The organism is Rhodothermales bacterium (genome assembly GCA_034439735.1).
Classification (GTDB): domain Bacteria; phylum Bacteroidota; class Rhodothermia; order Rhodothermales; family JAHQVL01; genus JAWKNW01.
The window spans coordinates 1-40,689 of sequence record JAWXAX010000261.1; the positions used below are offsets into that span (position 1 = coordinate 1).

Consider the following 40,689-nt stretch of genomic DNA (forward strand, 5'->3'; position numbering starts at 1 on the left):
AACTGTTGAGATTTGCGTATTGCATAAGGAGCAAGTCATCCCCGCGCAGGCGGGGACCCAGAAAAATGCCAGTCTGATGGCTGGATTACTTCGTAAGTCACTTCGCTCGTTTCCCGCCTTCGCGAGAGCCTGCCCCCGGCTTTGACCGGGGGATGACGAACCGCATTGAGGCTACGGAGTGTCAGCCGTTTGAACCTGTAACCTGCAACCTGTAACCTGCAACCTGTAACCTGCAACCTGTAACCTACAACCCCAGCCATTTCGCCAGGATATTGCGCTGGATCTCGTTGGTGCCGGAGTAGATCTTGCCGCCGATCGAGTCCCGCAGGGCGCGTTCGACTTCGTACTCGGTCGTGTACCCGTTTCCGCCGAAGATCTGGACGGTGTCGAGGGCGGTCTGGACCAGCGCTTCGGCCACGAAGATCTTCGTCATCGAGGCGTCGATGGCCACGTCGCGGGCTTTGTCGAGCCGGCTCGCGCCCTTGTAGGTGATCAGCCGGGCAGCGTCCAGGCGGATCTTCATGTCGGCGATTTTGTGCGACACGGCCTCGTATTTCCCGATCGCCTGGCCAAACGCCGTGCGCTCCTTCGCGTAATCGATCGACTTCTCCAGCAGCCGCTGCATCGTGCCGCAGTGTTTGGCGCCGATACACACCCGTTCCCACTCCATCGACTGGGTGAAGATGTTCGTGCCGGCGCCTTCGCCGGCGACCAGCGCCGCATCGGGCACCCAGACGTTGTCCAGCACCACCTCCCCGATCGGCGAGGTGCGTAATCCCATCTTCTCGAACTTCTGGCCCGGCATGAACCCGCCCTGGCCTTTTTCGACGAGGAAAACAGACGTCCCGCCGTAATACCCTTTCTCGATGTCAGTCATCGCATAGACAATCGCGAGGTCCGCCACCGGTCCGTTGGTGCTCCAGATCTTCGTCCCGTTGATCCGGTACCCGTTCCCGTCGCGAATGGCGCGGGTCTTCATGGCGTACGCATCGGAGCCCGTGCCGGGCTCGGACATCGCGTTGACCGCGATCATAGTGCCGTTGCTCAGTTTGGGGAGGTACTTCCGCTTCTGCTCCTCGCTCCCGTGCATTGTGATCGGGATGACACAGGCGAGCAGATGGGCGCAGATCGAAAACGAAAGGCCGCTATCCGCCGAGCCGTAGCCAAGGGCTTCGAGCGCCACGGCCGTTGAGACGGGGTCGAGCCCGAGGCCGCCGTATTCTTCCGGCACCGGAAGGCCCTGGAGCCCCATTTCACCGCATTTGAGCCATAAATCGTGCGGGAATTCCTGGTTGCGATCGCGTTCGATGACGCCTTCCGTGAGTTCGCGTCGGGCAAAAGCGACGATCTCGTCGCGGAGAATCTGCTGGTCCTGGGTAAGTGCAAAATCCATATATCAATCAATCGTGCGGGTCGTGAGTCTGAACACCATACCACTGTCCTTTCAGGGTTCAGGGACTACGGAGAAGCGAGCCGGCGTACGTCAAATCATCACACGCGAGTATCGGCTGAAGTGCGTTGGACGTTAGCGCGTTAAGAAACTGTTGAGAATTACGTTTTGCATAATGAGCAAGTCATCCCCGCGTAGGCGGGGACCCAGAAAAATGCCAGTCTGAGTGCTGGATCCCCGCCTTCGCGGGGATGACTATGCCTTGGGTTGTGGAAATCTCAACAGGTTCTAAACTCGACTTTGTCCATACGAAATAGAGATGTTCCATCTAAAATAGGCCTTTCTGAGTAAATCTGAGATTTTTCAATGTCATCTGTTGGATGCGACATTAAAAAATACATCCTCCGCATCGGGGAAAACTCAGGGCCGGCCATGAGAGGGCGTCGCGGAGCGACGCCGTATAATAGCCCCCGTCCTTCAGGTCGGGGGCATCTGTCGGCGCGGGATCGCCCCCGACTTAAAAGACGGGGGCAGGCTCCAGCGAAGGCGGGAAACGAGCGAAGCGACTTGCGAAGTAATCCATGCAAGTCTGGTTGGTTGTATGGATCCCCAATCGAGTTGGGGAAGACGAGCACCCGCAACAGTGCACTATCTCACCCTTACCATCGTCCGCGTCTCGGTAAACGACCCGGCGCTGAGCCTCAGGACGTAGAGGCCACTGGCGGCCGGCATCCCCGCCCTCGTGCGGCCGTCCCAATGCACGACGTGCCGGCCGGCGGCCCGCTCCTCCCCATCGAGCAACACCGCCACACGGGCTCCGAGGGCATTGTATACCTCCAGGCGAACGGATTCCGCCTCGGGGAGATCGAATGGGATGGTGGTGGTTTCCTGGAACGGGTTGGGGAAGTTCGGGCTCAGGGCGTAGTCGATCGGGACGGCGACGGAGGCCGCGACCTCGGCCGGCGCTTCAGCGCGCGGCGCCGGGTCGATTGCTGGTTCAAACAGCAACACATCGGCCTGGTCGACATAGACCGCGTAGCCCTGGTAGGGGCGCAGCGAGTCCGCCACGGGGCTCGTATAATCCCGCACGTCGCCAATGGCGCGGCCGGACTCCAGCGCCAGGTTACCCACCGGCAGGGCGAACGCAAACGGATTCCCAATGAGACTCCAGCCGGCCGGCACCGGGAGGGCGTACGGCTCGTGGATGGCCTGGGTAAGCCCGGCGCCCATGTCGAAGTCGGGCGCGCCCGCGAAGGTAATGAGCCAGTACCCGCGGCCGGGGACGAGCGCCTCGATGGCGTCGAACTCCGTCAGCGTCGAGTCGCCACTCGGGCTCCCGACGGCCTCGAAGAACCGCCATTTCCGGGGATCGTAGGCCTGGAAGTCGTCGAACAGGGTGCCGGCCGGGCTGTTGTCGTCGAGTTCGAGGGGGAAGGTAACCAGGCGGTAGCTCAACCCCGGCAACGGCGCGCGCGAGCGCAGGCCTTCCATACGGACGCGGACAGAGCGTGTCGGGAAGTCGACCGGCGCGTCGAAATCGGCGCGGGTGGTGCGGCCGGCGGCGCGTACAAAGTACTCGACGCCGCGTTCGGTGATCTCCGTCGCCGGCAGTTGGAACGCAAACCCCGCCGCCTCGGCCGTCGGGGTCATCGGGACGGATCGGAAGGCCGTCTCGCCGCCGCGGCGGTAGTGGAGTTCGACGTTATCGATGCTGAACCGGGCATCAACCGCCACGCCGGCTTCATCGACCACCGTCGCCTGGATCGTGTAGGGCTGATTCGCGGTCGCAATCGCCGGCGTAGTCGCCACATAGAGCGGCGCCACGATGGAGGCGACGGTGACCACCAGCGTATCCACCGCCGAACCGCTGAACGCATCGGCGGCTTCGATGGCGATGCGCGCCTCGCCCGGGATGCGCTGGGTGACGACGAGGGTGTCGTTGGCGATCGACACGGCCGCCACTTCGTACTCCAGGCTGTCGGCGACGAACGTGAGCGGATCTCCATCCAGATCCAGAAAGATGTCATGCAGCGCGATACGCAGCGCCGGTTCGCCCAGCGTCACCGTCGCCGGCGTAAACCCGTCGCCCCGCACCAGCGGACGCGCGTTGACGGCGAAGACGCGCTCCTCGCTTTCGGCGAGCGGGTCGCCACCCTCGTCGGCGGCCGTCAGGAAAAATGCGATCACATCCAGCTCCGCCTGCGGCGGCAGGGTGGCGACGTAGGTGGATCGGTCGGCCGCCTGCACGCCCATCTCCATCCCCAGAACCGCCAGCTGGGACGCGGTGGCCGGCGCCATCGCCAGCGGTTCCTGCACGATGTCGTTCAGCCGCCAGTGCAGCTCCACGGAGGCGATCAGGGCCAGGTCTTCCGCTTCTCCGTTGAACGTGCCCGAGACGAGGATGCTGCTCCGCGCGTTGGGCACGCCCGGCGAAAACGACGGCGTCACGGGGATACCGGGCTGTTTGGACGCGATATTAGAAGATCCGACCTCCACTCCGGCGCGCTCCGCCGCGATCCGGTAATAATACACCTTCCCGTTTTCCAGCGGGGCATCCACGTAGGATGTATCCACATACCCTTCGGCGAGCACCGTCCACGCGCCGGCCTCGACGGCCGCGGGGTCGTCGGCGCGGAGGACGCGGAAGGAATCGAACACCCCGGCCGGCCGCTCCCAGCTCAGGTTGAGCTGCCGACTGCGGGGGGAGATGGACAGGCGGAAGTCTTCCAGGTTCAGCACCCGGTAGAGGCGGTCGCCGCTGCGGACGGTGTTGCCGCGGCGGTCGCTGGCGGCGACGGCGAAGCGGACCGTGTCGCCCGGCGCGGCCGGCGGGATGGAGCCCGCGAACGTCGAATCCGTCAGCGCCCGCATGACCACAAGGCTATCCACTACCCCGCCGGCGAGGCGCCAGCGTAGTGTCACGGAGGCGGGATCGAGATTATCATCCGCATCAACAATCGTGGCGACGACCTCCACGGACTCGCTGAACTTCGGCGGATCCGGGGAGAAGGTGATATCGACGATGACCGGCGCCACGGCGCGCGGCGTGGCTTCGACGGCCTCCGAACGCCCGCTGATGCCCAGCGCATTCACCGCTTCCAGCCAGTAGGTGTAGGTGGTGTCGTTCCCGACGGTCGTATCCCGGTAGGCGATTTCGACGATCTCGCCAACAATCAGCGTATCCGGGCTCGCCCCGCCGACACGACTGAGGAGGTAGGATGCCGCCCCGAGCGCCGGCTGCCAGGACAGCGCCACCTCGCGGTCGCCGGCGCTGGCGACAAGCCCGATCGGGGGATCGGGGATGGCTGGAATCGTGGCGGAGGCTTCGTTCGAGAAGATCCCGTTTCGATCGGCAATCCGGTAGAAGTACACCTCGCCACGCGCGACGGATTCGTCCCGAAGGGTGGTAGTGTCGAGTTCGTCCTGGAGGATGTCCGCCGGCGTCAGCAAGCTGTCCGGGCGCGAGGCGTCCGTCCGATAGACGGCGAACGGCGCGCCGCCATTGTCGGTCCATGCCAGATCGACCGCCGGCGCCAGCGAGTCGACCCGAGCGACCAGCGCGATCCCGCCTGGCGGCGTCGCGACGCGGTACCCGAGTGTATCCCCCGTCGCCGCGTTGCCGCGGGCATCGACGGCGCGGAGCGTGAAGGCAATGGAGTCGCCGGCGGCATGCGGCGGAATGACGCCGCTGAAGCGCACGCCGTTGGACGTCGGCAGCGGCGCCTGCCGCACGCCATTGCGCCACCAGACGACCTGGACGGAGTCGGCCAGCAGGTTGTCATCCCCATCCGATACAATCGCCGAAACCGTTACGGCGTCTGAAGGCGCGGGCTCGGCCGGCGCGAACGCTACCTCGCTCACCACGGGCGGCACGGCCCGGGGGGTCGCCTGGAGGGTATCGGACAGCGCGCTCTCGCGGGCGCCGGCGCGGGCGCCGGCGCGGGCGGAGACCCGGTAGCTGTAGGATGTCCCGTTTATGACGCCCACATCCACAAACACCGTATCCGCCGTTTCGGCCAGAAATACGTCATCCCGGTAGACGCCATAGGCCTCGGCCTCGACAGTACCCTGCCAGATGAGGCGGACGGCCCCGTCGAGGCCGGCGGCATCGACCAGGACCGGCGCAGGGAGCGGCTCCTCTCCTCCAGGCGTGGCAGTCGCTTCTTCGGAAAGCGGCCCCCGGATGACGAACGTCGACCCGTCGGACCGTATCCCCTGCCCGGAAGCGACGACCCGGTAGAAGTAGGCGACGCCGGCCGTCACATCCGTATCGGTAAAGGCGAGCCCGGACAGGCCTTCGGCCAGGATATCCGCGTCGGTAAGCGCCCCGGCCGCGGTTGGCGCGGTGGTCCGGTAGAGGGTGTACATCAGCGCCCCGGGCGCGGCGTCCCACCGGAGGTCGATGGCGCCGGCTAGTGGGGTGGCGATAAGGGCGTCGGGCGCCGGCGGGAGGATGTTGAACTCCCCCGTCGAGGTGACGGTATCGACGCGGCGAAGCTCGCCGGCGGCGTTAAAAACTTCATCGACTACCTTGACTTCAAACGTCACGTGCCCGACCACCCCGGGCGCGCCAAACGAGTACACCGGCTCATAAAAATGATTCACGGGATCGACTACGCTTTCGACGAGCGTCTGCCGGAGGGTCTCCTGCAGGACGCCGTCCAGCCACCAGGTGACGAACAGCGAGTCCTTCCGCTGAAACGTACTGTTGTTGCCGATCCGTGCCACGAAGGCGATGGCGTCCGGCGTCAACGGCGAGGTCGGCGTGAGGCGGACGTCATCCACATGCGGGCAATCCACCAGTGGGTTACCCGACGGTGGTACTTGGACGCATACCGAGGGCGTCCAGCCGAAATCGGTCTGCGCGAATGCCGGCCGGGCCCCGATCCCAAGCAAAACCCCAAGCACCAGCAATACCCCCGTACGGACACGACATGTCTTGGGCGCTGAAGAGGAAGGGTCTATCTTCCCGCCATAGAGTTCTGCTCGGTGTAACACGGAGGTCTATTTTTATCGTCATCCCCGCGAAAGCGTGGAACCATGCGAGCTAAAATTCTGGCACAAGATGATGCCAAGATCAGCTAGTAAGGTATTCTCATGCCTTCTATGGGTCCCCGCTTTCGCGGGGATGACGGCGTTTAAAAAACGGAAGTAGGCTTTGTTTGTCAATTCGCCAGCACGAGCATTCATGATCGGGTCCATCAGTTAGCCGGCGAAGGGAAAGGAGGAGGAATGGGGAGATTCTGGTCTTTGCCCGGTTTTACGATCCAGGCGATGACACCCCCCAGGATGCCGGCGCCGACGGCGGCGGTGGCGATGCGCCGGCGGCGGATCGTCAGCTTCTGTTCGGCCAGCTGCGCGGCGGCCTCGGCCTGTTGGGCACGGAGCATCGCCGCGGCCAGGGTTTCCGCCGCAATCGCTTCCGACGCGCGGGCGACTTCGAGCTGTGTGGCGGCATCTTCAAGTTCCTGGCGAGCACGGGCAGCGAGGGCCTCGGCGGAGTCCGCCTCCGCCTCGGCGCGGGAGGCGCGGAGTGTGGCGTCGATGCGGAGCGAGTCGGCGGCGCGGGCTTCGACTCGGGCGAGAGCGGCGCGAGCGGTGAGCGCGTCCACCTGAAGGCGCGCCTGCTCGGCCTGGAAGCGTGCGATACGAGCGAGCGAATCGGCTTCGGCGGCTTCCAGGCCGGCGCTCGCGGCCAGCGCCTCGAACTCCATTGCCCGGGTACTCTCCTCCTCGACGCGCAACAACGCGAGATCCCGCTGCTCGACGGCGAGGGCAATCTCCTGTTTGGCGTCGGACGGCTTAAACAACTCCAGATAATACCGTGAAAAAACCGCCCCTTCCGGCTCGTAGAGCGGGTCCAGTTCGCGAATCTTCTCCGCATACTGGCGGGCCATGTAGGATTTCTCCTCGCCGATCCAGGCCAGTGCCAGCAGTTTGTAGGCTTCGATGCGCTCCTTCGGGTCAGCGATGTTCTCGGGCAGGCAGGTCTCGAACTGCGCGATCACGTCGCGAAAGCGGCTGCTGTCGTACTGGCGCTGGGCGCGCCAGAGAACGAGGTCGCACGTGGCGTTCGACTGGCCGGCGGCCGGGGCGGGGGTCATTCCGAAGAGCAGGAGTGCCAGAAAGCCATAGCGTATTCGCCGCATACATTTCCTCGTCATTCCCGCGAACGCGGGGATCCATACTCGGCTTAATGGTTGCCTGGATCCCCCATCACGTTGGGGATGACGGGCTACAGCTTGTGTGTATGGTCCGGCTTTCGTCTTCATAACATTGGGCAGTCGAAGGCTTTTTGATATACGATCTGCTGGCTCACGTACGTGGGCCACAGGCCGGACAAGTCGATGCCGGTACTCGACGCTTTCAGGGCCCGGCAGAGGTCGGTCGCCATCTCGCCCGGATCGGTCCGCCACACCTGAACGGTGCGGTCTTTCCCACCTGAAACCAGGCGCAGGTCTCCCGAGGGGCCCACGCCGAAGGCGAGCGCGTACACCCATTCCTGGTGCCGGCGGAAGACGTAGGGTCGGTCGATTTCCGCCGTCGGGTCGCGGTCGGCGAGTCGTTCCCATAGGGGCGGCCGGTCGCTACCGTGCAGATCCCACATCATGATTGTATGTTCGACGCCTCCGTCGCCCGAGGCGAGCCAGCGGCCGTCCGGGCTGAAAGCGAGGGCGTTGATCACGGCCGCCGTACCTGGCAGCACGGCCAGCTCGGCGGCGCCCTCTTCGCCGTCGATGTGCCAGAGGCGCACCGAGAAGTCGTCGCCGCCAGCGGCGACGAGGGGAGCCGAAGGGCTGAAGGCGAGGGCATTGATGGGCTCGAGCCGGCCATCGGTATCCGGCTGAAGGACGACCGGATCGACGTCGCCCTCTTGCCAGTCCCACCACAGGCGCACCATGCCGTCTTCGCTGCCGGCGCCCAGCACGGGTTCGCCATCGATTTCGCCGAACGCCAGGATATTCACCCAGTTCGTATCGGCAATGCCGGTACGCGCGATGCCCGGCAACGGCAGGAGGGACGGCGCGGCGCCGGCACGATCCAGATCCCATAGAAGCACCTCCGGACGCCGGCCGGCGGAGGCCAGCCATCGTCCGTCCGGGCTGTAGGCAACGGCCCAGACTTCGCCCGGGCTCTCCAGCACGCGGACTGCCGCGCTTGTGGTGAGGTCCCAGATTCGAATCGTCTTGTCGCGGCTGCCGCTGGCCAGCTGGTCCGGATTCACCGGATTAAAGGCCACGCTTCGCACGGGGCCGGTGTGCTCGCCGAGGAGGACCGGCGTTGTCGCGGAGGCAAACCGGTCGGCCGGCCACACGCCTACAAAATTGGTGTCGCTCCCGGCGGCGATCCATCGATCGTTGAAGGCCACGGCGCGCACCTGACCGGACATGGGTAACGGAACGGGATCCGGCTCGAGGCCTCTGAAATCCAGCGTGGCGTCGTTGTAGATTTCCCGAAGGGCATCGTGGACGTTGTCCTGCAAAGCGCCGCCGCTGCCGGTGCTGAGAAAGTAAGCCGCCTGGGCCAGCGCCAGGGCGCGATCCGTCTCGCTCAGTTTGTACAACCGGAGTGCATTGTAGGAGGAAACGAGCGCCGAGGAGCGCATACGCTCGACCTGCGTTTCCAGCCGTGAAAAATCGCGTTCAGCCGCCGTCCGCTGTGCGATAAAGATAATCACAATCAGCGCAAGCGCCAGGGCGGCCAGGGTGGAGTAAACAACCACCCGGTTGCGCCGCTTTCGGGCGGCTTCCTCACTGCTTGTAGCGAGAAAGCGGCGTGCTTCGTCGGCTTCCGGTCGGTACCGGCTCGTCCACTGGGGCACAAAACCGGTACGCTGCTCCAACTCTCGCGCACGGGCGAGTTCGTTGCCGCTCCAGAGATACTCGCGCGGGTCATCATCGGGCTTCTCGACAAGCGCTCGGTCATACCGAATCGCCGCATTCACGAGATCGATATAGGTCTGCGCATCGGCCCCCTCATCCGCCATCCACCGCTGGAGTTGGCGCCAGCCCAGCATGAGGCTTTCGTGGGAGATTTCAACCATCGTATCCTCCGTCAGAGGCGTTTCGGGCGATGGCATCAGCAGCGAGTGTTCTTCCGTACGAAAGGCCTCCACGACGGCCTGCACGTCGCTCAGCGCCACCAGATCGCGGGTCATCTGCGCCCGATTCGAAGACAGGACGCTGGCGATCCGCCAGAGGTCGCCCAGGCTCGTTCTGTAGCGGATGCCGCGCCCGTCATACGTGAAGCCGGTAAGCCCACGAAAGACCTTCGCGCACAACGCGCGCTGGCGTTCCGTCTCCAGTGTGCCGAACACCTCCTCGGCGTGCCAGTCGATCGCATGTTGGATCTCCCCGATCGCTTCGTAGTGCCGCTTGAGGATGGGCCCGTGCCCGCCCTCTCCCATCCACCGATCCCAGGTGCGGCTCAGGGCGTGCTGGAGGACGACCAGGTGGGCGGGGTCCTCGACATCGCGGACGAATTCGTCGAGCGCGTCCCGCTCGAAGGCCGCGCCGGCGATGGCCGCCGGCCCCTTGATGGCCTCCTCGATCTCGTTGGGCAGCATGCGCGACACCAGGTAGAGCCCGCTGTTGATGGCGTCCGGCAGGTCCTCGTACCGGGCCGCCTCGCCAACGAAGTCGGACCGGAGCGTGAGGCACACATAGACCGGGTACCGCCACTGCTGGAGCACGCCCAGCAGGAGGCGGACAAAGTGCCGCTTCGTTTCCTGCTGGCGTTCGTCTTCCCTCGCGCTCTCCCAGGCGTTCCTCGGGAACAGCTCTTCGAACTGGTCGACGATGACGAGCAGATTGACGCGCGGCCCATCCATCGCGCCGTGGAATGGATGCAATTCCTCGTAGAGATCGATCAGGTGGAGCAGCGGCCCTTCCCCAGCGGCCCCCACCCGTAGCCGCGCCTCGATGGCGCCGGCGTCGGTGGCCTCCTCCCCAAACGCTCGCCCGAGGGCGCGCGCGAGGTTGCCGATGGGATCCTCCTGAGGCCGCAGATACGCCACCTTCCAGATGGAGCCGGCATCCGCCATGTAGCCGCCGTAGAGCGCCGGCAGCATCCCCGAGGTGACCAACGACGACTTCCCGCTGCCCGACACGCCGAGGACGGCCAGGAAGCGCATCTCGGCCAACTTCGCCGTCATGGCGTCGACGTGCCGATCCCGGCCGAAGAAAAAGTGCTCCTCGCCGCGGCGATGGTCGCAGGGCGCCTCGGCGACGCGCCGGCGATAGGGTCGCAGCCCCGGATAGGGCTTGTCCGTCACAGCCAGCGAGCGGTCGGCCGCCGTGTCGACCTGGCGCACGAACGCGTCCAGCAGGTGATCTTCATGGCCGGCGAGCCCGTCGATGGCGGTCGGTTCCAGGCGGAGCAGGCACATTTTGTCCTCGTCCGGCGCGCCGTTGACGTAGGTGGCGTACGCCCGCAGCGGCCGCGCCCGCAGATACCCTGAGGCCTTCTTGATCGCGAGATCCTTGCTGTATCGCCAGTTGTCGTCGCCATCGCCATAAAACAGGAGCACGGCGTCGCAGGCCATGAGGAGCGTCCGCTCGGCTTCGCGCAGCTGGCTGGGGGTTCCGTTGAACAGCGGCGTCTCCACGTCCAGGTCGTGCTTACGCAGGTATTTGTAGATCGGAATGATCTGCTTCCGATCCGACTCGAGGCAGATCAGATAGACCATCTTCCGCTCGGCGGAAGGCTGTTCGACAACCGGATCCGTGGGCATCGCTGGTGGGAGGTTAGGAATTTAGCTTGTCGACGAAATCAGCCATCAAGGCGTCCGAGAATCCCTGGAGTCCGTTGATGAAGGCCTGCTCTTCGAGGTCGATCAAAAACTGCTTGTCCTCGTCGGGCGTGCCGCAGATGTACAGGTAGTTCGCGCGCAGCGGGGGGCGTGTTTTCAGGGCTTCTTTAATGTTCGCGTTGCGCTCCCGGCGCCAGGCGTCGCCGCCGTTGCCCCAGAGGATCAACACGGCGTCGGCCGTCGCCAGGGCTTCGCGGTCGGCGGCCAGAATGGCGGCTTCATCCCCCTCGAAGGGCGATTTATCCACCGAAAAACCGGAAACGCGCAGGTATTTAAAGACCGGCATCAAGAACTCCTTGTCGCCCGGTTTGCAGAGGATGTAGACAGACCGGGTCGCGCCGTTGGTGGCCGGCGCGGGGGCCGGCTCGGGTTCAGGCGCTTTTGCCCGTTTCGGCTTAAACAGCACCCCATCCGGCGCCTGCATGAACAGGACCGGCGTCGCCCATTCGAGGGTGCCGGGCTCTTTGTTAAACATATCCAGCCGCCCCTCATTGACGGCGTAGTCAACCGGAGCGCCATCGGCGAGCGCTGCATAAAACGTCTCGGCGAAGGCGATCGCGCCGGGGTCCGAGATCGGCTTTTGCATCGCAATCACGGCCGGCACGCCGGCGCTGACGATGGCCGGGGCCACGCCGGCAAACGGATGCCGCTCGTTCGCGACGCGGTTATTCGCCGTCTCGCACGCATTGAGGAAAACGAGGCGGATCGAGTGAGCCTTCGAGAGGATGAAATAATACAGGTTGTTCGCGCTCAGGTCGTCGCGTTTGCCGGCGTCGTCCTCCATCACCAGGACCCCCTCGCCGTCGTCCTTGAACACGCCGTGCCCCATGAAATGGAGCACGTGGAAGTCGGGCCCTTCCTCGAGCTTCGCCATCAACTTCTCGGTCGTCGCATGCTCCAGAATCTCAACCTGAAGCGGCGACGCATCGCCGCCGAACCGTTCGAGGATCTTCTTCTTTTCGACCTCCAGATTCAGTTTCGGCAGCACCGGATCGTCCGGGTTGGCCATCACGAGCAGCATGCGGAGCGGCCCGTCGTAGGGGAGCGCCTCGATCGTCGCCGCCGTCTTTGGACGGGCGATGTTCAGGTACCGCACGACCGAGAAGTCGCGGGGCAGCAGGTTGAGGAAGCTGTTCTGGGAGTCGTCGAAGAGGAGCTCCCACGGGAGGCCGACGATCTTGTCCATACCGGACATCTTGAGGTCCAGCACGAGCTTCACCCGCAGGGCGATGTCCGGCTGCAACTGCGTCGCACCCAGGCTTTTCATGAACGCGTCGCGCGCGCCCTCCTTGATGAGTTCGCGGAAGAGTTTCAGCCCGAGTTCATCGCCCGAAATCGCCGTTTTCGGCTTGCGCTCGCGTTCGCCGCGGGTGGGGGCGCCCGTGGCGGTATCCGGGGGGGCCGGCGCATCCACTGGCGCATCCGTCGGCGCAAAGGAGGCCATGTTGAACCACAGGTCACCCACCGACGTGCCGGAGGCCGAGTCCTGCAGGGTCACTGCGTACTCTTGCCCCTTCATCGGACCGATCTTCAGCGTGAAGTCCTGATATGTGATGGCTCCTTTATGCATTCGAATGACTCCCCGATTCACGTCGTGCGCTTATCGGACTACACACCGGGGGGGTGAGAAAGGGCTCATCGTGCTTCCAGACGCAATAGCGCTTTAGTATAGCATTATATGCTCGAATAAAACAATAATGGATACCCTGTCGCATGGTACAGGAATGTACGCCTTTTCCGGGCGTCTAACGGCGTGCGGCGCACCTCTCCGGTGCGCGCCGGCGTGTTACGCGTTCCACCACGCCAGCGCGTATCATTCTCATACGCCTATGGATTCACCGACTCGCCCGGGGCCAACCGCCCGTACGCCTCCTCAGGACCAACGCCGGGTTCAATTCCGGCAGTGGGCTCGCGGACTGCGCGACGCCGATCGCGCGGCCTATGCGGCGCTGTACCGGGAGATGAGCGATCCGCTCGTACGATACGCGTACTCGATCTTACATGATGAGGCCGGCGCGTACGATATCCTGCAGGACGTATTCCTCAAATTATGGGAACGGCGTGCGTCCATCGACCCGGAATCCTCCCTGCAGGCCCTCCTGTACACCATGACGCGGAACGCCTGCCTCAACGTGCGGCGGCGCAACGGGTACGTGGTGCAGGAGGCGGACGACGAGTCCGGCCCGCTGGCCCGGCTGGAAAGTGTCGAACTCGCCGCCGGCCAGGCCATCGACGCCAACGCGCTCCAGCAACGGATGGATGCCTGGATCCAGGAGCTGCCCGACCGCCGGCGCGAGGCGTTTCTGCTCAGCCGGCAGCACGACCTCAGCCACAGGGACATCAGCGATCTCATGGGCCTGAGCGAGCGCACTGTAAATACGCATATTTTCCTCGCGCTGAAGGACCTGCGCGCCCGTCTTACCGCGTGGCAAAACGAGAAGAGAACACCGTGAACGCATCCGATCGACATACGCCGCTTCCCGACGACCTCGGCGAACCCCTGCGGGACCTCTCGGCCGACGACCGGGCCGGGCTCGCGGAGGTCTGGCGCCTCGCCAGCCCGTCGACGAAGGGATTCCCCGACCCGGCACGCCTCGACGCCATCTGGCGCCAGCTCGATGCCGCCACGCTTCCGGCCGGCGCCGATGCCCGCCGCGATCGCGCGCCGGCCCCCCGGGGCCGCGCGTCGCGCTGGTTTGCCGGCGCCACGGCCGCCCTGGTCGTCGCCGCCATCGCGGTGACGATGTGGTTCCGCCCCCTTTCGGCCACTGCCCCCCTGGGCGAACGCCTCGTCGTCTCCCTGGCCGACGGCTCGCGCATCGAACTGAACAGCGGCGCCACACTCCGCTACCCGCGCCGGTTCGGCGGCATTCGGGCGGTTGAACTCGAGGGCGAGGCCTTCTTCGACGTCGCCACCGACGGCCGGCCATTTATCGTCGAAACCTTCGACGCCGACGTCACGGTCCTCGGCACCACCTTCAACGTACGCGCCTGGCCCAACGACCCGACGCCCGGCACCACCGTCACGCTGGCCACGGGACGGGTGCGTCTCGCTTCGCGCGGCGTGGAAGCCCTCGCACCCGTCGTCCTCGAACCGGGGCAGACGGCTACCGTCGGCGACGGACGGATCGATGTGAGCGCTCCGGATTCCACGATCGCCGGCCTGATGCTCGCCTGGAGAAGGGGCGATTTTATCTACCGCGACCGTCAGCTCGGCTCCATCCTCACGGATATCGAACGTCGCTTCGCCACCCGCCTGACACTCACCCCGACCCATCTGCTCACCACGCGCTACAGCGTCTCGATCCGAAAACCAGACACCGCAGAAGTCATCATCCGCGATCTCTGCGGAGCGCTCGGGTTGCAGTACCGGGAAACTCGCGAGGGTTTCGAACTGTTCGAACCGGGAACGTAGCTCGTATGGCGCATCCCCTTTCCCTGCCACTCTCTGCCGGTCCCGCGCGTCGTCGCGTATGGGCTGTTGTGCTGTTCAGCCTCGTGCTGATCGCGCCGGCGGCGTACGGGCAGGAAGGAGCTACCTCCGCCGCGAATACAGCGTCCCGCCACTCGATCGCCGCCCTGAACGTGCCGCTCGATCTCGCGCTGGAGGCCCTCGTCGAAAAAACGGCCCTCAACCTCGTCTACGCCTCCGCCCTGGTAGCCGGCAAAACGACCTCCTGCCAGGTCGACGAGGCGCTGCTGGACGAAGTGCTCGCCTGCCTCCTCCGCGGCACCGGGTTGGACTTCCTCCGCCTCTCATCGGGCACCTACGTACTCGTGACCGACGCCCGGGCCGTGCCGGCCTTTGGGGCCCTCTCCGGCCAGGTGATCGACGCCACATCCGGCGAGCCTCTCGCGGATGCGCATGTGCTCCTGGCCGATGCCTCCGGCGGCGCCGTCACCAACCGCGCCGGCCGCTTCGCCTTCAATCGGCTCCTTCCGGGCGTCTATCCCCTCCTCGTCTCCTACATCGGCTACGAACGCGCCGTGGACACCCTGTGGGTCGACGCCGGCGCCGCGACGTCCGTGCAGATCGCGCTGGACGCCGAGCCGATCATCACCTCCCCCATCGTGATCTCCGAGCTCACCTGGCGGCTTCCCTCCGAGGACCTCGGCGGCGGCTCGCGTAGCGCCGTTTCGCTTGAAGAGGCCTCCGCCGCCGGCGACGTCTTCCGCAGCCTGCACACCATCGTGGGTGTGCGTGTGGGGGACGCACTGTCCGACGTCCACGTCCAGGGTGGGCAGTCCGGCGATCACCAGCATGTCCTGGACGGCGCGCCTATCTTCATTCCGATCCCCAACGGCGGCGTAGTGGGGCCATTTAGTCCGTTCGCGCTGAGCCGGCTCAGCGTGCGAAAGGCCGGCTATAGCGTCCGCTACGGCAGCCACCTGGCCGGCGTCGTCGAGGCGGACCACGCGCTGGCCGACGGCCCGACCGCGCTCACGATTCAGGTGGATCCGCTCAGCCTCAATGCCCGCCTGACCGGCCAGTTTGCCGGGCGCGACGGCGTACGTACCCGCTGGATGTTCGCCGGCCGGCGGAGCCTGTGGTCCGTGCTCCATCCTCAATCCCTGGCCACCCACTTCACGCGGTGGAGCGCGCCCGATCTATTCCTCCTCCAAACCCTGGCGCCCCCCCCGCTCGTCGAAACTGACTCCCCGCCGTCCCACACGCATTCCATCCGGTTCGTGCCCGACTCCCTCGGCGCCGGAGCGTTGTCCGGCAACCGCCTGCAGGACGAGTTCCGGTTCTCGGATCTCCACGGCGCGGTACGCGTCGCTTTCTCTCCCGAAAAAAGCCTCTACGCCTCGTTCTACCGCGGCAGCAATGGCTTCGGCGGCGTGGATGCGCTGGCGCCGACGTTTGCGCAGGGGCCGGCGCAAACCACGCAGACGGCATCGTTCACGAGCCGTTATTCCTGGTCCAACGCGATGGGGCAGATGCGCTACGAAAGCATCATCGGCAAGGCGTCGTTCGCCTCCGTCGGCGGCTGGGTGAGCCAGTTCGATCTGTCGCAGGCGTTCGGTCGGGACTACCGCCCTGCGGATGCCGGGGACAGCGCGGAGAGCGATGACGACGATGCCGCAACCGCCGGCTGGCTGCGCCATGCCTCCAGCGACGTCAATGCCATCCACGAGGGAGGCTTGCGTGCTGAAATCAACCACAGCGTGTCCTCCTCCCACTTCCTCACCGCAGGCCTCGAAAGCCGGTATAGTGCCAGCGAATTCGCGCTGGAATTACCCGGCTGGCGCGACGGCAGCCTCGCCTCGCAAAGCAGCGCCCGCCTCCAGGCCGGGCATCGCCGCTCGAGCCTGTATGCCGAGGACCAGCTACGTATCGGATCGCGCGCCCATCTCGAACTCGGCCTCCGCCTCACGAATCTCGGCAACGACCGGGCCGTCTATGCTGAGCCGCGTATCGCCATTCGCTATGACGCCGCCAGCGGCCCCCTGGGCCCCTGGGCCTTCCGCGGCGCCATCGGCCTGTTCCGGCAGTTCGTGAACCAGTTCGACGTCGCCGCGATGGATGTCAACGCCGTCCTGCCCTATATGCGGTTCTGGCTGCCCATCAGCGGCGACGTAGCCCCACCACGCGCCCACCACGCCACGGCATCGCTGCTCGCCATGCCCGCCCCCGGATGGCAGATCCAGCTCGAAACCTACTACAAGGACCAGCCTCACGTGCTGGTGATCGACTACGCCGGCCTGGCCACCCCCGGGGCGTCCACGGCGGCGTGGAGCCGGCAAGATGAGGTGCTAACCCACGCCGAAGGAGTCGCCTACGGCGCCGGTCTGTCGATCGAGAAAAAAACCGACCGGCTTGCCGCCCAGGCCGCCTACGAATACAGCGTGGCGGAGCAGCGCATCCCGAACCGGTTCGACGGCGCCTGGCTGAGCGCCCCCTGGAACGTCCCCCACCGCGTCACCCTCGCGCTGGACGCCCGCGTGGCCTCGTACTGGACCGCCTCGTTGCGCTGGCAGGCCAGCATGGGCCGGTCCTGGGCTTTTCGCGACGCGTATTACAACTACCTCGAGCCGGAGGACCGAACCAGGCATTTCGATCCGTACGACCTATCCGACCCGACGGCCCACCGACTGCCCATGTACAATCGCCTGGACGCCGGCGTGGCCTACGCCCGCCAGGTACGCGACGCCCGCGTGCAGGTACGCCTATCCCTTGCCAACCTGCTGGCCGCGTACAACGTGGATGAGTGGAGCCTCGCCTACGACGAGGCTTCCGCCACCTATACAAAAATCGAACGCCCCCTCGCCCCGTTCTTGCCGACCCTCACCGTCCGGCTGGGGTTCTGACCGACACCGAGGTCGTTTCATCCGGGCTCGTCGTTCGCGGGACCTGGCACGCGAAACGCGCCCCCCTCCTCTACCACCAGCCTCCGATACGGCATCGGGATCTCGATACCGTGGGCGTCGAACGCGCACTTGATCTCGATGAACAACATGTTCTTCACGTCGAGGTAGTTTTCCTGCAGCGTCCAGACCGAGTACTGGAACGAGATGAAGGATTCCTCAAACAGGTTGAAGATAAACAGCGGCTTTGGCTCCTGGAGGCATAGCGGATTGTCGGAGGCAACGCCCTTCAGCACTTCCACGACTCGTTTCAGATCTTCCCGGTACCCTACCCGGATCTGCGTGTCGATGCGTCGGATCGGGAAGCGGCTCAGGTTCGTGATGTCGGATTTGATCAGGTTCTCGTTTGCGATACGCACAAACAGGTTATCGAAGGTCCGGATCTTCACGGACAGCAGATCGATCGACAACACCTCGCCCGTGATGGTCCCGACACGGATGATGTCGCCCAGCGCGAATGGTTTTTCACCGATCAAGAACAGCCCGCTGATAATGTTCGTGGCCGACGTCTGCGAGGCGAAGCCGAGGGCGACGGTCAGCACGCCGGCCGCACCCAGCAGGATGCCCAGTTCGAAGCCCGTGGACACCAGCGCCCAGGCCGAAAATACCCCGATGACCGTATAAAAGCTCACACGGCGAAGCAGCATCGCATGGTGGGGCGACGTCCGCTTCCGCACCGATCGAAGGAGGAACGCGCTGAGCGCCTTCGCGAGCAGATACCCGGCGAGGAGGATAACCAACGCCTTGTAGATGTGAAACGCGTTATCGCCGGCGAAGTAGCCCTTGAAGCTGATCCAGATCTCGTTCAGGAGGTCCATATCGATTTGTCCTTAAACAAGCCGCCAAATGCACGAAAGATGAGGTTGGACTCGATCGCCCTACGCGGACTTTCCAGCCGCGTGGTCTCCCCCGCTTCCGCCGGCGCTCCCACGCCGATCTTCATGGCGGCAAAATCGCCGCTGCGCTCCCGCTCTACCGTCACCATCTGGGTCCACAAGTGGCCGTTGGTCGCCTCGAATATGGACAGGTACTGCACAAGCACCTGAATTCGGTTCAGCAATAACCCATCCTGGGCCCTGTTCTTGACGCGAACCGGGGTGATCACGCGGTAGGGGCGAACGGTGAGGTCCTGGAGCCGCAATCGGGCCGCCGTACGGCCGGCATAACACAGTTCCCCATGAATGGTTGACTCGCCAAACCACGTATCCGAGGGGCGATACAGCGGGAATTCCTGGAGGACGCGCCGGGGTGAACCGGCCTCGAATTGAACCCAGAGCGGCGTGCTGATATACAGCGTGACCTCTTCACGAGGCAAGATGTGCAGGGGCATCTCTGGCTGGACGACGACGGCTCGGTCGGCGAGGCGCGGCCGGACGTAGATTTCGTCGCCCGGCACACGAAAACCGAACCGGTGCAGGGACACCGCCTCCCCTTTGGCCTCGATAAACGCCATCATTTCCGACATCTCGAGCGACGTCCGCACCTCGGCGGCATCCACGTACGCATCGTTCAGCTGAAAACGGGCGATGCGCCACTCGTTCGGGCGACTCGCCACCCAGATCGTGCAGGGACCCACCTCCCAACAGCCGGCAAGGCCCTCAGGGATGTGATAGGTTCCCCACCAGGGAGACCAGCTCTTGTTCTCGTATGCCGTATGCATAACCCTGTTTTACGCCGGCCCCGGTACGTCAGCCCATAGGGGCGCGTTTTCCAATGCCTGCAACCAGGCTATCCGGCGCCAGCATCTATCCACGCCCATGAAAGCCGCCACCGCACCGGACGTTCCTCACAGGCCGCAACGGCCGGCGACCCCGTGTCAGATGTCGATGAATTCCCCGTAGTTTTGCCGGAGGAGCAGACCCGTGCCGGCACACAATACCAATCCGTACATCAGCGCCCAGAATGAAAGCAGTGTACCGAACAAGATCCACGCGAAGATGCCGGCGAGCACTACCAGACAACTCCCCATGGCGATCCATGCCGACCGCTCCCCATCCTGCCGATCCCGCGTCGTCGCCCCCACCACGCCGACAATCAGATTGTGCGTGGACATCAAGAACATGAACGAAATCCACACAAATAACGCCGCCCCCACCACCAGCAGACCCACTTTCCACATCCATGGGAAGGCATGCAACACCCCCACGGACAGCGGCATACCGAAGAGGATGGTACGCACCTGCCCTCCGTCGCCCATGTGAAGAAGGCCCGGCATGAATGCAAAAACGACCATATAGGCGCAGATACCCAGGCACCCGGCCAGCCAGTGGAGAACGTGTGTCAGGTAATACAACGGTTACAGAGCGATAAGACGAGCAAGAGCGCGACGGGCGTTACGCGGGGGCGGTCGCGAAGAAGGACCAACGTATACAATTTTTTTCCCGAATGCCTCCCGATCTCCAAAAAATCTGCCTTACCTCTGCTTACATCAACCAGCCGGCCTCCATCGAATCACACCGAATCAACCTCCACTCGTCGGGATGGCCGCGCTCAAACGCCGCGACACAATGCGGATGGACGTGATACGTCCGTTCTTCAGGAAGTGCGGAGGCGGCCCGCAGTAGAACGACCTCGCGCTCATCGATCAACTGTTCGCAGACATCGCATTCGAACTCGGGTGACTTGCTGACACAAAATCGGTAGTGGATCATCGCAGCGACCTCTTCTCCGGCTCGTTCGACCTGCCGGCCCTGTGGGGGGCTTTCCCGGTGAGTACAACGCCGGCTCGTTCAACATATGCGCTTCCGATCTCCGATGATGTAGGAATAGACGCCTACTTTTTGTCAGGTATTGTAGGCGCGGCTGTAGGGCTACAAAAGACCGCTCAGTGCCACAGCGCCGGCCGGGTCCTCCACCCGCACGCGGTCCCCGCTCGTGAGGCTCGGCACCGTGTCGCCATCACGCGAATCCATGTTGAGATTGCCCGACCCAGCGTCGATGCGGAGGGATCCCTGATACACCACGGCCCCTGCTCGCACCACCACGATAGTCGCCGTACCGTCGTCCTCCATATCCTCGACCTCCACCGTGAACGTCACGCGGTCCGAGCGGCGTTCAAACTTCGCCTCGCCCGAAGCGTCCGACCCATCGCTGGCACGTAGCGGAGCCTCGAGGGACACAGGGGCCTGGCCGGCGTCATCTCCCCCATCGTCGTCGCCACCCGTATTCTCGCCGTTGTCGCCGCCACCCGTATTCTCGCCGTTGTCGCCGCCACCCGTAGTGCCGCCGTTGTCGTCGCCGCCCGTAGTGTCGCCGTTGTCGTCGCCACCCGTAGTGCCGCCGTTGTCGTCGCCGCCCGTATCGCCGCCGTTGTCGTCGCCGCCCGTATCGCCGCCACCGCTCCCGTCGCCGAGCTGGTCCTGGGTGATGCCGGTATCCTCGGTGGGATCAGGCGCCAGGATCGACGTATGGCAGCCCGTCAGGTAAAACAGGCCCACGATGCAGAACAGGGAGTAGAGGAGCGTAATCGGCTGGCGCGGCATGGGAATGTGGGTGTAGAGGGTGTATGCTCTGCTCCCAGCCAGCGCCATGCCAGGCGGATGAGCCGCGCGGATTGAAGGGGGATTTCCTTATCCGGCCGCACCCGCCAAATGGTTTAATTTCAAACCCTTACAGGCAGCTGCAATCTCACTATGCCGCCGGAGCCCTGGGCCTGCCTGGCCGGAGGGCTGTGCAAAGGCAGTACACCTGACCGCGGGTGGACACGCCGGAAAGGCCCTACAGCAGCGCCGGCACTTGAACCGTCAACTCGGTGAAGCGTCCATATATACGTTGGCTCCGTGTCGGTGCATGCCGGTGGAGCCGGCGGTATCGCCCTACAAACAACCCTGTGAGGTGCATCATGCCTGCCAATAAACTCAAAGCCTTTCTGGACGAGCACCGCGTCAAGTATCTTGCGATCCGGCACTCTCCAGCGTATTCGGCTCAGGATATCGCGGCCACCGTCCATATTCCGGGCAAAGAAGTGGCGAAAACCGTCATTTTTAAACGGAATGGCGAGCTGGCGATGGCCGTGTTGCCGGCGTCGTACAAGATCGACTTCATGCTGCTCGGCGGGGCAGTCGGCACGGAAGACGTGCAACTGGCCAGCGAGGACGAATTCGAGGATCTATTCCCGGGTTGCGAGCCCGGCGCCATGCCGCCGTTCGGGAATCTGTATGGGATGGATGTGTTCGTGGCCGCCTCGCTCACCGAGGACGAACGGATCGCGTTCAACGCCGGCACCTTCACCGAGCTGATCCAGATGTCTTATTCGGACTATGCGCGGCTCGTCAACCCGATCGTGCTGCATTTTTCGTACGAATCCGCATAACCGGGGTACTGAACCCGTACACGGAAAGACCTCCGGGATGGCCCATATCCCGGAGGTCTTTATATGGCCTTTCGGCCGGCTTTGTCTCTTGAAGCCGTCTATTTGAGCAGCATCAGGCTATGCGTCTGCACGGCCGTCGGGGTCTCCATGTGGTAGAGGTACATCCCGCTCGGGAGGTCGCCGGCGTCGAACGACACCTCGTGCGGGCCGGACGCAGGTATAGCGTCAGGACCCTGCCGGGCGATGGATGCGTTAGTGCCATCCGCCGTCCGAGCGCCACAATAAGCGGCATGACCCCGACGACTGCAAGATAGGATCAGGCGAGGCCGGCGATTGTAGGGCAGGGCCTATGCCTGGTGGAGGAGATGTATTGTAACCGAGCTATATAATCGCGTTCATCTGCCCGCGAATCTTCGTGTGGGCTTCGCCGGTGACGTCGTGGATGATATTGACCAACTTGTTCAGATCCCGCCGACCCTTGTCCAACTCGGCGTCCGTCAGTACATCCCCCCATATGGCCCGGATTTGTGTCTTGATGCGGTTCCAGCTTTCATCCATGCGCGGCGTGGCCATATCCATTCCCTCGAGTTGTTACGATGCGACCTGCGAATCGACCTCCCGGACTCTGTCGAACGCCAATCGGTGAGCCTCTATATATAGAAATCGGCCTCTCCGGGTTCCTCCATCGGCATGCCTCGCTATTTATTTGCCAAAGCTCCACACCCATGGCCCTCACCCCACCCGCAGCAGATCCGCCCACTGGGTGGTATAGCAGGGCGACTTTTCGGTGGAGCGGGACAGCCACTCTTTTTCGGTGCCGGTGGAGCCAAGGAAAACGACATCCCGGCCATATTTCTCGTTGATGCGATCCAGCGCCTGCATCAGGGCGGACTCCGCCTGCCGGCGATCACCCTCGAAGGCATCAAGTTGCAAAAATCGGTTATTCGAGAGCCCGGTGAGCACCACGCCGGCGCGCCGATAGGCGAAGCCGGGCCGCCAGATCCGGTCCAGCGCCTTGCCGGCGTACCGGATCAACAGCGGGGTGTACGCGGTCGACTCCGGCAACATCACGGCGTGGGAGTTGCTGTAGTGCGGCCCCTGGCCGAAGCTTTTGGTGGTGATATAGACGTGGAGCGTCGTGGCCTGCTGGCGCGCGCCGCGGAGGCGCTTGGCGGCGATGGCCGTATAGGTGGACACCGCCTCGCGGACTTTCTCGAGCGTCTCGAGCGGGACGCCGAATGAGCGCGAGCAGATCGTCTGCTGGCGGTCCGGCATCTCCTGTACCAGCTCCATACACGCCAGGCCCCGCAGCTCGTGCACGACCCGTAAGCCCACGACATTGAGCTTCTGCCGGATCAGCGCGTCGCGGGCGTACTTGAGGTCTTTCGCGGTGTGGATCCCCAGCGCGTTCAGCTTCGCCGCCCACTGCCCCCCGATCCCCCACACCTTCCGTACCTCCATGCCCTCCAGGAACGGATCGGCGCCGGCGCCCTCGGGCAGCCTCAGGCAGCCCTCGAAGCGAGGATCCAGCTTGACCATGCTGTTCGCCGCCTTGGCCAGCGTCTTTGTACCCGCAATCCCCACCGACACCGGAATCCGGGTATAGCGGTACACCTCCTGCTTGATGTGGGCGGGATCGACCCGGTCCGGCAGCATCAGAAAACTCTCGTCGATCGAGTATTTCTCGACATCCGGCGAGAACTGCCCCAGCGTCGTGTAAATCCGGTCCGATATGTCGCTGAACAGGGAGAAGTTGGAGGATTTGACGACCACGCCATGCCGGCGGATCGTTTCCTGGTGCTTAAACGCCGGCGCCCCCATCGGCAGCCCCAACGCCTTGGCCTCGTTCGACCGCGCGATCATGCAGCCGTCGTTGTTCGACAACACCACCACCGGTCGCCCCCGCAGCCGCGGCTCGTACACGCGCACGCAGCTGACGAAGAAGTTGTTGCAATCGACGAGAGCGAAAGGGATGGCGGGGCGCAAAGGGAAAGGAAAAAGGGAAAAGGAAAAAAACTATCACACCCGGAACGCTGAACCCGGAGCACGAATCACCAAGCTCGCGCCACCCCGGGAAATATATGTGTGAAGCATGTGTAATTTTTATGGCGAAACTATGACGCGGCGTTTCGGCGGCGTACGTTTCGGGTCACCCTGAGGTCATGTTCTGACGTACGGATCCCCCCGGCCGATAGATATGACACCCTACCTATGCGTTTTCAAACCCAGGCGCAGGACTACACCGATGAGCCGCTCAACCTGCACACCTTTCTTGTCAAGCGGCCAGCCGCCACGCAGTTTATCCGCGCCTCCAGCGATGCGATGGAGGGGGCCGGCATCCTCGCTGGCGCGCTGCTGGTGGTGGACCACTCCCTCAAACCTCGCACCGGCGACATCGTGGTCGCCACCGTACGAGGTGAGTTCATGCTCCGTACGCTCCGGAGCGAAAACGGCCTGGCCTCCCTGGTCGCCTCCCATTCCGACTACCCGGATGTAGCCCTGGGCGAGGACGACGAGATCTGGGGCGTGGTGGTCGCGGCCATCAATCGCTACCGGACGCGATGAGCCACATGATACCACCCGCATGGCAGCGGGCGTTGGGGCACGATGTATCGTGTCCTTACCAACGGCCGATACCCGGAGAAACCGCTTTCACGGGAGGATATCGTCATGAACATCAAACAGTTCGCCGTACTGGTCGCCGGCCTCACGCTCGCGCTCCTGATCATCCGCTACGAACCGATCCGCGGCGGCAACCCCTTCTACAACCCGGCGCAAAACAACATCGCGCAGTACCTGGGTAAAGCGGACTACAGGCCGCCGGCGGTTTCCCACGAGCTCAACTGGACGGCTGCGAGCATCGTGCTCATCGGGATGGTGGTGGCCATGCTGATCCTACGCACGCCCGCCACGCCGGCGCGCCACCACTCGACGGCGCCCGTCGGGCCGGGATAAGTCAGGCGGCGAGTTCGACGGTCGACAGGTAGCGGTAGCTGTTTTCCAGCGTCTCCTTCGGCGTTGCGGTGATGTCGTATTCAAGGTAAAAATGCTGAACGCCGGCCTTTTTAGCGGCGGACAGGATGCGGGGGAAGTCGAGCACGCCGGAGCCGGCGTCGGCGATGTACGGAAACAGCTCGATCCACTGCGGGGCGCTGCCGCCGTCGCCGGCGAAGCGGACCTGCTCTTTCATGTCCTTGAGGTGCATCAGCCGGTAATGTGCGGGATAGGCCTCCAGGTAGGCCACGGGGTCCACGCCGGCGGCCACTGTCCAGAAGATATCCATCTCGAGGGCGACGAGGTCCGGGTCGACCCGATCCAGCAGCACGTTCATCGGGATCTGACCCTCCATCTCGGCGAAGCCGTAGCCGTGGTTGTGATACAGCAGCTTGACGCCGGCTTCCTGCATGCGCGCGCCGATCGTATTAAACTCGTCGGCCATCCGCTTGTACGCGTCCAGGTTGGGGCGGTCGGGATCCGGGATGTTCGAGATGCCGGCGTACCGCTGGCCGATGACATTCGCGGCTTCGAGCATCGGGCCGAGGCTCTGACGGAGTGAAGGAAGATCGATGTGCATCGACGGCGAGGTCAGCCCGTGTTGATCGAGCAACGTCCGCACTTCCTGCGGCGTATGCCCAAAATACCCGGTTTTCGGGATGCCCAGCTGTTCGCCGATCGGATTCCAGTAGGCGTGCGCCTCGGGGACGCTGTAGGTGTAGGGCCCAAAAAATTCCAGCTCCTTGTACCCGATCCCGGCCAGCATGGCGAGCGTGCCGGCGAAGTCCTCGTTCAGCAACCGCGGGATGGTGAACAGCCCGAGCCCCACCCGATCCAGATGGGTCGTCGCGGGTGCGGCGGGGGGTACAGGGGGGGTTTCGGACTGGCACGCGGCGGCGACAGCCGCGGCGGCGCTCACGCTTAGAAACTGGCGACGGGTGTACATGGCGGTGCGTTCGATCGGGAAGATGATGAAGCCGAAATATAGAGGCGGCTTACCGAACGATCAACCGGACGCCCAGCCCCATGCACCGGCCGTGGATGGGGCCGTAGACATACGCCGTATCGAACCGGTCGCCAAACGGGTTTTGGGGGTCGATCAGCGGCGCGACTTGTGTATAATCCAATAGATTCTCAATGGCCGCATACACCTGCACCAGTCCGCCGGCCGGCAAGTCCAGATCCCGGGTCACTTGCAGGTTATGGACGCTGAATGTCGGCGAAAAAGCTGGCCGCTCGAACGGCGGGGCGTATTCGGGCAGCTTCATGGGTCCGGTCAGGTTCACCGTGTAATCGACGGCAAAGCCCAGCGGCAGCCGGTACGTGGCGTTGAGCACACCCTGAAAGTCAGGCGCGAATTCCAGCGGCGTTTTTTCGCCGGCCTCGGCCACAAACACATCCATCACCGTCCCGCCGACAGTGTAGGTCAGCGGAATGGCCGTCAGGCTCTGGGAGAGGGTGAGCGAAACGCCCCGCGTGGTCGCCGAGCCGTCGAGGTTCTCGTACACGATCAGCCCGGGGGTTGTGTAATCGGGCTCGATCTTGTTCGTGAAATACGTATAGAAACCTTCGAGGTCGATGGTGAGGGGGTTAGCGCCAAAAGGCGCGATGTGCTGCAGGCTGGCCACGCCGCTGACGGAGCGCTCCGGCCGCAGGTCTTCCAGGAGGACGGTGGCCCGCGCGCCCGAATACGCCGCGTGGTCCTCCGTGAAGAGGTTGACGACCCGGAAGCCAGTGCCGGCGTTGAGCCGGAGCGTGGTCCGCTCCAATGGCTCGAGCTTGAGGCTCAGGCGCGGAGAGGCGACGAAGCCGGCGTCCTTCTGGTAGTCCACCCGGAGCCCGCTCAACATGCGAACGGCGTCGCTCCACGCCGCCTCCTGCTGCACGAACAGACCGGGCACCACCCGGTCGTCCGGGCGATTTTCGACCAGCGCCCCGGCGTCGTCAAAGCGCCCCGTGGAGCCGGTGTTGTCGTCGTACCGCTGCACGCGCATGGCGGCACCGAGCAGCCAGGCATGTCGCTGGCCGCGCCGAATCGGGTAGAGGAGTTGCGTAAAACCGGTGGTCTGCCGCGCCTGGTAGCTGTCGCGGCCGTAATAACTGTCCTGATCGTGGTCGTTAAAGGCGAAATCCACCCGAATCCCCTGCGCCGGCTGGAGGTGATACGATCCGATCAGCTCGGCGCGTTGCGTCCGAATCGTCTCGCCATACAGCGTCGAGGAGCCGCGGAGCGCATCGGAAAACGCGTCGATGAAGCCGGCGGTACCGCCCATTCGGTCCTCGAAATAATACCGGGCCGACAGATCCAGACGCTTGAGGCCGTCCGCGCCGGCGAGGGCGCCCTTGCCAAACAGCGACACCCGTTTGGTGAGCGTCAGATCGGCGAAGTCGTCCCCGTTTTCGTCCAGGTAGCGGTTGTTGTAGAAGAGGGTACCCGAAAGCAAGGTCGACAGCCGGCCGCGTGAGGGCACGATCCCGATATCGGCCGCGTATTCGCCGTCGCTCGTGCCGAAGGTGTTGACCGACAGCCGGGGCGAGGACAGGGGGCTTTTGGTGATGATGTTGATCACGCCGCCCATCGCTTCGGACCCGTACAGCGTCGAAATCGGTCCTTTGATGATCTCCACCTGTTTGATGAGCGACGGACTGATGCCGTTTAGCCCGTAGACGGTCGCGAGGCTGCTCATGATCGGCATCCCGTCGATCAACACGGCCGTATAGGGACCGTCCATCCCATTGATGCGGATAGAGTTAGTCCCGCACACGGCGCAATCGACCTGCTGGTACAGCCCGTTCACATTCTCCAGCACCTCCATGATGTTGGCTGTAGGGATCTTCTCCAGATACCTCGGCGAGATCACCTCGACCTTGACGGGCGAGTCCTTCACGTAGGTCTCTACCAGCGTGCCGGTCACGACGATGGCGCCGGCCTCGATCGTCGCCTCCTCCATCTCGATCTCCACCGCTGTCGTACGCCCCGTGGCCACCGAGATGTCGCGCTCGATGGTCTCGAAGCCGACAGCCGAGGCGACCAGGCGGTAAACGCCTTCCTGCAGCGGCGCCAGACGAAACCGGCCCTCCAGATCGGCGGCGGTCCCCATTGTGGTGCCCCGCACGCCGATGTTCGCAAACGGGACGGGCTTCCCGCCGGCCAGCACGCGTCCTTCGATGGCCGGCTGCGCCACGACAACCGATGCCTCGATCATCAGGGCCAGCCCCAGAAGCAGTCCTCTCCCTACCCCGTGCCTAAGTGTATACATCGTCGTGTCCCCCAGTAATCCAGAAACCAGTAATCCAGCAGAAATGGCCCCTCAGGGCCGTCCGCCGGCCTGCTCGACGTAGGCCTCGAACCTCGCGTGTCGATAGGCCCCGGTCGCTACATACGCCAGCAAAAGCGCAAAACCCCGCGTGTCCGTATAGCCCGAGGTACGCGTGATGACGCCTCCGCCCGGCTCCAGGAAGATGAATGTCGGCGTGGCGTTGGCGCCCAGCCGGTGCGCCCACTCGGCCGGCGACAGCGCGACGTCGTCAATGACCAGACGGCTTTCGCTGTCGTCCAGGTCCAACCGGGCCCGTGCGAAGCGATCCAGTAACGGGGCCACGTGCGGGAATACCTCGCGCTCCATCTTGAGGCACGGCCCACATCCCGGAGCGTGCACGTATACCAGCACCGGCATCGTCGCGCCGGCCGCCGCGCGCGACGCCTCGTCCAGACGTGCCCAGGATGGCTGCGCCCACGCGTCGCTACTACGTGCAACGAGGAGTATGAGCAGAGCCACCAGGACGAAGCGATTCATATCGGACTAAGTATTTTTTTAGTCAAGACTAAATCTGCAATGCGCCGGAATCCTGGTAGTTCCCGGAGGAGGCGGATTGGGCGGAATTGAGAAAAGTCAGGTAAAGTTGAATCGGTCAAAAAAGCATTGCCATCTCGCCCGGAGACGCCGGCATGCCGGCGCTGTCGCCTTCGGTCGGAATGACAGGGGGTTTATTCAAAAACACCACTCGGCGCCATCCCGACACCCCTCCTACCCTTGTTACTCGCTACGCAATCATCGCCGTGGCCTCTGGCGCCACGACGTGATCGATGGCGGTCACCGGGCAGATGGCTTCGCACCGCATACACGCGATGTCGCACGGTTCATCGACCGCGATGGTGTCGAACGGCGTGATGAATCCCGGGGGATGGGGGCAGACGGCGACACAGGCGCCGCAGCGGATGCAGCTGTTCCAGTTGACCTGGAAGACGACAGGCTCGGCCATGGCTACACCTTCTTGAATGCGGAGTCGGGATGGAAGTAGCTGGCGAGGGCGTCGTACAACTGGCGGTCCTGCACGGCGGGGTCCTTATCCCGAAAGATAGCCCGTTTGATAGCGTAGATCCGCCACAACGCGTCCCCCATTTCACCCAGCCACCGTTCGTGGTAGCCGGCGAGGGCGTCCGCGTCGGTGGGCCGGCCGGCGCCGAGGTGTTCCGCCAGAAACGAGCCGGCGATGACGCCGCCGCGGAGCGCCGTGTGGATGCCGCCGCCCGTGATCGGATTGACGTGCCGCGCCGCGTCGCCGACGAGCAGCAGGTTGTCGGCATACGGCTGTTTGAGCGGGGCCGCGAGCGGCACGCCGCCGCCCTGGATTTCGAGGATGCGGGCGTTACGAAACCGCTCCGCCATAAACGACGCGCGCATGAATCGCTGGAGATGTGTTTTTGCGTCGCGGTCGGTAGCGGACCGGATGACGCCGAGGCCGATTTCCGCGTACCCGCCTCCTTTCGGAAACACCCACGCGTAGCCGCCCGGGGCGCATCCGTGGCCGGTTACGATTTCGAGCAGGCCGTCCGTCGCCACCCCATCCACCACATACTGGAGACAGGAGGCGAGTTCGCTGAGGCGGATGTCCGTGCGCAGGCCGGCCCACTTTCCGATCTGGGACATTAGGCCATCCGCCGCGACGACGACGCGGGCGTGGACAGTGACGGGTTCGCCGAAGCGCCGCAGGTCGAGCGCGACGCGCCCCTCGCCGGCGGGGCGAAAGCCGGCGGCTTCCGTCTTGAGCCACACCGTGACGCCGGCGCGTTCGGCGAGCGTCATGCCATAACGGTCGAATCGCCGTCGATCCACGACATACCCGAGCGGTCGGTGCCCGTAGTCATCTGGCTTGAGATGGCGGTAGTCGAGCCGCGTCTGCCGGCCGTCGGAATCGTACACGGCGAAGCCGTAGATCGGGCAGACGACGAATTCGTCCTCGGGTGCGATGTCCGCATCCGCCAGGGCATGTGCGCTGACGGCGCCCGAGCACTGGATGGGGGCGCCGAGTTCCTGGCGCTTGTCGACCAGCAGGACGCGCAGTCCGCCCACCGCAGCGTAACGCGCCGTCGAGGCGCCGGCCGGCCCCGACCCGATCACCACCACGTCGAAGTCGAAAGGCGTTTCGCGTTGCACGTTGACTCGTTTAACGAATGGTATACATCACTCCCCACCCTTCGACTCCCTCGGCTTCGCCGATGTCGCCCAGGGCAAGTACTCCCCACACCCCTCCTCATACCTACGCGGGATCGATTCACAATGTCCATCCTTCCCGGTAGGGCGCCTCGATCATCGCATTAGCCATCTCGTCGTTGGTGAAGCGGGCCTGTCGCGAATCCCATTGGAGGGACCGCCCGGTCTGGAGCGCGATATTCCCCAGGAGGACGATCTCCGTCAGCGGCGCGCCCCATTCGAAGCGACACGGCGCCGGCTCACCGCCCTTGCAAGCCGCGACCCATTCGTTGTAGTGGCCGATCGAGGGCGCGAGCGTCTGGGGAGGCGGCTGGTAGTGGGCCATCTCGGAATCAGGAAGCAGGCGAGGGTTCTGCCCGGTGAAGCCGCACAGGATCTTCCCTTTTTCGCCTTCGAACAGGATGCCGTCGCCGGCGAGTTCTTGCATCGGAGAGAGTTCGTGCGGGCGTGCCGGTTTCAGCCCGCCGTCGTACCAGGTGAGGCGGACGGGCGGTTTTTCGCCCCGGACCGGGAAATCGTAGTGGACGGTGGAGGCTGCGGGGAAGGTCTCGCCGAGCATCTTGGTGGAGCTGGCGTGTACGGCGGTGGGGGCGCTGAGTTCGAGGGCCCGGAAGACCGGGTCGAAGCTATGGCATCCCATGTCGCCGAGCGCGCCGGTGCCAAAGTCGAGCCATCCCCGGAAGCGGAAGGGGTGGTAGGCTTCGTGGTAGGGACGGTAGGACGCCGGCCCGAGCCACAGGTCCCAGTCGAGCCCTGGCGGCACGGCCATCGTCTCCGCCGGGCGGGTGATGCCCTGGGGCCAGATGGGTCGGTCCGACCAGATATGGACAGCATGGATGCCACCGATGGCGCCGGCGCCGATCATCTCGCGCAGCCGGCGAGGGCCTTCTTCGGCCTGGCCCTGGGTGCTCATCTGCGTAGCCACGCCGGCGGTCCGGGTGGCCTCGAGCAGACGTCGGCTTTCGTGGATGGTCCGGGTGAGTGGTTTGGCGCAGTAGACGTGTTTGCCGCGCTGCAACGCAGCGAGTGCGATGACGGCGTGTGTGTGGTCCGGCGTACCGATCACCACGGCGTCGATGCCCGTCTCCTGGTCGAACATCCGTCGAAAATCCGTATACGTTTTTGCGGCCGGGTACGTCGCGTAGACGGGGGCGGCGAACGTGGGGTCCACATCACACAGGACGGCGATGTTCTCGGTCGCGACGTTTTCCAGGTAGACGCGGCCCATCCCGCCGACGCCGACGCCGGCGATCACAAGGAGGTCGCTAGGGGCGACGAACCCAGGGCCACCGAGGACGTGCCGGGGCAAGATGGAGACCGTGGCGGCTGTGGCGGCGACCGTTTGAAGGAAATGACGGCGATTGAGCGAACGAGGCGTTTTCATGGCGGCGATCCGGTGAGAGGGTTGGGACGCCTAAGTATGAGATACCGCCGGCGAAAAAGCAACGGCATAAAAAAACCCGAAGGGTCTTTGAGACCCTTCGGGTTTGTTAACGCATGGACGGTAGTGCTCAGGACAACGTGCCGCGGCAGAACGCCACGCACTTGGCCATTTCTGTGAGCACATCGCTATCGGCCGGCACGTCGTATTCCAGTTCGATCATCGCGGTGATCGGGTACTGCTCGTCGCGCAGCAGGCGGAGCACTTCGCCGATCGGCGTATCTCCCTGGCCCCACGGCAGGTTCGCGCCGCCGTTGGCCGCCGTCTGGCGGTCCTTTACGTGGAGGTGCGATATGCGATCGTGGTATTTGCGGATGATCGGGATGGGCGAGGTGCCCAGGCCGGCGACATAGTGGCCGATATCCAGGTTCAGCATGCTGTACTTCGAGGTGGAGAGCGGCTTGTCGAACGTAAAGCCCTCCTCGGCCACCTGGGTATGGTTGTGCATGCCGATAAGCATCTGGTGCTTCGTCGCAAAGGGCCCCATGCGGGCGGCGGCGTCATCCGAGATTTCGAACGAGATGCCGCGGGCGCCGACGGCCTTTGCGGCGCGGAAGGCGTAGTCGATCTCGGCATCCGACCAGCGGGGGTCGCCGAGTTTGAGGATGTCGATCTCGATGCCGTTGTCGCGGTACATCTTCCCGAGTTCCTCGAACTTCGCCATGCCGGCCGTTTTACGCCAGGCGGCCGCTTCTTTGTCGTGCGCCTCGCGGGCCTTCTGGAATTCGGCGCGCTCCGCATCCGTCATCCGGGTGCCGACACGCGACCAGCTGGGCGCCTTGGGGCCGCCGGCAAATTCCTCGGCGGGGCCGCCCATCAGTTCCGTCGTGTCCATCCCGGCTTTTTTGAGGTAACCGAGCAGTTCCTCGGCACTACTCGGCAGGGCGCGAAAGCTGTAGGTGATGGCGCCAATCTTGACGCCGGCGGCTTTCTTGAGGATGGCGGGAGCGCTACCGCGCACCGAACCAGGCCAGAGGGAATAGGCCGCCGCGGCGGTCGCCGCGGTGCCAAGGAAATGACGGCGGGAGAGACGTGACGATGCCTCGTCGACGGTGCGTGAACGGTTGCTCATCGTAAATTACCTCGGGTTTCGGGAAAAAGATCGTCCGAGCAATGTACGCCAAATTCACAATTCCGCCAGTGGAAGCGACGCCGGCATTTGTTAATTCTGGGCCCTGAACCGATCCTTCGCCCCGATGCTTACCCATCTCCGCCGCTTTTCCCGGGAACCTGCCTTCATTCGTATCGGCGTTGTGTTCGCCATCCACGCCATCCTCTTTGCGTTCTGGGTGACGCGTATCCCGGAGATCAAAGCCGCCCTGAATCTGAGCGAGGGAGCGCTCGGCGTTGCCCTGTTTTTTCTGCCTCTGGGTGCGCTGGTGGCGATGCTCAGTGTCTCCTGGCTGACCCATCGTTTTGGCGTGGGGGCCGTGACGATCTGGACGACGACCGCCATGATCATCAGCATGATCCTCCCTTTCCTGGCGCCGAACGCTGTGACGCTGGGCGCGTACCTGTTTGTGGTGGGCGTGACCGGAGGGGCGATGGATATCTCGATGAACGCGCTGGTGGCCACGCTGGAGCGAAGCCACCAGACGGTCATCATGTCCACCTGCCATGGTTTTTTCAGCCTGGGGGGCATGATTGGCGCCCTCCTTGGCAGCGCGCTAATTGCGGCGGAGGTGGCGGCCCTGCCCCAGATGGCCGCCGGCATCGCCCTCATGTTATTCGTAACCCACCGCTGGCTGCGCCCCATGCTGAGCCCGATTCGGGAAACAGCCGGCGAAGGCGGCGCAGCCTTCGCCCTGCCCGGCAGGGCCCTGCTCGCGCTTTCGGTCATCGCGTTCTGCTCGATGCAGGGCGAGGGCATCATCGCGGACTGGAGCGCGGTCTTCCTGGAAGACCTGCCGGATTCCAGGCCGTTCATGTGGGGCCTCGGCTACGCCGGCTTCTCCCTCACGATGACGCTGGGGCGATTCTCCGGGGATCAGTTGATCCAGCAGCGGGGCGCGCGCGCCGTGCTGCTCGGCGCCTTCGGCATCGTCACGGCCGGGCTGGCGCTGACCATCAGCGGCAATGCCTGGATGGGCATCGCCGGCTTTACCGTCGCTGGCCTGGGATATGCGCTGCTGGTGCCGATCGTGTTCAGCGAAGCCGCCAAAAAGCCCGGCGTGCGGCCTTCGCAGGGCATCGCCGGCGTCGCCACGGTGGGGTACACGGGGTTTTTGTTGGGGCCGGTCGTGATGGGCGGCATCGCCCACGTCGCCTCGCTCACGGTGGGGTTCGGGTATCTCATCGGGCTGTCGGCGCTCGGGTGGTTGGTAGCGGCGAGGGCGGTGAAGCGGCCCTGAAAGGCCACAACCGCCCGGCCACCCATCCATCAATCCCGAAACATCTCCAGCGCCGCGAAGCCCATACCGAGGGCGCCCGCGGAGTCGCCGGCGGTGGCCCACTCGAAGCGGGTGGTCACGGTCTCGTCGATTGGGCTCGTCACGTAGATCGGCCAGGCGCGCTCTTTAAATCCTTCCATCACCCAACCCATGTACCGGTCCCGGAAGGACGCCTCGGCGAGACCGCCGCCGACGACCACAAGCCCCGGATCAAACACGCGCACCAGATCCGCAATGGCATACCCGAAGATAAAGCCCTGCTGTTTAAAGAGTTGGATGGCGAGGGCGTCGTCCTTATCCGCATAATTCCGCAGCTTGAAAGCCTTATCCTCGATCGACATCGCGGGATCGTTCAGCGGGTGGCCGGCCCACTGCGGCTTGGCCAGTTCGAGCCGCAGCCGCCGGCGCAGCGCCACCAGCGACACCCAGGCCTCGACACATCCCGTCCAGCCGCACGAGCACGGCGGTAGCGCGCCGTCGTCCTCAAGGAACGGCGCGGAGATGTGGCCAACTTCCAGGGCGAGGCCGTTCGCGCCTTCGTAGATCTTCCCACCCGACGTGACGAGCCCGCCGGCGAGCCCGGTGCCGGGGGCGACATAGAGCAGGCTGCCGAGGTGTTTCCGCCGGACCATGTACTCGCCGAGGGCGGCCGCATTGCCGTCGTTCGTGACGTACACGGGCATGCCGGCGCGCTCGGAGAAGATGTTCTGGATGTTCTTCCCGACCCAGTCCTGCGCCAGGTTGGCGCGCGCCCAGATAACGCCGCCGCTGTTGGCGGCCGGCACGTCGATGCCGGCGGCGCGGATCGTGTCTCGCGTCGTGCCGGCGCTGGCGGCCAGGCGGAGGAGTGCCTCGTTAAGCTGTACGATCGTCGCCTCATACCCCACGGCCACCCGACTCGGCACCTCCACGAAGTCACTGGCCTGCTCCCCGTTGAGGTTGACGAGCACCGACTTGATGGTGGTGCCCCCGATGTCCAATCCGGCATAAAAACGATCTGTAGATGTCCCCATGATGTCCGATAGACTGTTTGCGCGAGCCAGGATGTCGCCGGCTCTGTTGACGCCCGAAACTACTGCGATTCGGGCAATTCCCAAAAGAACGACATGAAGTTTAATCGCCGGGGATTATCGGTAGGGCAGCGCCATGGTAAACGTGGCTCCTTCTCCTTCTCTGCTTTCCACGGTCAGCGCGCCGTTGTGGCCACGGGTTACGATTTCGAAGCTCAGCGACAGACCGAGGCCCGTGCCGGCGCCCGCCGGCCGCGTCGTAAAAAAGGGGCCAAAGATCTTCTGGTGGAGCGCTGCCGGAATGCCGACCCCGTTATCCTCAATGTGGATATCCACCCGCTCTTCCCGATAGATCGTCCGAACGCGCACGAGCGGGCGGTAGTCCGCCATCGCGGTCGCGCGCCGATCGCGCACGGCATAAAAGGCGTTGCTCAGCAGGTTGACCAGTGCGCGGGATAACTCGAGCGGCGTGATCTCGAGGTCCTGCACCCCCTCATCGTAGTCGCGTTCGAGCGTCAGATCAAACTCGGGAAATTCGGCCATCAGGCTGTGGTGGGCGTGGGTCACATACTCATCGACAAACCGGTTTACGGCCACCACCCGCCGCTCGGCGCTCGTGGCCTGGGTGTGCTCGATCATGCTCCGCACGATCTGGTCGACACGGTCCCCGTGTTGCTTTATCTTGCGCGCGTTGAGCTGGATATTTTCGGCCATGTCGCTCAGTTCTGTGCGCGCCTCGGCCACCGACTGGCCACCGTTTTTCTGGAGGTAGTCCCGCAGTTCGTCGGCGTATTCGGCGGACAGGCCGGCGAAGTTCATCACGAAGTTGAGGGGGTTTTTGATCTCGTGCGCAATGCCGGCCGTCAGCTTGCCGAGGGACGCCATCTTTTCGGCCTGGACGAGCTGGGCCTGGGTGGCTTTGAGGTGATGATACGCCTCTTCCAGCGCGCGGGCCTTTTCGAGTTCGAGTTGATGGCGCTCGACATCGGCCTGAAGGACACGCGCCTGCAACTCGGCCGCCTCCGCCCGTAACCGTTCTTTCTCGATCTCCAGCCGTTCGCGCTCCTGCCGGATGAGCCGTTTGCGCTGAAATCGGCCCAGCGCCACCACACCCACGACCAACACGACAGCGTAGCCGATAAGCGCCCACCACCGTAGCCACCACGCCGGCCGCACGGTAAACGCATACCGCATGGGCTCGGTCGTCCACGCGCCCTTCCCATCGCCGGCCAGCACCTCGAAGGTATACTGGCGGGACCGCCCGTAGGCCGGCAGGTTGGTGTACCGGATCTTGGTGTCGGATTTTTCGGCGGACCACTCGGCGTCGTATCCGGCGAGGCGGGTCTTGAAGATCACCCGCGTCTCGTCGTAAAACCCCAGGCCGGCGTATTCGATGTTGATGTCGTTGTTGCCCTGCTCGTCCTCTACGTACGACACCTGGTTGATCGCCAGAAGCGGCGCCACCACATCGCGGCGATCCGCCTCCGGGCGGTAGATGGTCAGGCCGTTCGGCGAACCGTAGTACACCACGCCCCCTTCCCCTACGCGCACGGAGCCCCGCGTCCAGGCTTCGTTGTCGAGCAGGCCGTCGTGGTTCGTCACCAGCCGGCGAACGACGCGGGCCGCCGGGTCGATCTCGGCGAGGCCGCCGTTCGATCCCACCCAGATGGACGACGATGCCGGCGCATACGCCATGCTGATCGCATTGTCCGCCCCCAGGCCGTCGCGCGTGGTCAGTTGCGTCGTCGCTCGCAACGGCGTCCCTTCCAGCGCCAGCACGCCCTGGGGCGTTCCCACCCACAATACGCCCGCGAGCCACACCATCGACTCGATTTTGCGCAAGGGGATGACCAGCCCCTCGGGCGATGCGGGCTCGAAAATCGGCGCCTGGATCTCGTATCCAAACACCCCCTGCCGGCCTCCTAAATGGAACGGGACCGCCGTTTTCGCCATCGCTTCCAGTCCGTCGCGCGTGAGCGGCGAGACACTCCGGTAGAGCCCTTCATCCAGGGTTCCCACCCAGACGTAGCCGGCGTCGTCTACTTCAACCACATGGTATCCGGTGGATGGCAGCCCGGAGGCGGACCGGAATACGAACCACGCGTTGTCGATCAAACCGTACACGCTGCGATAGCCGGGCAGCCACACGCCCTCCACGGCGCTCGTGTCGCGCTCGCTGACGGGGAGTGGCCGGACCGTGGCGCTGTACATACTGGTGCCCCGGTAACCGGCGACGCGGAGCGGGGCGCCCGCGAAGTTCAGCCGGCGCTCCACCTCCGGGGCCGGCAAGGGGCGGGTGCTGCCGGAGAACGACAGCCCGTTGATCCCGAAGGCCGTCCCCATCCACAGCCGGCCGGCCGCGTCGCGCACCAGGGCGTCCACTTCATTGCCACGCAACCCGTTCTTCTCCCCCAGCGTGATCGACGAAAAATCGCGCCGGACACACGTCGCCCCACCCTCCAGGCTCCCGACCCACAACCAGCAGCCATCAACGGCCTCGTCGCCTTCGATGACGGTGGTGACGGTGCGCGCCGGAAGGATCGGCTCGCGAGACGTGTGCACACGGGAGGTGAGATGAGTGAAGGCCGCGAAGTTGGCGCGGAGTTTCGAAACGCCGCCCGACTGCGCGAACCACAGATTGCCCTCTCGGTCCTCCAGGATGTCGTGTAAGTTGAGACTCAACAGGCCGTGCTCGACGGCTACGGGGGGCAGCGGCGTCAGCGCCGGCAGCCGGAAACGCGCCACACCGACGCCTTCGCTCCCCACCCAGAGGACGCTGTCTCGCGAGGCCTCGATGCTGACCACGTAACCTCCGACGGGTTCTCCGACCGGCGCAAACGCATCGAGGTCGGCCGACCAACGGAGCAATCGACCATCGCTGCTACCGGCCCACAGGTCGCCCCGCTCGTCTTCGTACAACACATTGAGATGGGCGTCTCCGGCGGACGCCATCGGTGCGATCACCCGAAATTCCGTGGCGCGATCGTCGGCGAACACAAGGGTATACCCCTGGCTGAGGCTCACCCACACCGTGCCATCCCTACGCGCCGCAATGGCGTGCACCGTGCGCGGCACATCCTCTCCTTCCAGGGCGGTCGACAGGGTATCCGCCACCACCGCATCGGGGCCGGCCAGGCGGTACCGCACGACGCCGGCGCCGAGTGTCCCCACCCAGATCCCCCCCGACCCATCCACCGCGATCCCATTCTGATTGACGGCCGCAGCGACGAGGGGCGTGGCGCCCAGGGAGTCGGCAAAGTGAAGCGGCAGGCCGGCCGTGTAGGCCGCGAGCGGGCGCTCGGAGACCACTACGCCGGCGTCGGACGACACCCAGAGCCGGCCCATGCCGTCCTCCACCATGTTGCGCACGTCCAGGTCCCGCAGCCCGTCATCCCGGCCGTAGGTGAGGAACGTGCGGCCGTCGTAGCGCACCAGACCGGACGTGAACACGGCCATCCACAGAAAACCTGTCCGGCTCTGGTAGACGCGATAGACCTCGGCCGACGGCAGCGGGTTGTAGTCGCTCTCGGGCGTATAATGGACAAACGGCAGTTCCTGCGCCGCGACGTGGTGTGCGGACACCAGCAGGATCGCGACGATCAGTGCGGCTGGCAGCAGCCGGCCTAGGCGCAGGAAGGGGGAACGACGCATCGCCATGATTTCCGGTTGGAAATGAAACCGTCCGAAATGTACAAACAATCCGGATGACGTCGCGCCGCTCGCCGCCTACTCGTTCGTTTTCCCACCGCCGCCGTTGATCGCGTTGAACACCGTGGCGGCCTCGGTGAGCGTGGCCGGCACCGCCGTGGCGGCGGACGTTCCGACGGTGGAGTCGTTGGTAATGAGCAGCGTCTCGCCCCATGCGATCAGGGCATCCTCGAGCCCTTCGGCTCCCGTCACCCCGAGGCCCCGGACCGTGTTGAGCTGAGTGGCGAGGAGCTCCTCGCGCAGCTCGTACCACTCGCCAGCGTCGGGTTTGTGCTTCAGGTAGTCGAGCGCCACTTCTAGCCGATCCTCCGTGCCGAACTGGTACCACTCCGGCAGGTAAATCGTCTCGATGACATCGAGATACCCGAGCAGCGTCGCGGCGTCGATCTCATCCGGCTCACCTTTGAGGGCGCCTTCGAGCTGCGCCTTCCAGTATTTGACCGTCTCCCCGGTTGTAACCAATTCACCAGAGATGATGTCCTCGACGATGTCGGTGGGCACGGGCGTAAAGCCAAAGACGACCCCCTCCGCATCCGGCCCGAGGGTAACGCCCTGGCTCGGGTCGTCGGTGTTGACGCCGGTGTGGACAAAAAAGGCGAATAGGGTTTCGTTGAAGTCGTCCTCGTTGGTGGAGGACGGGATACGAACCGTGTAGTCGCCAGCCGGAAGTGCCTCGAACCGGTAGGCCCCGGTAGCGTCCGTCGCCGCGGAGAGGGTGTCGCCGGCCGGGAAAGCGAGGAGCACGGTCACGTCAGCCAGGGGCGCCTCGATGTCGTCCTTCACGCCATCCGTATCGGTATCCTCGAATACGAGACCGGAGATGGTATAGCGATCGGCGTCCTTGCACGGCCCGGGCAGCGGGCCGGCCTCGACCGACCGCTGGGATTCCGGCCCGCCCTGGACGGCGACGCGGATCGATCCTTCCACCACATTCCCGGGGAACGTGACGCTGTACGCCGCCGAGGCGTCGATGCCGACGAACGCATGCCACTTGATGCCGAAGATGCCGGTAATCCGATCGATCCCGGTGTTGGCGCCCTTTGGAGGTGAGTAGGATGCCAGTTCCGGCGCGCATTCGGGCAGTTCGATGGAGAAGTGGCTCAGCGCCGGCGCGACGCCCGTGCCCGTCACCCGGTACGAAAATGTCGTTTGATCGCTTGAGGCGTCGTACGAGCGCCCTTCATAGAGGACGACATAGTGGTTCAGCGTTACACTGGATGTGTTTGTCGAAGCCGCGACACTCAGTGCCTCGGGACTCGTCTCTTCGAGCGCCGAGTCGCAGCCGGCGAAGGCAAGCGTAGTTACGGCCAGAAGAAAAATAGACGCGCGGATGAGCGATGGGATCGTCATGATGTCGTCGGGTTAAGCCTGTGGGTCAAACAACATACAACCGGGGGACGACCGAGTCTACGTCCTACAGGATATCACATGCCCGCCGGGCCGGCAAAAGAGAAATGGCGTATCAGGGAAGGGTTTACGGTTCAAGGTTTATGGCTTAGTGGACAGACCTTGCGCATTAAACCCCGAACCTTCAACTCTTTCTCACGTCGGCGAGAGCGTTTCCATGAGCTCGATAGCGCTATCCGTCGTCGGGTGTTCTTCGAGGACGAGGCCCACGTCGGGGCAGAACACGCTCGTGGTCCGCATCCCCTCGAAAGTGGGCGTCGTCTCCCTCGTACGGATACATCCGGAGTAATCGCCGGCGCGGACGGAAACGGCGACATCAATCGCCAGCACCTCGCCGTGACCGGCCGGGGCATCGTCCGCGA

At 64.3% G+C, this 40,689-nt stretch carries 31 protein-coding genes; 7 read left to right on the forward strand and 24 right to left on the reverse strand.

The annotated features are described in order from the left end of the window. Nucleotides 1-244: 244 nt before the first annotated feature. The 5 genes from SH809_18315 to SH809_18335 form a co-directional block, all read right to left on the reverse strand. Nucleotides 245-1,393 carry an acyl-CoA dehydrogenase family protein gene (locus SH809_18315; GenBank protein MDZ4701672.1) on the reverse strand — a complete coding sequence of 383 codons (1,149 nt, stop codon included), beginning with the start codon at nt 1,391-1,393 and terminating at the stop codon, nt 245-247. Between the two features lie 645 nt (nt 1,394-2,038). Continuing rightward, complete coding sequence (locus SH809_18320; protein ID MDZ4701673.1) at nt 2,039-6,190, reverse strand: FlgD immunoglobulin-like domain containing protein; 4,152 nt, start codon at nt 6,188-6,190, stop codon at nt 2,039-2,041. A 401-nt stretch (nt 6,191-6,591) separates the two neighbouring features. After that, a complete protein-coding gene (locus SH809_18325) occupies nt 6,592-7,539 on the reverse strand; it encodes a hypothetical protein (protein MDZ4701674.1) in 948 nt (315 codons plus the stop codon). Between the two features lie 119 nt (nt 7,540-7,658). Next, nucleotides 7,659-11,123: a hypothetical protein gene (locus tag SH809_18330; protein MDZ4701675.1), complete on the reverse strand. Its 3,465-nt coding sequence runs from the start codon at nt 11,121-11,123 to the stop codon at nt 7,659-7,661. A 13-nt stretch (nt 11,124-11,136) separates the two neighbouring features. Continuing rightward, a complete protein-coding gene (locus tag SH809_18335; GenBank protein ID MDZ4701676.1) occupies nt 11,137-12,771 on the reverse strand; it encodes a CHAT domain-containing protein in 1,635 nt (544 codons plus the stop codon). A 259-nt stretch (nt 12,772-13,030) separates the two neighbouring features. On the opposite strand from SH809_18335, the gene SH809_18340 reads away from it, so the two are divergent. Genes SH809_18340 through SH809_18350 form a run of 3 tightly spaced genes read left to right on the forward strand, consistent with a single transcriptional unit; the run spans nt 13,031 to nt 17,513 of the window. Next, complete coding sequence (locus SH809_18340; protein ID MDZ4701677.1) at nt 13,031-13,654, forward strand: RNA polymerase sigma-70 factor; 624 nt, start codon at nt 13,031-13,033, stop codon at nt 13,652-13,654. Further along, nucleotides 13,651-14,616 (forward strand): FecR domain-containing protein, encoded by a 966-nt coding sequence (locus SH809_18345; GenBank protein ID MDZ4701678.1) that lies wholly within the window; start codon nt 13,651-13,653, stop codon nt 14,614-14,616. Before SH809_18340 ends, SH809_18345 begins: the two co-directional genes overlap by 4 nt. 5 nt (nt 14,617-14,621) lie before the next feature. Then, nucleotides 14,622-17,513, forward strand: coding sequence for a TonB-dependent receptor (locus tag SH809_18350; protein MDZ4701679.1), 2,892 nt, complete (start codon nt 14,622-14,624; stop codon nt 17,511-17,513). Between the two features lie 17 nt (nt 17,514-17,530). On the opposite strand, the gene SH809_18355 is transcribed toward SH809_18350, so the two are convergent. The 6 genes from SH809_18355 to SH809_18380 form a co-directional block, all read right to left on the reverse strand. Next, on the reverse strand, nt 17,531-18,388 hold the full coding sequence (locus SH809_18355) for a mechanosensitive ion channel family protein (protein ID MDZ4701680.1): 858 nt from the start codon (nt 18,386-18,388) through the stop codon (nt 17,531-17,533). Further along, complete coding sequence (locus SH809_18360; protein MDZ4701681.1) at nt 18,376-19,230, reverse strand: hypothetical protein; 855 nt, start codon at nt 19,228-19,230, stop codon at nt 18,376-18,378. The genes SH809_18355 and SH809_18360 overlap by 13 nt, the downstream gene beginning before the upstream one ends. A 156-nt stretch (nt 19,231-19,386) precedes the next feature. Continuing rightward, the gene (locus SH809_18365; protein MDZ4701682.1) at nt 19,387-19,863 is read right to left on the reverse strand and encodes a hypothetical protein; all 477 of its coding nucleotides are present in this window, start codon (nt 19,861-19,863) and stop codon (nt 19,387-19,389) included. A 130-nt stretch (nt 19,864-19,993) separates the two neighbouring features. Further along, complete coding sequence (locus tag SH809_18370) at nt 19,994-20,221, reverse strand: hypothetical protein (GenBank protein MDZ4701683.1); 228 nt, start codon at nt 20,219-20,221, stop codon at nt 19,994-19,996. A gap of 159 nt (nt 20,222-20,380) precedes the next feature. Then, nucleotides 20,381-21,052 carry a hypothetical protein gene (locus SH809_18375; GenBank protein MDZ4701684.1) on the reverse strand — a complete coding sequence of 224 codons (672 nt, stop codon included), beginning with the start codon at nt 21,050-21,052 and terminating at the stop codon, nt 20,381-20,383. Nucleotides 21,053-21,287: 235 nt separating this feature from the next. After that, nucleotides 21,288-21,413 (reverse strand): hypothetical protein, encoded by a 126-nt coding sequence (locus SH809_18380; GenBank protein MDZ4701685.1) that lies wholly within the window; start codon nt 21,411-21,413, stop codon nt 21,288-21,290. Here SH809_18380 and SH809_18385 point away from each other — a divergent pair. Continuing rightward, a complete protein-coding gene (locus SH809_18385; protein ID MDZ4701686.1) occupies nt 21,412-21,882 on the forward strand; it encodes a YbaK/EbsC family protein in 471 nt (156 codons plus the stop codon). The genes SH809_18380 and SH809_18385 overlap by 2 nt on opposite strands. 381 nt (nt 21,883-22,263) lie before the next feature. Here SH809_18385 and SH809_18390 read toward each other — a convergent pair whose 3' ends face one another. Further along, a complete protein-coding gene (locus SH809_18390) occupies nt 22,264-22,455 on the reverse strand; it encodes a general stress protein CsbD (GenBank protein MDZ4701687.1) in 192 nt (63 codons plus the stop codon). A 159-nt stretch (nt 22,456-22,614) separates the two neighbouring features. Further along, a complete protein-coding gene (locus SH809_18395; GenBank protein ID MDZ4701688.1) occupies nt 22,615-23,868 on the reverse strand; it encodes a Y-family DNA polymerase in 1,254 nt (417 codons plus the stop codon). A gap of 225 nt (nt 23,869-24,093) precedes the next feature. On the opposite strand from SH809_18395, the gene SH809_18400 reads away from it, so the two are divergent. Together SH809_18400 and SH809_18405 are read left to right on the forward strand one after the other, a co-directional pair. Next, the gene (locus SH809_18400; protein MDZ4701689.1) at nt 24,094-24,447 is read left to right on the forward strand and encodes a S24 family peptidase; all 354 of its coding nucleotides are present in this window, start codon (nt 24,094-24,096) and stop codon (nt 24,445-24,447) included. A 105-nt stretch (nt 24,448-24,552) separates the two neighbouring features. Continuing rightward, the gene (locus SH809_18405; protein MDZ4701690.1) at nt 24,553-24,837 is read left to right on the forward strand and encodes a hypothetical protein; all 285 of its coding nucleotides are present in this window, start codon (nt 24,553-24,555) and stop codon (nt 24,835-24,837) included. A gap of 1 nt (nt 24,838) precedes the next feature. On the opposite strand, the gene SH809_18410 is transcribed toward SH809_18405, so the two are convergent. From SH809_18410 to SH809_18440, 7 genes are all read right to left on the reverse strand, one after another. Next, on the reverse strand, nt 24,839-25,822 hold the full coding sequence (locus SH809_18410; GenBank protein MDZ4701691.1) for a TIM barrel protein: 984 nt from the start codon (nt 25,820-25,822) through the stop codon (nt 24,839-24,841). 49 nt (nt 25,823-25,871) lie between these two features. After that, nucleotides 25,872-28,136: a TonB-dependent receptor gene (locus SH809_18415; GenBank protein MDZ4701692.1), complete on the reverse strand. Its 2,265-nt coding sequence runs from the start codon at nt 28,134-28,136 to the stop codon at nt 25,872-25,874. A 51-nt stretch (nt 28,137-28,187) separates the two neighbouring features. Then, nucleotides 28,188-28,673, reverse strand: a complete 486-nt coding sequence (locus SH809_18420; GenBank protein ID MDZ4701693.1) for a thioredoxin fold domain-containing protein — start codon at nt 28,671-28,673, stop codon at nt 28,188-28,190. 247 nt (nt 28,674-28,920) lie between these two features. Continuing rightward, nucleotides 28,921-29,139 (reverse strand): 4Fe-4S binding protein, encoded by a 219-nt coding sequence (locus SH809_18425; protein MDZ4701694.1) that lies wholly within the window; start codon nt 29,137-29,139, stop codon nt 28,921-28,923. Nucleotides 29,140-29,141: 2 nt separating this feature from the next. Next, nucleotides 29,142-30,314, reverse strand: coding sequence for an NAD(P)/FAD-dependent oxidoreductase (locus tag SH809_18430; GenBank protein MDZ4701695.1), 1,173 nt, complete (start codon nt 30,312-30,314; stop codon nt 29,142-29,144). Nucleotides 30,315-30,432: 118 nt separating this feature from the next. Further along, entirely contained in the window at nt 30,433-31,755 is a 1,323-nt protein-coding gene (locus SH809_18435; GenBank protein MDZ4701696.1) for a Gfo/Idh/MocA family oxidoreductase, read from the reverse strand. Between the two features lie 127 nt (nt 31,756-31,882). Further along, nucleotides 31,883-32,884 carry a sugar phosphate isomerase/epimerase gene (locus SH809_18440; protein ID MDZ4701697.1) on the reverse strand — a complete coding sequence of 334 codons (1,002 nt, stop codon included), beginning with the start codon at nt 32,882-32,884 and terminating at the stop codon, nt 31,883-31,885. Nucleotides 32,885-33,008: 124 nt separating this feature from the next. Between SH809_18440 and SH809_18445 the strand changes: the two genes are divergently transcribed. Then, the gene (locus SH809_18445; protein MDZ4701698.1) at nt 33,009-34,163 is read left to right on the forward strand and encodes an MFS transporter; all 1,155 of its coding nucleotides are present in this window, start codon (nt 33,009-33,011) and stop codon (nt 34,161-34,163) included. 29 nt (nt 34,164-34,192) lie between these two features. Here SH809_18445 and SH809_18450 read toward each other — a convergent pair whose 3' ends face one another. From SH809_18450 to SH809_18465, 4 genes are all read right to left on the reverse strand, one after another. Next, on the reverse strand, nt 34,193-35,215 hold the full coding sequence (locus tag SH809_18450; GenBank protein MDZ4701699.1) for an ROK family protein: 1,023 nt from the start codon (nt 35,213-35,215) through the stop codon (nt 34,193-34,195). 114 nt (nt 35,216-35,329) lie between these two features. Further along, a complete protein-coding gene (locus tag SH809_18455; GenBank protein ID MDZ4701700.1) occupies nt 35,330-38,863 on the reverse strand; it encodes an ATP-binding protein in 3,534 nt (1,177 codons plus the stop codon). 75 nt (nt 38,864-38,938) lie between these two features. Next, the gene (locus tag SH809_18460; protein MDZ4701701.1) at nt 38,939-40,270 is read right to left on the reverse strand and encodes an SdrD B-like domain-containing protein; all 1,332 of its coding nucleotides are present in this window, start codon (nt 40,268-40,270) and stop codon (nt 38,939-38,941) included. A 192-nt stretch (nt 40,271-40,462) separates the two neighbouring features. Further along, nucleotides 40,463-40,689 (reverse strand): hypothetical protein (locus tag SH809_18465; protein MDZ4701702.1); only part of this gene is annotated, 227 nt, incomplete at its 5' end.

Bases quoted from the DNA above. Each gene is read 5' to 3' on its own strand.
- SH809_18315 (MDZ4701672.1), bottom strand. From the start codon at position 1,393: ATGGATTTTGCACTTACCCAGGACCAGCAGATTCTCCGCGACGAGATC.
- SH809_18325 (MDZ4701674.1), bottom strand. From the start codon at position 7,539: ATGCGGCGAATACGCTATGGCTTTCTGGCACTCCTGCTCTTCGGAATG.
- SH809_18330 (MDZ4701675.1), bottom strand. From the start codon at position 11,123: ATGCCCACGGATCCGGTTGTCGAACAGCCTTCCGCCGAGCGGAAGATG.
- SH809_18335 (MDZ4701676.1), bottom strand. From the start codon at position 12,771: ATGCATAAAGGAGCCATCACATATCAGGACTTCACGCTGAAGATCGGT.
- SH809_18340 (MDZ4701677.1), top strand. From the start codon at position 13,031: ATGGATTCACCGACTCGCCCGGGGCCAACCGCCCGTACGCCTCCTCAG.
- SH809_18350 (MDZ4701679.1), top strand. From the start codon at position 14,622: ATGGCGCATCCCCTTTCCCTGCCACTCTCTGCCGGTCCCGCGCGTCGT.
- SH809_18355 (MDZ4701680.1), bottom strand. From the start codon at position 18,388: ATGGACCTCCTGAACGAGATCTGGATCAGCTTCAAGGGCTACTTCGCC.
- SH809_18360 (MDZ4701681.1), bottom strand. From the start codon at position 19,230: ATGCATACGGCATACGAGAACAAGAGCTGGTCTCCCTGGTGGGGAACC.
- SH809_18370 (MDZ4701683.1), bottom strand. From the start codon at position 20,221: ATGATCCACTACCGATTTTGTGTCAGCAAGTCACCCGAGTTCGAATGC.
- SH809_18375 (MDZ4701684.1), bottom strand. From the start codon at position 21,052: ATGCCGCGCCAGCCGATTACGCTCCTCTACTCCCTGTTCTGCATCGTG.
- SH809_18385 (MDZ4701686.1), top strand. From the start codon at position 21,412: ATGCCTGCCAATAAACTCAAAGCCTTTCTGGACGAGCACCGCGTCAAG.
- SH809_18380 (MDZ4701685.1), bottom strand. From the start codon at position 21,413: ATGATGCACCTCACAGGGTTGTTTGTAGGGCGATACCGCCGGCTCCAC.
- SH809_18390 (MDZ4701687.1), bottom strand. From the start codon at position 22,455: ATGGCCACGCCGCGCATGGATGAAAGCTGGAACCGCATCAAGACACAA.
- SH809_18400 (MDZ4701689.1), top strand. From the start codon at position 24,094: ATGCGTTTTCAAACCCAGGCGCAGGACTACACCGATGAGCCGCTCAAC.
- SH809_18405 (MDZ4701690.1), top strand. From the start codon at position 24,553: ATGAACATCAAACAGTTCGCCGTACTGGTCGCCGGCCTCACGCTCGCG.
- SH809_18410 (MDZ4701691.1), bottom strand. From the start codon at position 25,822: ATGTACACCCGTCGCCAGTTTCTAAGCGTGAGCGCCGCCGCGGCTGTC.
- SH809_18415 (MDZ4701692.1), bottom strand. From the start codon at position 28,136: ATGTATACACTTAGGCACGGGGTAGGGAGAGGACTGCTTCTGGGGCTG.
- SH809_18420 (MDZ4701693.1), bottom strand. From the start codon at position 28,673: ATGAATCGCTTCGTCCTGGTGGCTCTGCTCATACTCCTCGTTGCACGT.
- SH809_18425 (MDZ4701694.1), bottom strand. From the start codon at position 29,139: ATGGCCGAGCCTGTCGTCTTCCAGGTCAACTGGAACAGCTGCATCCGC.
- SH809_18435 (MDZ4701696.1), bottom strand. From the start codon at position 31,755: ATGAAAACGCCTCGTTCGCTCAATCGCCGTCATTTCCTTCAAACGGTC.
- SH809_18440 (MDZ4701697.1), bottom strand. From the start codon at position 32,884: ATGAGCAACCGTTCACGCACCGTCGACGAGGCATCGTCACGTCTCTCC.
- SH809_18445 (MDZ4701698.1), top strand. From the start codon at position 33,009: ATGCTTACCCATCTCCGCCGCTTTTCCCGGGAACCTGCCTTCATTCGT.
- SH809_18450 (MDZ4701699.1), bottom strand. From the start codon at position 35,215: ATGGGGACATCTACAGATCGTTTTTATGCCGGATTGGACATCGGGGGC.
- SH809_18455 (MDZ4701700.1), bottom strand. From the start codon at position 38,863: ATGCGTCGTTCCCCCTTCCTGCGCCTAGGCCGGCTGCTGCCAGCCGCA.
- SH809_18460 (MDZ4701701.1), bottom strand. From the start codon at position 40,270: ATGACGATCCCATCGCTCATCCGCGCGTCTATTTTTCTTCTGGCCGTA.